General features: G+C 36.3%; 60 protein-coding genes, 1 tRNA gene and 1 CRISPR repeat array. Of the genes, 52 read left to right on the forward strand and 9 right to left on the reverse strand.

The genetic code is table 11. From position 1 onward, the window contains the following. The 49 genes from G580_RS0105390 to cas2 all read left to right on the forward strand — a co-directional run. A partial coding sequence (locus G580_RS0105390) for an EF-Tu C-terminal domain-related protein (RefSeq protein WP_028841343.1) occupies positions 1-611 on the forward strand: 611 nt, incomplete at its 5' end. 23 nt (positions 612-634) lie between these two features. Continuing rightward, entirely contained in the window at positions 635-943 is a 309-nt protein-coding gene (rpsJ, locus tag G580_RS0105395; RefSeq protein ID WP_028841344.1) for a 30S ribosomal protein S10, read from the forward strand. Positions 944-957: 14 nt separating this feature from the next. Next, a complete protein-coding gene (gene rplC, locus G580_RS0105400) occupies positions 958-1,593 on the forward strand; it encodes a 50S ribosomal protein L3 (RefSeq protein WP_038041639.1) in 636 nt (211 codons plus the stop codon). Positions 1,594-1,607: 14 nt separating this feature from the next. After that, positions 1,608-2,240, forward strand: coding sequence for a 50S ribosomal protein L4 (rplD, locus tag G580_RS0105405; RefSeq protein ID WP_051173133.1), 633 nt, complete (start codon positions 1,608-1,610; stop codon positions 2,238-2,240). A 3-nt stretch (positions 2,241-2,243) separates the two neighbouring features. Further along, on the forward strand, positions 2,244-2,534 hold the full coding sequence (gene rplW / locus G580_RS0105410; protein WP_028841347.1) for a 50S ribosomal protein L23: 291 nt from the start codon (positions 2,244-2,246) through the stop codon (positions 2,532-2,534). Positions 2,535-2,547: 13 nt separating this feature from the next. Then, positions 2,548-3,369: a 50S ribosomal protein L2 gene (gene rplB / locus G580_RS0105415; RefSeq protein WP_022855883.1), complete on the forward strand. Its 822-nt coding sequence runs from the start codon at positions 2,548-2,550 to the stop codon at positions 3,367-3,369. A gap of 22 nt (positions 3,370-3,391) precedes the next feature. Continuing rightward, positions 3,392-3,682, forward strand: coding sequence for a 30S ribosomal protein S19 (gene rpsS, locus G580_RS0105420; protein WP_022855884.1), 291 nt, complete (start codon positions 3,392-3,394; stop codon positions 3,680-3,682). Between the two features lie 14 nt (positions 3,683-3,696). Further along, on the forward strand, positions 3,697-4,053 hold the full coding sequence (rplV, locus tag G580_RS0105425; RefSeq protein WP_022855885.1) for a 50S ribosomal protein L22: 357 nt from the start codon (positions 3,697-3,699) through the stop codon (positions 4,051-4,053). Positions 4,054-4,056: 3 nt separating this feature from the next. Beyond that, on the forward strand, positions 4,057-4,719 hold the full coding sequence (gene rpsC, locus G580_RS0105430; protein WP_028841348.1) for a 30S ribosomal protein S3: 663 nt from the start codon (positions 4,057-4,059) through the stop codon (positions 4,717-4,719). Positions 4,720-4,743: 24 nt separating this feature from the next. Continuing rightward, positions 4,744-5,157, forward strand: coding sequence for a 50S ribosomal protein L16 (gene rplP / locus G580_RS0105435; RefSeq protein WP_028841349.1), 414 nt, complete (start codon positions 4,744-4,746; stop codon positions 5,155-5,157). Continuing rightward, entirely contained in the window at positions 5,157-5,354 is a 198-nt protein-coding gene (gene rpmC / locus G580_RS0105440) for a 50S ribosomal protein L29 (RefSeq protein WP_022855888.1), read from the forward strand. The genes rplP and rpmC overlap by 1 nt, the downstream gene beginning before the upstream one ends. Positions 5,355-5,367: 13 nt before the next feature. Next, a complete protein-coding gene (rpsQ, locus tag G580_RS0105445; RefSeq protein ID WP_022855889.1) occupies positions 5,368-5,652 on the forward strand; it encodes a 30S ribosomal protein S17 in 285 nt (94 codons plus the stop codon). A 2-nt stretch (positions 5,653-5,654) separates the two neighbouring features. After that, a complete protein-coding gene (rplN, locus tag G580_RS0105450; protein ID WP_022855890.1) occupies positions 5,655-6,023 on the forward strand; it encodes a 50S ribosomal protein L14 in 369 nt (122 codons plus the stop codon). A 13-nt stretch (positions 6,024-6,036) separates the two neighbouring features. Next, a complete protein-coding gene (gene rplX / locus G580_RS0105455; RefSeq protein ID WP_022855891.1) occupies positions 6,037-6,405 on the forward strand; it encodes a 50S ribosomal protein L24 in 369 nt (122 codons plus the stop codon). A 3-nt stretch (positions 6,406-6,408) separates the two neighbouring features. After that, positions 6,409-6,948, forward strand: coding sequence for a 50S ribosomal protein L5 (gene rplE / locus G580_RS0105460; protein WP_028841352.1), 540 nt, complete (start codon positions 6,409-6,411; stop codon positions 6,946-6,948). A gap of 6 nt (positions 6,949-6,954) precedes the next feature. After that, positions 6,955-7,140, forward strand: coding sequence for a type Z 30S ribosomal protein S14 (locus tag G580_RS0105465; RefSeq protein WP_028841353.1), 186 nt, complete (start codon positions 6,955-6,957; stop codon positions 7,138-7,140). A gap of 14 nt (positions 7,141-7,154) precedes the next feature. Continuing rightward, entirely contained in the window at positions 7,155-7,550 is a 396-nt protein-coding gene (gene rpsH, locus G580_RS0105470; protein WP_028841354.1) for a 30S ribosomal protein S8, read from the forward strand. Positions 7,551-7,564: 14 nt separating this feature from the next. Continuing rightward, the gene (gene rplF, locus G580_RS0105475) at positions 7,565-8,152 is read left to right on the forward strand and encodes a 50S ribosomal protein L6 (RefSeq protein ID WP_028841355.1); all 588 of its coding nucleotides are present in this window, start codon (positions 7,565-7,567) and stop codon (positions 8,150-8,152) included. Between the two features lie 31 nt (positions 8,153-8,183). Further along, positions 8,184-8,564 carry a 50S ribosomal protein L18 gene (gene rplR / locus G580_RS0105480; RefSeq protein ID WP_028841356.1) on the forward strand — a complete coding sequence of 127 codons (381 nt, stop codon included), beginning with the start codon at positions 8,184-8,186 and terminating at the stop codon, positions 8,562-8,564. 14 nt (positions 8,565-8,578) lie between these two features. After that, positions 8,579-9,082 (forward strand): 30S ribosomal protein S5, encoded by a 504-nt coding sequence (rpsE, locus tag G580_RS0105485; RefSeq protein ID WP_028841357.1) that lies wholly within the window; start codon positions 8,579-8,581, stop codon positions 9,080-9,082. Then, the gene (gene rpmD, locus G580_RS0105490; protein WP_028841358.1) at positions 9,079-9,264 is read left to right on the forward strand and encodes a 50S ribosomal protein L30; all 186 of its coding nucleotides are present in this window, start codon (positions 9,079-9,081) and stop codon (positions 9,262-9,264) included. Before rpsE ends, rpmD begins: the two co-directional genes overlap by 4 nt. A 4-nt stretch (positions 9,265-9,268) precedes the next feature. Next, positions 9,269-9,718 (forward strand): 50S ribosomal protein L15, encoded by a 450-nt coding sequence (rplO, locus tag G580_RS0105495; RefSeq protein WP_028841359.1) that lies wholly within the window; start codon positions 9,269-9,271, stop codon positions 9,716-9,718. A 19-nt stretch (positions 9,719-9,737) separates the two neighbouring features. Continuing rightward, positions 9,738-11,048, forward strand: coding sequence for a preprotein translocase subunit SecY (gene secY / locus G580_RS0105500; RefSeq protein WP_028841360.1), 1,311 nt, complete (start codon positions 9,738-9,740; stop codon positions 11,046-11,048). A gap of 11 nt (positions 11,049-11,059) precedes the next feature. After that, positions 11,060-11,707 carry an adenylate kinase gene (locus G580_RS0105505; RefSeq protein WP_028841361.1) on the forward strand — a complete coding sequence of 216 codons (648 nt, stop codon included), beginning with the start codon at positions 11,060-11,062 and terminating at the stop codon, positions 11,705-11,707. Positions 11,708-11,709: 2 nt separating this feature from the next. Further along, a complete protein-coding gene (gene map, locus G580_RS0105510; protein ID WP_028841362.1) occupies positions 11,710-12,483 on the forward strand; it encodes a type I methionyl aminopeptidase in 774 nt (257 codons plus the stop codon). 2 nt (positions 12,484-12,485) lie between these two features. Beyond that, a complete protein-coding gene (infA, locus tag G580_RS0105515) occupies positions 12,486-12,725 on the forward strand; it encodes a translation initiation factor IF-1 (protein WP_028841363.1) in 240 nt (79 codons plus the stop codon). A 5-nt stretch (positions 12,726-12,730) separates the two neighbouring features. Continuing rightward, on the forward strand, positions 12,731-12,844 hold the full coding sequence (rpmJ, locus tag G580_RS0105520) for a 50S ribosomal protein L36 (RefSeq protein ID WP_022855904.1): 114 nt from the start codon (positions 12,731-12,733) through the stop codon (positions 12,842-12,844). An 11-nt stretch (positions 12,845-12,855) separates the two neighbouring features. After that, a complete protein-coding gene (gene rpsM, locus G580_RS0105525) occupies positions 12,856-13,227 on the forward strand; it encodes a 30S ribosomal protein S13 (RefSeq protein WP_028841364.1) in 372 nt (123 codons plus the stop codon). 13 nt (positions 13,228-13,240) lie between these two features. Further along, a complete protein-coding gene (gene rpsK / locus G580_RS0105530; protein ID WP_028841365.1) occupies positions 13,241-13,621 on the forward strand; it encodes a 30S ribosomal protein S11 in 381 nt (126 codons plus the stop codon). 35 nt (positions 13,622-13,656) lie between these two features. After that, positions 13,657-14,289: a 30S ribosomal protein S4 gene (gene rpsD, locus G580_RS0105535; protein WP_028841366.1), complete on the forward strand. Its 633-nt coding sequence runs from the start codon at positions 13,657-13,659 to the stop codon at positions 14,287-14,289. Between the two features lie 54 nt (positions 14,290-14,343). Then, positions 14,344-15,309 carry a DNA-directed RNA polymerase subunit alpha gene (locus G580_RS0105540; RefSeq protein ID WP_028841367.1) on the forward strand — a complete coding sequence of 322 codons (966 nt, stop codon included), beginning with the start codon at positions 14,344-14,346 and terminating at the stop codon, positions 15,307-15,309. Between the two features lie 19 nt (positions 15,310-15,328). Further along, positions 15,329-15,856 (forward strand): 50S ribosomal protein L17, encoded by a 528-nt coding sequence (gene rplQ, locus G580_RS10120; protein WP_051173136.1) that lies wholly within the window; start codon positions 15,329-15,331, stop codon positions 15,854-15,856. A 39-nt stretch (positions 15,857-15,895) separates the two neighbouring features. Further along, positions 15,896-17,350: a tRNA nucleotidyltransferase/poly(A) polymerase-related protein gene (locus G580_RS0105550; protein WP_028841368.1), complete on the forward strand. Its 1,455-nt coding sequence runs from the start codon at positions 15,896-15,898 to the stop codon at positions 17,348-17,350. Positions 17,351-17,405: 55 nt separating this feature from the next. After that, a complete protein-coding gene (gene tig / locus G580_RS0105555; RefSeq protein ID WP_028841369.1) occupies positions 17,406-18,692 on the forward strand; it encodes a trigger factor in 1,287 nt (428 codons plus the stop codon). A 2-nt stretch (positions 18,693-18,694) separates the two neighbouring features. Further along, positions 18,695-19,285, forward strand: coding sequence for an ATP-dependent Clp endopeptidase proteolytic subunit ClpP (clpP, locus tag G580_RS0105560; protein WP_028841370.1), 591 nt, complete (start codon positions 18,695-18,697; stop codon positions 19,283-19,285). 8 nt (positions 19,286-19,293) lie between these two features. After that, the gene (gene clpX, locus G580_RS0105565) at positions 19,294-20,547 is read left to right on the forward strand and encodes an ATP-dependent Clp protease ATP-binding subunit ClpX (protein ID WP_028841371.1); all 1,254 of its coding nucleotides are present in this window, start codon (positions 19,294-19,296) and stop codon (positions 20,545-20,547) included. 8 nt (positions 20,548-20,555) lie between these two features. Beyond that, a complete protein-coding gene (gene lon, locus G580_RS10125; RefSeq protein WP_038041644.1) occupies positions 20,556-22,976 on the forward strand; it encodes an endopeptidase La in 2,421 nt (806 codons plus the stop codon). 338 nt (positions 22,977-23,314) lie between these two features. Beyond that, positions 23,315-24,046 (forward strand): CRISPR-associated endoribonuclease Cas6, encoded by a 732-nt coding sequence (gene cas6 / locus G580_RS0105575; RefSeq protein ID WP_211211370.1) that lies wholly within the window; start codon positions 23,315-23,317, stop codon positions 24,044-24,046. After that, on the forward strand, positions 24,047-24,316 hold the full coding sequence (locus tag G580_RS0105580; protein WP_028841373.1) for a DUF6922 domain-containing protein: 270 nt from the start codon (positions 24,047-24,049) through the stop codon (positions 24,314-24,316). It begins immediately after the preceding gene. Further along, entirely contained in the window at positions 24,288-24,602 is a 315-nt protein-coding gene (locus G580_RS0105585; protein ID WP_028841374.1) for a nucleotidyl transferase AbiEii/AbiGii toxin family protein, read from the forward strand. Before G580_RS0105580 ends, G580_RS0105585 begins: the two co-directional genes overlap by 29 nt. A 3-nt stretch (positions 24,603-24,605) precedes the next feature. Further along, positions 24,606-25,814 carry a type I-B CRISPR-associated protein Cas8b1/Cst1 gene (cas8a1, locus tag G580_RS0105590; protein ID WP_028841375.1) on the forward strand — a complete coding sequence of 403 codons (1,209 nt, stop codon included), beginning with the start codon at positions 24,606-24,608 and terminating at the stop codon, positions 25,812-25,814. After that, on the forward strand, positions 25,811-26,359 hold the full coding sequence (locus G580_RS0105595; RefSeq protein ID WP_028841376.1) for a hypothetical protein: 549 nt from the start codon (positions 25,811-25,813) through the stop codon (positions 26,357-26,359). Before cas8a1 ends, G580_RS0105595 begins: the two co-directional genes overlap by 4 nt. Further along, positions 26,352-27,842, forward strand: a complete 1,491-nt coding sequence (gene cas7i, locus G580_RS11015) for a type I-B CRISPR-associated protein Cas7/Cst2/DevR (protein WP_051173138.1) — start codon at positions 26,352-26,354, stop codon at positions 27,840-27,842. The genes G580_RS0105595 and cas7i overlap by 8 nt, the downstream gene beginning before the upstream one ends. Next, the gene (cas5b, locus tag G580_RS0105605) at positions 27,842-28,639 is read left to right on the forward strand and encodes a type I-B CRISPR-associated protein Cas5b (RefSeq protein WP_051173140.1); all 798 of its coding nucleotides are present in this window, start codon (positions 27,842-27,844) and stop codon (positions 28,637-28,639) included. The genes cas7i and cas5b overlap by 1 nt, the downstream gene beginning before the upstream one ends. A gap of 1 nt (position 28,640) precedes the next feature. Continuing rightward, positions 28,641-31,250, forward strand: coding sequence for a CRISPR-associated helicase/endonuclease Cas3 (locus G580_RS10135; RefSeq protein WP_051173142.1), 2,610 nt, complete (start codon positions 28,641-28,643; stop codon positions 31,248-31,250). A gap of 83 nt (positions 31,251-31,333) precedes the next feature. Further along, positions 31,334-32,308, forward strand: coding sequence for an ERCC4 domain-containing protein (locus G580_RS0105615; RefSeq protein ID WP_211211372.1), 975 nt, complete (start codon positions 31,334-31,336; stop codon positions 32,306-32,308). 19 nt (positions 32,309-32,327) lie between these two features. Then, positions 32,328-32,852 carry a CRISPR-associated protein Cas4 gene (cas4, locus tag G580_RS0105620; protein ID WP_028841379.1) on the forward strand — a complete coding sequence of 175 codons (525 nt, stop codon included), beginning with the start codon at positions 32,328-32,330 and terminating at the stop codon, positions 32,850-32,852. Between the two features lie 3 nt (positions 32,853-32,855). After that, positions 32,856-33,833, forward strand: a complete 978-nt coding sequence (gene cas1b / locus G580_RS0105625) for a type I-B CRISPR-associated endonuclease Cas1b (RefSeq protein WP_028841380.1) — start codon at positions 32,856-32,858, stop codon at positions 33,831-33,833. Between the two features lie 3 nt (positions 33,834-33,836). Further along, positions 33,837-34,103 (forward strand): CRISPR-associated endonuclease Cas2, encoded by a 267-nt coding sequence (cas2, locus tag G580_RS0105630; protein ID WP_028841381.1) that lies wholly within the window; start codon positions 33,837-33,839, stop codon positions 34,101-34,103. Between the two features lie 212 nt (positions 34,104-34,315). Beyond that, a CRISPR array of direct repeats spans positions 34,316-35,522; the repeat unit is 29 nt; unit sequence GGTTCATCTGAACCATGTGGGATATAAAG. Between the two features lie 319 nt (positions 35,523-35,841). Here cas2 and G580_RS11020 read toward each other — a convergent pair. The 5 genes from G580_RS11020 to G580_RS0105660 form a co-directional block, all read right to left on the reverse strand. Further along, entirely contained in the window at positions 35,842-36,333 is a 492-nt protein-coding gene (locus G580_RS11020) for a hypothetical protein (RefSeq protein ID WP_169357087.1), read from the reverse strand. 13 nt (positions 36,334-36,346) lie between these two features. After that, positions 36,347-36,526 (reverse strand): hypothetical protein, encoded by a 180-nt coding sequence (locus G580_RS0105645; RefSeq protein ID WP_028841382.1) that lies wholly within the window; start codon positions 36,524-36,526, stop codon positions 36,347-36,349. Between the two features lie 303 nt (positions 36,527-36,829). Next, positions 36,830-38,083: a transcription termination factor Rho gene (rho, locus tag G580_RS0105650; protein WP_028841383.1), complete on the reverse strand. Its 1,254-nt coding sequence runs from the start codon at positions 38,081-38,083 to the stop codon at positions 36,830-36,832. A gap of 202 nt (positions 38,084-38,285) precedes the next feature. After that, positions 38,286-38,358, reverse strand: a tRNA-Asn gene (locus G580_RS0105655). Positions 38,359-38,452: 94 nt separating this feature from the next. Beyond that, entirely contained in the window at positions 38,453-39,196 is a 744-nt protein-coding gene (locus G580_RS0105660) for a hypothetical protein (protein WP_028841384.1), read from the reverse strand. A 138-nt stretch (positions 39,197-39,334) separates the two neighbouring features. Here G580_RS0105660 and G580_RS10145 point away from each other — a divergent pair, with 138 nt between their 5' ends. After that, positions 39,335-40,540 carry an inositol monophosphatase family protein gene (locus G580_RS10145; protein WP_245542849.1) on the forward strand — a complete coding sequence of 402 codons (1,206 nt, stop codon included), beginning with the start codon at positions 39,335-39,337 and terminating at the stop codon, positions 40,538-40,540. Further along, entirely contained in the window at positions 40,540-41,433 is an 894-nt protein-coding gene (locus tag G580_RS11025; RefSeq protein WP_051173147.1) for a GGDEF domain-containing response regulator, read from the forward strand. The genes G580_RS10145 and G580_RS11025 overlap by 1 nt, the downstream gene beginning before the upstream one ends. Here the strand turns inward: G580_RS11025 and G580_RS0105675 are convergent. The 3 genes from G580_RS0105675 to G580_RS0105685 are packed head-to-tail and all read right to left on the reverse strand — an operon-like array spanning position 41,430 to position 44,794. Beyond that, complete coding sequence (locus G580_RS0105675; RefSeq protein ID WP_028841385.1) at positions 41,430-43,418, reverse strand: ribonuclease catalytic domain-containing protein; 1,989 nt, start codon at positions 43,416-43,418, stop codon at positions 41,430-41,432. The genes G580_RS11025 and G580_RS0105675 overlap by 4 nt on opposite strands. Continuing rightward, on the reverse strand, positions 43,418-44,140 hold the full coding sequence (hisA, locus tag G580_RS0105680) for a 1-(5-phosphoribosyl)-5-[(5-phosphoribosylamino)methylideneamino]imidazole-4-carboxamide isomerase (protein WP_028841386.1): 723 nt from the start codon (positions 44,138-44,140) through the stop codon (positions 43,418-43,420). The genes G580_RS0105675 and hisA overlap by 1 nt, the downstream gene beginning before the upstream one ends. 3 nt (positions 44,141-44,143) lie before the next feature. Next, the gene (locus G580_RS0105685; RefSeq protein ID WP_028841387.1) at positions 44,144-44,794 is read right to left on the reverse strand and encodes a hypothetical protein; all 651 of its coding nucleotides are present in this window, start codon (positions 44,792-44,794) and stop codon (positions 44,144-44,146) included. A 233-nt stretch (positions 44,795-45,027) separates the two neighbouring features. Here G580_RS0105685 and G580_RS0105690 point away from each other — a divergent pair, with 233 nt between their 5' ends. After that, entirely contained in the window at positions 45,028-46,347 is a 1,320-nt protein-coding gene (locus tag G580_RS0105690; RefSeq protein ID WP_028841388.1) for an NCS2 family permease, read from the forward strand. A 195-nt stretch (positions 46,348-46,542) separates the two neighbouring features. Here G580_RS0105690 and G580_RS0105695 read toward each other — a convergent pair. Then, the coding region (locus tag G580_RS0105695) for a transposase (protein ID WP_028841389.1) at positions 46,543-46,882 on the reverse strand (340 nt) is incomplete at its 5' end.

Consider the following 46,882-nt stretch of genomic DNA (forward strand, 5'->3'; position numbering starts at 1 on the left):
TGGTGAGAGCGATGGATGATTATATACCTGAGCCTGTGAGGGATGTAGACAAGCCGTTTTTGATGCCTGTTGAGGACGTATTTAGCATATCTGGAAGGGGGACGGTGGTAACGGGTAAGGTAGAGAGGGGAGTGCTTAAGCCTGGGGAGGAGGTTGAGATAGTAGGGCTTAGGCCTACGGTGAAGACGGTGGCTACGAGTTTGGAGATGTTTAGGAAGATATTGGATGAGGCGTTACCTGGTGATAACATAGGGGTGTTGTTGAGGGGTATAGGAAAGGATGAGGTAGAGAGGGGTCAGGTGTTGGCAAAGCCTGGTAGTATTAAGCCGCATACGAAGTTTAAGGCAGAGGTATATGTGTTGAAGAAGGAGGAGGGAGGGAGGCATACACCGTTTTTTAACGGGTACAGGCCTCAGTTTTATTTTAGGACAACAGACGTGACAGGTGTGGTGAAGTTACCAGACGGGGTTGAGATGGTGATGCCAGGTGACAATGTGGAGTTAGAGGTTGAGTTGATCAAGCCTGTTGCTTTGGAAGAGGGTTTGAGGTTTGCGATTAGAGAGGGTGGAAGGACAGTTGGTGCTGGCGTAGTAACTAAAATAATAGAATAAGGGAGTGTGAGGTTTAGAAGATGATACCCACACAGAAGATAAGAATAAAATTAAAAAGTTTTGATTACAGAGTTTTGGATAAGTCTGTGGCTAACATAGTGTCTACAGCTAAGGAGACAGGGGCTAAAGTGGTAGGTCCTATACCGCTACCTACTAAAATAAGTAGATGGACTGTGTTGAGGTCTCCACATATCGATAAAAATTCTCGAGAACAGTTTGAGATGAGAATACATAAAAGGCTTATCGAGATTTTAGAACCCACACAGCAAACCATCGATGCGTTGATGCAGTTGGAGTTACCTGCTGGTGTGGAAGTTGAAATAAAGGTGTAAGGGGAGTGTTGGCCATGAAGGTTGAAGGCTTGATAGGCAAAAAATTAGGGATGACAAGAGTTTTTGATGCCGACGGTAATGTGGTGCCTGTAACGGTAATTCAGGTGGGGCCTTGCGCAGTAGTTCAAGTTAAAACAGAAGAAAAGGATGGTTATAACGCAGTCCAGTTAGGGTTTGACCCTAAAAAACTAACTAAATTTACCTTGCCTATGATAGGGCATTTTTTGAAAGCTGGTTTAGATACAGGTTTTTATCTTTTGAAGGAGTTTAAAGTTGAAAATCCCCAAGAGTTTGTGCCTGGGCAGGTTTTAACCTTGTCTGATTTGGGTTTGGAGAAGGGTATAAAGGTAGATTTGGTTGGAATTACTAAGGGAAGAGGTTTTACCGGAACGATAAAGAGATGGAATTTTCAACGTCAACCTATGAGTCATGGTGCCAAAAAGGTTCATCGTAAAAGAGGTTCAAGTGGTGCTAACACTTTCCCAGGAAGGGTAATTAAAGGGAAAAAGATGGCAGGTCATTATGGAGTTGAAAGAGTTACGATAAAAAACCTTACCGTAGTTGATATAGACCCTGAAAAAAACCTCCTTTTAGTAAAGGGTGGTGTTCCTGGATGGAACAATGGATATGTAATGGTTTATTTTAAATAAAGGGGAGTTAAGAGATGGAGGCTATAAAAGCTAAAGTAATCGACGCCAGTGCTAAGATAGTAGGAGAGATGGATCTGCCTCTTGATATTTATGGTGTCTATCCTAAGGAAGGGATTTTGCATGAGATAGTGAGATGGCAAATGGCGAGATGGAGGGCTGGTACAGCTTGTACCAAGACAAGGGGAGAGGTAAGAGGAGGCGGTAGGAAACCTTGGCCTCAAAAACATACTGGAAGGGCACGTCAGGGTTCTATCAGAGCTCCTCAATGGGTTGGTGGTGGTATAGTACATGGTCCTAAGCCAAGAAGTTATGAATTTAAGTTAAACAAAAAGGTTAGAAGATTAGGATTAAAAATGGCTCTTTCTTCAAGGGCTTTGACAAATAGAATCTTTGTAGCAGAAGGTTTTCCTGTGGCTGAACAACCTAAAACCAAGCTTCTTAAGTCTTATTTAGAGACGTTAGGGATCAATGAGGCACTTATCATAGTTCCTGAAAGAAATTTGACCTTAGAAAAAAGTGCTTCTAATCTTCCTAAAGTTAAGGTATTGGCCGTTGAAGGATTAAACGTTTATGATATCTTAAATCACGAAAACTTGATAGTTTCTAAGGAAGCCTTAGATAAAATAGAGGAACGTTTAAGGAGATAGAAAATGAGGGACCCAAGAAAGATTATCTTAGTTCCTATCATTAATGAAAAGTCTATGTTTTTAAAAGAAAGAAATAATCAGGTTTCTTTTTGGGTAGATCCAGCGGCTAACAAGATAGAAATAAAACAGGCAGTAGAAAAACTGTTTGATGTAAAGGTAGTAGACGTGCAAACGATAAGGGTAAAAGGAAAACCTAAGGGTGGATATAGAAATCCTGGAAAAACATCGTTAAGAAAAAAGGCCATAGTCAGGCTTCAGCCTGGGCAGACGATAGAATTTTTTGAAACCATATAAGAGGTGATAAGAGATGCCTATAAAGAAGTGTAAGCCTACCTCTCCTGGTAGAAGGTTCCAGACCTATTTGGTTAACCCAGAACTTACCAAAAAAGAGCCAGAAAAATCTTTAGTTGAGCCTTTAAAGAAGTCAGGTGGGAGAAACAATTATGGAAGGGTTACCATAAGGTTTAGAGGAGGAGGGCATAAAAGGCTTTATCGTATCATAGATTTTAAAAGGGATAAGGATAATGTACCAGCTAAGGTGGTTGCTTTAGAGTATGATCCTAATAGGTCTGCTAATATAGCTTTGTTGCAGTATGCAGACGGAGAAAAGAGATATATCATAGCACCTGTGGGTCTTAAAGTAGGTGATGTGGTGATGTCTGGAGATAGTGTAGAGATTAAGGTAGGGAATGCTTTATTTCTTAAAAACATTCCTGTAGGTACTATGGTGCATAATGTAGAACTTAGGCCTAAAAAAGGCGGGCAATTAGCTAGAAGTGCTGGATCTTTTGCTCAAGTTCTTGGAAAAGAAGGTGATTATGTGATTTTAAGGTTGCCCTCTGGTGAGATAAGAAAAGTCCATGGGAATTGCAAGGCTACCATCGGTCAAGTAGGGAATCTTGAATGGGAAAACGTGATGCTTGGTAAGGCAGGAAGGTTGAGATGGCTTGGTAGAAAGCCTCATGTACGTGGTATAGCCATGAATCCTGTAGATCATCCTCTTGGTGGTGGAGAAGGAAGGTCTCATGGTGGAAGACATCCTTGTTCTCCTTGGGGATGGTTATGTAAAGGTCGTAAGACCCGTAAGAAAAAGGCATCTGATAAGTTTATACTTAGAAGAAAGGGTTAATTAGTTAGGAGGTGCTTTAAAAATGCCAAGGTCTAAGAAAAAAGGTCCTTTTGTGGACGACCATTTATTAAAAAAGGTTTTGGCAGCAAGAGAAACAGGAGATAAAAAACCTATAAAGACTTGGAGTAGAAGGTCTACTATCGTTCCTGAAATGGTAGGGTTGACCTTTGCGGTTCATAATGGACATAAGTTTATACCGGTTTATGTAACGGAAAACATGGTTGGACATAAGTTGGGTGAGTTTGCTCCTACCAGAACCTATAAAGGACATCCTGCAGATAAGGGAAAAGTAAAAGGAGTAAAGAAGAAATAAAAAGGAGATAGGATATGAAGGCTCGAGCTACTGCGAAATATGTTTTGATTTCTCCTTATAAGGCAAGGTTGGTAGTAGATTTAATAAGAGGAAAAAAGATAGATGAGGCTCTAAACATTTTAGCCTTTACCCCCAAAAAAGCAGCAAGAATTGTTAAGAAAGTTTTGGAGAGTGCTATAGCTAATGCAGAAAACAACTACGGTATGGATGTGGATAAACTTTATGTGGCAGAGGCCTACGTAAATGAAGGTCCTCGTCTTAAAAGGATTTGGCCAAGGGCATGGGGGAGGGCAAGTAGGATCTTAAGAAGGATGAGCCATATTACGGTGGTGGTAGAAGAAAAAGAAGAAAAAAGTAAAAAGAGGAGGTAAGCCTTGGGGCAGAAAGTTAATCCTATTGGGTTGAGAATCGGTATTACCAGAACTTGGGATTCTCGTTGGGTTGCTAAACCTTCAGAATTTCCTAAATACGTATATGAGGATTATTTGATAAGAAAATTTTTGAAAGAGAAATACTTTCATGCTGGGATATCTAAGATTGATATAGAGAGGGCAGCTAACAAGGTTAGGGTGATTATCTATTCGGCTCGTCCAGGAATAGTGATAGGTAAGAAAGGCGCTGAGATAGAAAAGATAAAAAATGAGTTAGGGAAGTTAATCAAGGAAAGAGAGTTTGAAGTTTTGGTGAACGAGGTTAGGAGACCAGAGCTTGAAGCCCAGTTGGTAGCAGAAAACATAGCTACCCAAATAGAAAGAAGGGTTTCTTTTAGAAGGGCGATGAAAAGAGCTGTTTCTTTGGTGATGCGTTTTGGGGCTCAGGGGGTTAAAGTTCAGTGTTCTGGAAGACTTGGAGGTGCTGAAATAGCGAGGAGTGAATGGTATAGGGTTGGAAGAGTTCCTCTTTCTACTTTAAGGGCTGACATAGACTACGGTTTTGCTACCGCAGTAACCAAATATGGAAGTATAGGGGTAAAGGTTTGGGTTTTTAAAGGAGAAGTTTTACCTGAAAAAGAAGGGCAGGAAAGGTTAGTTATCTAAAAAATATAGGGGTGAGAAGACATGTTGCTCCAACCTAAAAAAACTAAATACAGGAAGCAACAAAAAGGAAGGGTTAGAGGAAAGGCCACCAGTGGGCATACGGTTGAGTTTGGAGAATATGGGTTAAAGGTGCTTGAAGGTGGTTGGTTGACTGCAAGACAGATAGAGGCAGGCCGTGTAGCTATAGTCAGGGTAGCAAAAAAGGGAGCTAAGGTTTGGATCAGGGTTTTTCCAGACAAACCGATTACCAAAAAACCTGCAGAAACCCGTATGGGAAAGGGTAAAGGAGCTGTGGAAGAGTGGGTAGCTGTAGTTAAGCCAGGTAAGATTATATATGAGATAGCAGGTGTTCCCGAAGAGGTGGCTAAAGAAGCTTTAAGAATGGCTGCCAGTAAGATGCCTTTTAAATGTAAAATAGTTAGTAGGGAGGAGTTTTAATGAAGGCCCGTGATTTGAGGGAGTTGTCCATCCCTGAGTTAAAAGAAAAGTTGGCAAGCTTAAGAGAAGAGCTTTTTAATCTCAGGTTTCAGAAAACCATTTACAAACTTGAAAACCCTATGAGAATTAGACAGGTTAAAAGAGATATTGCCAAAGTTTTGACAGTTATAAGAGAAAAAGAACTTAACATACGATAGGGTGAGGATGGATATGAGTGGAAAAAAAAGTTTTATAGGGACGGTGGTCAGTGATAAGATGGATAAGACCGTAGTAGTCATGGTAGAGACCTTGGTAAAGCATCCCCTTTACGGGAAATACATCAAAAGAAGAAAGAAATATATGGCCCACGATGAAAATAACGAATGTAAGATAGGTGATAAGGTTTTGATCGAAGAGACAAGGCCCCTTTCTCGTAGAAAAAGATGGAGGGTAAGAGAGATCATAGAGAAGGCCAAAGTGTTAGAGGTTAAAGAGGATTTAGAAGGGGGTGAATAAGAATGATTCAGCAGCAGACTTATTTAAACGTAGCTGATAATTCTGGGGCTAAAAAGATAATGTGTATAAGGGTTTTAGGTGGTTCTCACAGGAAGTATGGAAGTGTGGGTGATATCATAGTTGCTTCAGTAAAAGAAGCTATTCCTAATTCAAAAGTAAAAGAGGGAGATGTAGTTAAAGCTGTGATTGTTAGAACAAAAAAAGAAGTTGCAAGACCAGACGGAACTCACATAAGGTTTGACGAAAACGCAGCTGTTTTAATCAATCAGTATAAAGAGCCGATAGGGACTCGTATTTTTGGACCTGTAGCCAGAGAACTTAGGGCTAAAGGTTTTATGAAAATCATTTCTTTAGCCCCTGAAGTTATATAAAAGGAGTTTAACCATGATAAAGCGCGGGATAAATAAAAAAGCACCTAAACCTCATGAAGTTAAATTACACGTAAGAAAAAACGATATGGTAGTTGTTATAGCAGGTAAGGATAAAGGAAAGATAGGGAAAGTTTTAAAGGTATTCCCGAGGAAAGGAAGGGCTGTGGTTGAAGGAGTTAATTTAGTTAAGAGACATATGAAGCCTACTCCTTACAGCAGTGGGGGTATAGTTGAAAAACCAGCACCTGTACATATTTCTAACTTGATGGTTTATTGTCCTAAATGTAAAAAGGGTGTAAAGATAGGTCGAAAGTTTTTAGAAGATGGAACCAAGGTTAGATTTTGTAAAAAATGTGGAGAAATCATCGAGGTGAAGGAGTAAGACATGAGCTGGTTAAAAGATTATTACAAAAATGAAGTGATCTCAAGATTAAGAGAAAGGTTTGGATATAAAAACATCCATCAGGTGCCCAAATTAGAAAAAATAAGTGTTAACATGGGGTTAAACGAGGCGGTGGCTAACCCTAAGATTATAGACCAGGCTATGGTAGAGTTAGCTCAACTTACTGGTCAAAAGCCCAAGGTGTGTAAGGCGAGGAAATCGATAGCAGGGTTTAAGTTAAGAAAAGGTATGCCTATAGGGGTTATGGTAACCCTGAGAGGCGACAGAATGTACGATTTTCTCACCAGAGTTATAAACATTGCTTTGCCCAGGACCAAGGATTTTAAAGGTCTTTCTAAGTCTGGTTTTGATGGAAGAGGTAATTATACTTTTGGTATAAACGACCATACGATTTTCCCTGAGATTGACAGCAGTAAAGTAGACAAGATTAAAGGTTTAAGTATAACCATCGTTACCACAGCCAAAACCGATGAAGAGGCTTATGCTTTACTAAAAGAGTTGGGAATGCCATTTAGGGGGTAATTTTATATGCCAAGAAAAGCTCAAAGAGAAAAAGCGAAAAGAAAGCCCAAGTTTCAGGTTCGTCACAGAAATAGATGTTCTGTTTGTGGACGTGCCAGGGCCTATATAAGAAGGTTTGGGCTTTGTAGGATGTGTTTCAGAAAGTTGGCTTCAGAGGCTAAAATCCCTGGGGTTAGGAAAGCTAGCTGGTAAGGAGGAAAAGAGGTATGATGACAGACCCTATAGCAGATATGCTAACCAGGATAAAAAATGCTCTTCAGAGCAGGCAAAAAACGGTGGTTGTCCCGTCTTCTAAAATCAAGCTTGCAATCTTGAAAATATTGAAAGAAGAGGGATATATAGAGGATTTTATCTATCATGATGAAAAACCTCAGGGCAAGATAGAGATCGTCTTAAAGTATGACGAGTTGAAAAGACCGGTTATTTCTGGTATAAAGAGGGTAAGCAAACCAGGGAGAAGAATATATAGAGGATACAAAGATTTACCCAGAGTTTTGGACGGACTTGGGATTGCTATAGTTTCAACCTCTCAAGGCATTATGACAGATCATCAGGCAAGACGCCTTAAGGTAGGCGGCGAAGTTATTTGTGAAATTTGGTAAAGGGGTGACTGGTTATGGGAGAAGTTTCTCGTGTAGGAAGAAAACCAATAAAGATTCCCAATGGAGTAAAGTTTTATTTAAAAGAAGACGGTTTTATGGTAGCTGAAGGACCTAAAGGAAGGCTTGAAAAAAAGCTTCCTCCATTGGTTAAGGTAGTGGTAGAAGGAGACACGATAATAGTGCAGCAGGATGAGGTAAGAAAAAAATTAAAAAACAAGGCCAAAGCCTTTCAAGGTTTAACCAGGGCTTTGATTAACAACATGGTAATAGGGGTTACTCAAGGTTTCCAAAGAGCTTTAGATATCGTAGGTTTGGGATATAAAGCTGAGGTCAAGGGAGAGGAGATAGTTTTTAGTTTGGGATATTCTCATCCGATAAATTTTAAACTTCCCAAAGGTATTACAGCTAAGGCAGAAAGAGGTACAGGAGAAGTACAGGTTAGGTTAACTTTAGAGGGTATAGATAAAGAGTTGTTAGGTCAAGTGGCTGCAAACATTAGAAAGCTAAGACCACCTGAGCCATATAAAGGAAAAGGTATTAGGTATGCTGATGAGGTTATTTACAGAAAGGCTGGTAAATCTGGTAAAGGTGGTAAAAAGTAAAACCTTTAGGGAGAGGTAATCCATGGCAGAGTTGAGAAAAAGAGAAAAAAAGGTTGAAGCAAGGTTAAAAAGAAAAAAAAGGGTAAGAAAAAAAGTCTTTGGTACTCCTGAAAGACCAAGGCTTAGTGTATATAAAAGTTTAAAAAATATTTATGTTCAAATCATAGATGATGTTACAGGACATACTTTAGTAGCAGCTTCTTCTCTTTCCCCAGAGATAAGGGAAAAAATAGCTGAGCTTAGATCTGAGGGTGGAAAGATAGAAGTAGCTAAAGCGGTAGGAGAGCTTATAGCCAAAAAGGCTTTAGAAAAAGGGATTACTAAGGTGGTTTTTGACAGAGGTGGTTTTAAATACCACGGAAGAATTAAAGCCCTTGCTGATGCAGCCAGAGCTGCAGGCTTACAATTCTAAAAGGAGGGAAGGCTTTGGTTAGAGGCACTGAAGAATTTGTAGAAAAAATAATACAGATAAGTCGAGTTACTAAGGTAACCAAGGGTGGTAAAAAACTTAGGTTTTCCGCTTTGGTGATAGTCGGAGACGGAAAAGGTAGGGTAGGCTATGGGTTAGGAAAGGCCCCTGAGGTGCCTGATGCTATAAGGAAAGCTATAGAAAAAGCCAAGAAAAGTTTGATTCAAGTACCTATCATAGGAGGAACTATCCCTCATTCTATCGCAACCAAGTTTGGGGCAAGTACTATTCTTTTAAAACCTGCTAAACCAGGTACAGGAGTTATCGCAGGTGGTACAGTGCGTGCTATCATGGATGCGGTAGGCATTACAGATGTGGTTACCAAATGTATAGGAAGTAGTAATCCTCATAATTTGGTTAAGGCTACTTTTAGGGCGCTTTCACAGCTTCAAGGTTTAGATTATGTGGCTAAGAAAAGAGGAAAAACCTTTGAAGACCTAAAGAGGGAGATGAGGGTATGAAAAAGCTTAAGATTACCTTAGTTAGAAGCAAGTATGGAAGGACACCTAATCAAAGAGAAAATTTGAAAGGATTAGGTTTAAAAAAGATAGGTCAGACTGTTTTGAGAGAAGATACTCCCATGATAAGGGGTATGATAAAAAAAGTAAGCCATTTAGTTAAGGTGGAGGAAGTCGATGAATAAGGTTATAGACTTAGAAGAGTTAAAACCCCTTGCTGGTTCAAAACATAGAGAAAAAAGGGTAGGAAGAGGACATGGTTCTGGCCATGGTAAGACCTCTTGTAAGGGACATAAAGGGCAGAAGGCTCGTAGAGGTTTAGAGATTCATCCTTGGTTTGAGGGTGGTCAGACTTCTTTAATCAGAAGGGTTCCTAAGAGAGGTTTTAATAACGTATTCAAAAAAGAGTATGAAGTGGTAAACGTAAAAGATTTAGCAGAAAGGTTTGAGGCTAACGCAGTGGTAGATTTAGAGAGTTTACGATTAAAGGGATTGTTAAAAGGAAAAAACAAGTTGGTTAAACTTTTGGGCGACGGAGAGATAGACAAGGCTTTGACAATTAAAGTGCATGCGGTTTCTAAAACTGCTAAAGAAAAGATTGAAAAGGCAGGCGGCAAGGTAGAGATAGTTAAGGCATAGTTTTTGGAGATAAGCGGTAGTGAACGGAAGAGAAAATCTTTTAAGTTTAGCTAATATTCCTGAGTTAAAAAAGAGACTTTTTTATCTTTTTTTAGGTTTAGCTATTTATAGATTTTCTATTCATATACCTACTCCAGGTATCAACGGTGAGGCATTTTTAAGTCTTTTTCAGCAGGCAGGTGGGACTATCTTTGGTTTTATGGATATTTTTTCTGGAGGTGCTTTAAGAAGGTTTTCTATTTGTGCTCTTGGTGTGATGCCTTATATCAGTGCTTCGATCATCTTGCAACTCATGACTGTGGTCTATCCTACGATAAAAGAACTTTATAAAGAAGGCCCAGAAGGAAAAAGAAAGATAGCTTATTATACCAGATATTTAACAGTTCTTATATGTTTAATACAGGGATTTGGTATAGCTATAGGTTTGGAACGAATGACCGCTCCTAACGGTGTTCCTATCGTTTCTGACCCAGGGTGGAGTTTTAGGATAATTACAACGGTTAGTTTAACGGCTGGAACGATGTTTTTGGTATGGTTAGGTGAACAGATGACAGAGCATGGGATCGGAAATGGAATTTCTATGATAATATTTTCAGGTATTGTAGCCGGTATCTTCCCAGCTATCTCAAGGACGATAAAGTTTGTCCAAACAGGTGAGTTTTCAGTGTTTTATCTTCTTTTAATTTTAGTGTTGTTAATAGGAATTTTGGCTTTTACGTGTTTTATGGAGATTTCTCAAAGAAGGATCCCTATCCATTATGCACGAAGACAGGTAGGAAGACAGGTAGTAGGTGGTCAAACAAGCTATTTACCTTTAAAAATAAACACCGCAGGGGTTATTCCTCCTATTTTTGCTTCAGCAATTTTAATGTTTCCTGCTACATTAGCCAGTTTTGTTCCTATTGCTGCGTTTAAACAGGCAAGTGACTTTTTAAGTCCTGGGGCTATTCTTTATGAGGCTATTTTTGCTGCATTGATTATCTTTTTTTGCTATTTTTATACTGCAGTGGTTTTTAATCCTAAAGAGGTGGCTGACAATCTTAAGAAATGGGGTGGTTTTATTCCAGGGATAAGGCCAGGTAAGGCTACTGAGGAATTTTTAGACAAGGTGCTTAACAGGATTACGTTTATAGGTGCGCTTTATGTAGCTTTTATTTGTGTTATTCCCAGTTTTTTTATTACTAAGCTAAACCTTCCTTTTTATTTTGGAGGTACCTCTTTGCTGATTGTGGTAGGAGTAGCTTTAGATATTATGGGACAGATAGAGGCTCATCTTATTTCCAGGCAGTATGAAAGTTTTATCAAACAAAGCAAACTAAAAATTAAATAAGGGGGTGGGGTATGAACATAGTTTTTTTAGGACCACCAGGAGCTGGTAAGGGAACTCAGGCTAAGATTTTGGTAGAAAAGTATAATATTCCTCAGATCTCTACAGGAGACATGTTGAGAGAACATGTAGCTAAAGGCACAGAGTTAGGGTTAAAAGCTAAGGAATATATGGAAAAAGGACAGCTTGTTCCTGATGAGGTTATCCTTGGGATGGTTAAAGAACGTCTTAGTCAACCTGACGCTCAAAAAGGATTTATTTTAGATGGATTTCCAAGAACAGTTGCTCAAGCTGAAGCCTTAGATAAAATGTTAGAAGAAATGGGGAGAAAGCTTGAAGTAGCTTTAGCTTTGATAGTACCTGATGAAGAGCTTGTCCTTAGGCTTACCGGCAGAAGAACTTGTAAAAATTGTGGAATGATGTATCATATAAAATTTAAACCTCCCAAAGTAGAAGGTAAATGTGATGCTTGTGGAGGAGAGCTTTATCAAAGAGCAGACGATAACGAAGAGACTGTAAGAAATAGGTTAAAGGTTTACCATGAGTCCACAGCACCCCTTATTGAGTATTATAAAGGTAAAGGTATCTTAGCTGAGATCGACGGAAGCAAGAGTATAGAAGAGATAACCCAACAAATTATAAATATTTTAGAAAAGAAATAAAATTGTATAATTCTTATCTTAAAAAAAGAGCGATACTTAAGACCCAGGCAGAGATAGAACTTTTACGTAAGGCTAATGCTATAGTAATGGAGGTTCTTCTCAGGCTAAAAGAGGAGGTAAAGCCTGGGGTTAGTGCCTGGGAGTTTGAAGAGTTAGCTCTAAGGCTTTGTGAAAAGAAAGGAGTAAAACCAGCTTTTAAAGGGTATAGGGGATATCCCTATGCCCTTTGTGTATCTATAAACGAAGAAATAGTGCATGGTATGCCTAAGAAAGAAAAGGTTTTAAAGGAAGGAGATTTGGTGAGTTTTGATTTTGGTGTAATTTATGAAGGTTATGTAGGGGATGCTGCTTTGACTGTTGGTGTGGGAAGGGTTTCGGAAAAAGCAGAAAGGTTGATGAAGGTTACACAAGAGGCCCTTTATAAGGGTATTGAAAAAGCTCATTTTGGTAATAAAATAGGAGACATCTCTTTTGCTATTCAATCCTATGTAGAAAGGCATGGGTTTAATGTTATAAAAGAATTTGTTGGCCATGGAGTAGGAAGAAGTTTGCATGAGCCTCCAGAGGTGCCTAATTGGGGAAGGCCAGGAAGGGGGCCAAAAATTGAGGTAGGAATGGTTTTAGCGATAGAGCCTATGGTTTCTGCAGGAGATCCGAGGGTAGAGATTTTGGTGGATGGTTGGACTGCGGTAACTAAAGACAGAAGTTTGGCAGCCCATTTTGAACATTCTATAGCTGTAACCCCTAAGGGACCAGAAATTTTATCAAAGGTGTAGTTATGGCAAAAGATGATGTAATTCTTTTCGAAGGAAAGGTGATAGAACCTCTTCCTAATGCAATGTTTAGGGTTGAGTTAGAGACAGGTAATAGAATTTTGGCTCATATTTCTGGGAAGATGAGGATGCATTACATTAGAATTTTGCCTGGAGATACAGTAGTAGTAGAATTGTCTCCTTATGATTTGACAAGGGGTAGGATAGTTTATAGAGGTAGTTTAAAAGATTATAAAGGGGGTTAGTGTTTATGAAGGTTAGTCCTTCGGTTAAAAAAAGGTGTAGAAAATGTAAGATCATAAAGAGAAAGGGTGTGGTAAGGGTAATTTGTGAGATACCTAAGCATAAACAAAGGCAAGGTTAGGAGGAAAGATTATGCCCAAGATCGCTGGAGTTGACATTCCAGAAAACAAGCCTATAGAGGTTGCGCTTACGTATATTTATGGTGTAGGAAGAACTTTGGCTCAAAAAGCCTGTACTAAGGCTGGGATAGACTGGTTTAGAAAGGTAAGAGATCTTTCTGAAGAAGAGATTAACCGTTTAAGACAGATTGTTGAAAAGGAGTATGTGGTAGAAGGAGATCTGAGAAAAGAGGTAAGACAGAACATTCAGAGGCTTATGGCCATAGGTTGTTATAGAGGATTGAGGCATAAGATGGGGCTTCCTGTAAGGGGACAAAAGACAAGGTCCAATGCCAGGACGAGAAAGGGTCCCAGACCAGGTTCCTTAAGAAAGAAGAAGAAATAAGGAGGGATAGAAGGTGGCTAAACCTAAAAAGAAAAAGATTAAAAAGTCTGTGGCAGAGGGTATAATACATATTCATTCTACTTTCAACAATACCATCATCACAATAACAGACAAACAGGGAAATGTTCTTTCTTGGGCCAGTGGTGGAACAGAAGGTTTTAAGGGAACGAGAAAGGGAACACCTTTTGCTGCTCAACTGGCTATGCAGTCAGCCTTAAAGAAGGCTCAACCTTATGGTTTAAAAGAGGTTTGGGTGTATGTAAAGGGTCCTGGTCCAGGGAGAGAGGCTGCTTTAAGGGCTTTGCAAGGATCTGGGCTTAGGGTAACTCTTATAAAAGATGTTACTCCCATACCTCATGATGGATGTCGTCCACCTAAGAGAAGAAGGGTCTAAGGATATAAAAAAGAAAGTTAAGGAGGTTAGGTAAGGTGGCTAGATATACTGAAGCAAGATGCAGGCTTTGTAGAAGAGAAGGTATGAAGCTTTTTTTAAAAGGAGATAGATGTTATACAGATAAATGTGCTTTTGAAAGAAGGAGTTATCCTCCTGGGCAACATGGACCTCAGCAGGTGAGGGTAAAACTTTCAGACTATGGAATCCGTTTAAGGGAAAAACAAAAAGTAAAGAGAATTTATGGTATTTCTGAGAAGCAGATGAGGATGTATTATGAAAGGGCAACTAAAATGCCTGGTCAGGCAGGTCATAATCTTCTTCAGTTGTTAGAAAGAAGGTTGGATAATGTAATCTATCGCTTAGGTTTTGCATCTTCAAGAAATCAGGCAAGACAATATGTAAATCATGGATTTTTTAAGGTGAACGGAAGAAATGTAGATATTCCTTCTTATTTGGTAAAGCCGGGAGACGTGATCGAGCTTAAAGAAAAATATAGAAACAATCCTCAGGTTTTAGAAAGTTTAGAGACGGTTATCAGAAGAGGAGTCCCTTCTTGGCTTGAGTTGGATGCCGAAGGTTTTAAAGGTGTCGTTAAAGGGTTACCTACTCGAGATGAAATTACCATGCCTATTCAGGAAAGCTACATAATTGAGTTTTACGCTAGGTAAACTTCAGGTTTATAAGGTGGTAAGACTATAAAAATAAAAGAGGTAAAAGTACCGATGAAGAAGGAAATAGAGCTTATTAAGCCTGAAGAGATTCGAGTTCATAAGGATAGTCAGTTTCCTTATTATGGGAAGTTTGTTATAGAGCCTTTAGAAAGAGGATATGGAATTACCTTGGGGAACGCTTTAAGAAGGGTTCTACTTTCATCTATACCTGGTTATTCTATCACTGAGGTAAGGATAGAAGGTGTTTCTCACGAGTTTACCAGTTTGCCTGGAGTGGTTGAGGATGTAACGGAGATCATCTTAAATTTAAAGGGAGTAAGGTTTAAACTGGAGGGAGAAGGTCCTTTTTATTTTAAGCTTGAAAAAATAGGAGAAGGCGAGGTAAAGGCAGGAGATATTCAGGTTGAAGATAAGGGGATTATAGTAAATCCTGAGGTTCACATAGCTACTTTAACCAAAGATGGTAAGTTGTTGATGGAGATTAAGGTAGAAAAAGGTAGAGGTTACGCTCCAGCAGAATATAACAAAAATAATGAGATAGGGATTATTCTGGTTGATGGTTTGTTTTCCCCTATTACCAAGGTAAATTTCACGGTTACTCAGGCTCGTGTAGGGAAAAGTAGTGATTACGATAGTTTGGTGTTAGAGATATATACAGACGGGACGATAGACCCTAAAGAAGCTTTGGTTAAGGCTGCTAAGATTTTAGTAGAACAGTTTATGGTATTTTTAGGTGAAGAGAAAATAGGGTTAGAGACAACCTCTTCAGATGTTAGTACTCCCCAGAATGTTTTAAACCTTCCTATAGAAGAGCTTGACCTTTCTGGCAGGGCATACAATTGTTTGAAGGCTGCTAACATAAACTATGTAGGCCAGTTGGTCCAAAAGACTGAATCTGAGCTTTTAAAGCTTAGAAGTTTTGGTAAGAAATCTTTAGACGAAATAGTAGAAAAACTTAACAGGTTTAACTTAAAGCTTGGCATGACAGATCTTAAATGGAAACCTCCAAAAGATTAGAAAGTAAGGAGAGGAGAAGATGAGGCATAGAAAAGTTAGTAGAAGATTGGGTAGAGATACAGAACATCATTGGGCGATTATGAGAAATCAGGTGAGAGACCTTTTAAAACATGGTAAGGTTGTTACTACAATAGCTAAAGCTAAGGAGTTAAGAAGGGTTGCAGAGAAGATGATAACCTTGGCAAAGAAAGGTGACCTTGCTGCCAGAAGAAGGGCGTTAAGTTTTATCAATGACAAAGAAGTAGTAAGAAAACTTTTTAAAGACTTAAGGGAGAAGTTTTTAGACAGGTCAGGTGGATATACCCGAATTATTAAGATTGGCCCAAGACAGGGCGATGCTTCTATGATGGTGTTGGTGGAGTTGGTAGAAGAAAAGGTTTCTGCTAAATCTGGTAAAAAGAAAGGAGAAAGGCTTAAAAAGGTGTTGGAATTTATAGAAAAAAAGAAAAAACAGTATGGGGTAAAACCTCAAGAAGAAAAATCAACTGTCGAAAAGACAACTCAAGAAGATAGCTCGGTTGAGGGGGCTCAAGAAATTCAAGCTTAACCATAGATCTTTCTTTTCCCCCCTTCGGGGGGTCTTTTTATGAATGTTTTAACTTTAGGTCAAGAAAAGATTGTCGAATTTTTAACCCTTCTTGCCTTTCCTGAAAAAGAAAAGGAACGTCTTCTTTCTTTTTTAAGAAAGTTCTCTAACAGAGACGATTTTTTTATAGTAGGTGGCGCAGTCAGGGATTTCTTTTTAGGTAAAAGGATTTTAGACCTTGATTTATGTGTAAAAGAAGGGGTAGAGGCTTTAGCTCTTTTTGCTAAAGAGTATCTTGGCTATAATTTAGTCCCCTTGGCTCCAGAGTTAGGTATTTACAGAATTGCTAAAGGAGAAAACAGCTTAGATTTAACCCTTTTTAGAGGAAAAACTTTAGAGGAGGACCTTAGGGCCAGAGACTTTACTTTTAATGCGATGGCCATTCCTGTAAGCTCTCTTTTTTCTGAAAGTTTAAAGGTAGTAGACCCTTTTGATGGATGTTCACATCTTATCGCAGGTAAGATAAAGATTATAGGAAAAGTGAACGTAATCGAAGATCCTCTCAGAATTCTTAGGGGTTATCGATTTTTTGCTCAAGGAATAGGGGAAATAGAAGAAGATACAAGGAGGATTTTTAAACTTCACAGAAAGGAGCTTTTATCTTGCGCAAAAGAGAGAATTTTACAAGAGCTTAGTTATATTTTTCTTTCAGAAAAATGTTATGAGACTTTTAAGCTGATGGATGAAGATGGGGTCCTGGGAGAGCTTTTTCCGTTTTTTGAGAAAACAAAAGGGGTGGCACAACCAAGTTTTCATCATTTAGACGTTTGGGGCCATCTTTTAGAAAGCCTTAAATGGGCTGAAAAGATATTAAAAAATCCTGAGGATTACTTAGGTTTAGAAAAAACAGAGGATTTTCATAAAGAGGAAGTGGTAATACCAGTGAAATTGGCAAGCCTTTTTCATGATTTGGGTAAGGCTTTTACGTTTGGAAGAAATGAAGAAAGGATAACTTTTTATGGTCACGAAAAGGTTTCAGCAGAGCTTTTTAAAGAGAGTTTTGAAAATTATCGGTTAAAAAAAGATTTACTCCATAAGACCTATGTGTTGATAAAAAATCATATGAGGCCTTTTCATCTGTTAAACGAAAAGGAAAAAGGGACTCTAACTATAAGGGCCAAAAGACATCTTTTAACCGATGTGCCATATTGGCTTGAACTTTTTGTGGTGGCTATGGCTGATTCTTATGCTAGTCAAGGACCAGATAAAGAACCAGATTATGAAGAGAGGCTCAAGGCTTTCTTTTTTGAGCTTAAAGAACTTAAAGCTGAGATGGAAAGCATGTCTCAAAAGAGAAGTTTTATTACCGGCCAAGATTTGATAAGTTTAGGATTAAAACCAGGACCTATGTTTAAAGAGATCTTGCAAGAGATAGAGTTGCTTTTTTTAGAAAAAAAGATACATAACAAGGAGGAAGCCTTAGACTTAATCAAGTCAAGGTATCTAAACTTGTAAAAATGAAAAATTAAGTTAAGGTAAAAATAAAAAATCCTTAGAAAGGGGTAAAGAGATGAGGATAGAAGTAGAGAATTTAAGCGAAGTGGAAAAAATTTTAAAGGTAGAGTTGCCAGAAGAGGTTGTTCAGTCAGCCATAAAAGAGGTTACCAATGAACTAAAGAAAAAGGCTAAGGTTAAGGGATTTAGAGAGGGTAAGGTCCCTGAGTATCTAGTAAAAAAGCTATTTAAAGAAGAGATAGAGGGTAGAGCAATAGATAAGTTGATTGAAGAAACTCTTTATGAAGCGATAAAAGAAGCTAAATTAGAACCTCTCTTAAGGCCAAGAGTAGAAGAGTTAGGAGAACTTAAGGAAGGAGAAAAGTTTAATTATTCTGTGTTGGTGGAAATAAGGCCTGAGTTTGAGTTGAAAAAAGAAGATTATCTTGGGTTAGAGGTAGAAAAAGAAAAAGATGAAGTAAAGGATGAAGAGGTAGAAAGGTTGGTAGATGAGTTGAGGTATTCCTTTGGACAACTTAAAAAGATAGAAGATGAAGAACCTATTGCTGAAAGGTATGTAGCTGTTATAAGTTTTGAAGCCTATGATGAGAATGGGCTTATTCCGGGACATCAGGCAGAAGCACTGTTTGTAGACGTAGGAACTGGAGAGTTTAACAGAGAAGTAGAAGAAGCTTTGGTAGGAAAAAAGTTAGGAGATAAGTTTAGTATAGAGGTAGAGTATCCTAAAGAAGGGTTGAACCCACTTCTTGCAGGAAAAAAAGTAAAATATGAGATAGAGGTAAAAGAGATTTATAAAAGAGAGCTGCAGGAACTGACCGATGAGTTTATAAAAAATCTTAGCATAGGTTTTGAAACTGTTGAGGCCTTAAAGGAGTCAGTCAGAAAAAGATTGTTAGAGGAAAAAAAGAGAAAAAACGAAAATGCAGTCAAAGAGAGGGTGTTAGAAAAAATTCTTGAAAAAGTAGACATAAAAGTTCCTGCAAGGTATGTAGAACTAAAACTTTATCAATTGATAGAACAGATTAAAGAAAACTTAGAAAGAGATGGTTTTAGTTTCGAGACTTTAAATATTTCTATAGAAAAATTGAAAGAAAAACTACAACCTATAGCAGAGAAACAGGCCAAAGAAGAGCTAATCCTTGAAAAAATTTCAGAGATAGAAAACATTGAAATACCTCAGGAAGAAATAGATAAGACAGTAGAAGCTATTTCCCAAGGGTTGAAAATTTCTGTAGAAGAGGCAAGAAACATAGTGTTTTTTAACATTTTGCCAAAAAAATTAGCAGAAAAAACCTTAACCTTTTTGATAGAGAATGCCAAAGTGATTGAGAAGGAGAGTTAAATATGAGTTATTATATCCCTATAGTGGTGGAGCAGACAGGGAGAGGAGAAAGAGCATATGATATTTATTCTCGTTTACTTAAAGAGAGGATTATTTTTTTAGGGACAGCTATAGACGAACAGGTAGCTAACTTAGTTATAGCTCAACTTCTTTTTTTAGAGGCAGAGGATCCTGATAAGGACATCATGCTTTACATCAATTCTCCTGGGGGGTTGGTTACCGCAGGGCTTGCGATATATGATACGATGCAGTATATCAAACCAGATGTGTGCACTATTTGTGTAGGTCAAGCTGCAAGCATGGCAGCTGTGCTTTTGGCAGCAGGAGCTAAAGGTAAACGTTATGCCCTTCCACATTCAAGGATTATGCTTCATCAACCTATCGGGGCTTTTCAAGGACAGGCAACTGATGTAGAAATACAGGCCAAAGAGATCCTTAGATTAAGGGAAATGCTTAACGAAATTTTAGCCCAGCATACCAGCCAACCTAAAGACAAAATCAAGCAAGATACAGAAAGAGATTTTTATATGTCTCCGCAAGAAGCTCTTGAATATGGAGTAATAGACAATATTTTAAATAAAAGGACGGGGTAGGTATAGTTATGGGGTCAAAAGACCAGGAACTAAGGTGTTCTTTTTGTGGTAAACCACAGTCTGAAGTGCGTAAGTTGATTGCAGGGTCTTCAGCTTATATTTGTAATGAATGTGTAGAACTTTGTAATGAAATTTTAGAAGAGGAATACGAGCGGATCAACCTTAAAGAAGACAGCACACTTCCCAAACCTTCTGAAATTAAGGCTTATTTAGACCAGTATGTAGTAGGACAAGAGAGGGCAAAAAAAATCCTTTCGGTAGCTGTCTATAACCATTATAAAAGAATAGAATATGAGAAAAACTTTAAACATAAATTCAAAGATGTAGAAATCCAGAAAACCAACATTTTTTTGATAGGGCCTACTGGTTCTGGTAAAACCCTTATGGCTCAAACATTGGCTAAGTTCTTGAGAGTACCTTTTACGATAGCCGATGCTACTCCTTTGACTGAAGCGGGTTATGTAGGAGAGGATGTGGAGAATATTCTACTTTATCTTTTACAAGCAGCTAACTATGACCTTGAGTTGGCTCAAAGAGGAATTGTTTACATAGACGAGATAGACAAGATTGCTAAAAAAAGCGAGGGACCTTCTATTACCAGAGATGTTTCTGGAGAAGGAGTTCAACAAGCTTTGCTTAAGATTTTAGAGGGTACCTTGGCTAACATCCCACCTAAGGGCGGTAGAAAGCATCCTCAACAAGAATACATCAGAATGGACACCACGAACATTCTTTTTATCTGTGGTGGGGCTTTTGTAGGTTTAGAAGACATCATCAAAAAAAGGATAGGTAAAGGTTCTATAGGTTTTGGGGCAGAGGTAAAAAGTGTTAAAGATTTAACTTTAGGAGAGATACTTTCTCAAGTTCAGCCAGAAGACCTTATCAAGTTTGGTTTTATACCTGAGTTTGTAGGTAGGATCCCGGTAATTGCTACTTTGGATGAGCTTTCTGTGGATGATTTGGTTAAAATCTTAGTAGAGCCTAAAAATTCAATTGTTAAACAATATCAAAAACTTTTTGAGATAGAAGGAGTTGAACTTAAGTTTACTGAGGGTGCCTTGAGGTTGGTAGCAGAGGAGGCATATAAAAGGAAAACTGGGGCCAGAGGGCTTAGGGCTATCATAGAAGAGGTGATGATAGACGTAATGTATGAACTCCCCTCCTTAGGAGATGTAAAAGAATGTGTGGTTACCGAAGAGGTGGTCTTGAAAAAGGAAAGACCCATCTTAATTTTTAATAGAAAAAAGATAAAGGAGGGGTAGGTAACCTTATGGAAACTCAATTAAAAACTTTGCCTTTACTCCCATTAAGGGAGATAGTAGTTTTTCCTAATACAGTAGTGCCTCTTTTTATTGGGAGGGCTAAAAGTATACTTGCCATAGAAAAAGCTTATTCAGGTGATAAAGTTATCTTTCTTTCTGCTCAGAAAGACGCTAAAATAGACAATCCTACAGAAGAGGAAATCTATAAGGTAGGAACCATCTGCCGTATTTTACAGCTTCTTAAACTACCTGATGGTACTTTAAAGATCTTGGTAGAAGGTCTTAGTAGAGGAAGGATTGTAAGGTTTCTTGAGAATTTAGACTTTTTTATGGTTGAGGTTGAACCTAAGACTGAAGTGTTAGAGAATGACGTAGAAAGTTTAGCTCTTTTGAAGCTTTGTAAAGAGTCCTTAGAAGAATATTCCAACTATAACAAGAAGCTTAATTTAGATGCAGTTTCTAATCTTTTGGAAATCGAAGATATAGCAGAGTTTAGCGACCGTTTAGCCGCTATTTTAAACCTTAAATTAGAACAAAAACAAAAGCTTCTTGAGACGATCAGCGTAAAAAAACGTTTAGAAATTTTGCTTAACCATCTAAGAGGTGAGATAGAGGTCATAAAAACTGAGGCTCGTATCAGAGAAAGAGTTAAGAAACAGATGGAAAAGACTCAGAGAGACTATTATCTCCAGGAACAGATGAAAGCCATCCAGAAAGAACTTGGTGAACGGGAAGACGGAAGAAAAGACCTGGCAGATTTAGAGAAGCGTATCAAAAAGAAAAAATTACCTAAGGAAGTAGCCGCGATAGTAAGGAAAGAGTTTAGCAAACTTTCTATGATGTCTCCGATGTCTGCAGAGGCTACGGTAGTCAGAAACTATATAGATTGGTTGTTAAGCCTTCCTTGGTACGAAAAAACCAAGGACAACATAGACTTAGAAAAGGTAGAATTTTTACTTAATAAAAACCATTATGGATTAGAAAAACCTAAACAGAGGATTATAGAGCACCTTGCGGTGCAAAAGCTTACCAAATCTATCAAAGGACCTATTCTTTGTTTTGTCGGACCTCCTGGAGTGGGAAAGACCTCTTTAGCTAAGTCTATAGCTGAGGCGATAGGAAGAAGGTTTGTAAGGTTATCCTTGGGTGGCGTAAGGGATGAAGCAGAGATTAGAGGGCATAGAAGAACTTATGTAGGAGCTTTACCTGGTAAGATCATTCAGGGTATGAGAAAGGCAGGTACCATCAATCCACTCTTTTGTTTAGATGAGGTAGACAAGATAGGTATGGACTTTAGAGGTGATCCAGCGGCTGCTTTGTTAGAGGTTTTAGACCCAGAACAAAATTTTGCCTTCCAGGACCATTATTTAGAAGTACCCTATGACCTTTCTAAGGTACTTTTTATTACTACAGCTAACTCTCTTTATACCATTCCTGCACCTCTTCTTGACAGGATGGAAATTATCGAACTTCCTGGTTATACTGAAGAAGAAAAATTAGAGATAGCCAAAAACTATCTTCTCCCAAGACAACTTTCTGCTCATGGATTAAAACCTGAGATGGTACCTATTACTGAAAAAGCTTTACTCGAGATAATTAGAAGGTATACTAGAGAGGCTGGGGTAAGAAATTTAGAAAGAGAAATTGCTAACATCTGTAGAAAAATAGCCAGAGATGTGGCTAAAAATTCTGAGGAGTTTAAACCTATAAAGATAGGGGTTTCTAAATTAGAAAAGTTTTTAGGTGTACCTAAGTACAGGTATGGGATCGCTGAAGAGAAACCTCAAGTAGGGATCGCTACAGGTCTTGCCTGGACTGAAACCGGAGGGGCTTTGCTTCAAATAGAAGCGGTTATCATGCCAGGTAAGGGTAACCTTCAGATAACCGGAAAACTTGGTGAGGTCATGCAAGAGTCAGTACAAGCAGCCATGAGTTATGTAAGGTCAAGAGCTCTTCAGCTTGGACTACCTTTAGATTTTTATAGAAAGATAGATATTCATGTGCATGTACCTGAAGGAGCTATCCCCAAAGATGGGCCAAGTGCAGGTATTACCATCGCAACCGCAATAGTTTCAGCCCTTTTAAAAATACCGGTGAAAAATACCGTAGCGATGACCGGTGAGATTACTTTAAGGGGTAGGGTCCTTCCTATAGGAGGACTCAAGGAAAAATTGCTTGCAGCCATAAGAGGTGGGATTAAGACAGTACTTATTCCTAAAGAAAACGAAAAGGATTTAAAGGAGATAAACCACAAGATACTGAAAGATTTAGAGGTTATCTTGGTGGACAATGTCGATGAGGTCTTAAAGCTTGCGTTAGACCTTCAAGATATTTCGAAACTATTCAAAGAAGCTCCAACCTTAGATGTATGGGAATTGGTAGACCTACAGCAAAAACTTGCAGAAAAAACCATAGCTTTAGAACATTAAGTATAAGCATAGGTCTACTTATTTATTAGGGTTTCTACCGGGGTTAATTCCTCGGTAGAACCCCCCTTTTATCTCCAGAAATTATCATTCTTAGATTTGGGATTTTAATTTTTATAATTAGAAAATCCATCGAAAATCAGCATTTAAATTCATTCTACCTCTGAAAATTTTCGTTTCTATACCTTGACTAAGGAAAAAAACATATAAAAATTATTTTTATAAAACATACAAATAATTTTTTGTTAATAAACTTTAGTTTAGAGAAAAAAGGGACTACTATGAGGCTTCAATTTAGATTTAAAGTTAACAAACTTCCTATACTTTATCGACACAGATTTATGGCTTTGATAAAAGAAGCTATATCCAATCAAGATCTTCGTTATAAGAAGATGCTTTATCCAGATAAAAAAGCTGGTTTTTCTAAAGTAGTAAAACCCTTTACTTTTGCAGTGGTTCTTCCAAAAAATAAAGAAATAAAAAAAGAAAAAATACAGATTGATGAATCAACCTCTATTAAAGATCTGGTCTTTTACTTTTCACCAGACTCCTATATATCTTTTTTTGTGAGTTCTTTTGATTTAGAGTTTATGATTAATCTTTATAATGGTCTGCTTGAGCTTGGTAGTTTTGATTTTGGAGGAGGTATTATTCTTCATCATCAAAAAACACATCTCATTAAAGAAAAGAAAATTAACTCTAATGAAGTAATATTTAAAACCTTATCACCAATTTTGATTGAAAGTAAAGATGGTACTCCTTTACTTCCAGTTGATGGGCAACTGGATGATTTTAATCTGCATTTTAATGAAATCCATAAAAGAATTTTTAAAGATACAAGAGGCAAAGAACCTATGGAGGAGTTTTTTCTGGAACCAATATTAATAAAAAAATCAGTTGTCAAACACACGTTAAAAGGATTTAGAGAACAGACAGGGAAACCTTACATGATGCTTACGTGTTTTGATGGTTGTTTCAAATTAAAAGGAAATCCAGAGGATTTGCAGTTGCTATATCAAGCAGGAGTAGGCTTAAGGACAGGTCAGGGCTTTGGCATGGTAGAGGTGGTATAGATGGATAGAAAAGAAAAAAATCTTAATAAAATAAAGCCTCTTTTCTGGGACTATGAATGGGATTCTGTAAAGAAAAACTTAAACTCTCCATTTGTAATTGCAAGAGTTCTTGAAATGGGAAATCCCGAGCAGTTTAAAATTTTAGTTTCAGTAGTAGGTGATGACAAGATTATAAAATTTTTACAGGAAAGTGGTAAAAGACTACTTTCCAGAAAGTCATTGAATTTCTGGAGAATTTACTATGAGAAAAAAGCTAAAAGAAGAGCATAGGAAATCTGTCCAGAAGATCGAGGATTTCCTGAAGAAGGGTGATTTTTATCTTGCTGGTGGAACGGCAGTTTATTATTATCTGAATCATAGAGAATCTCTTGATCTTGATTTCTTTACGAAGAGAAAAATTGACTTCAGAAATTGGAAGCCCATTTTTGAAAAATTTGAGATTATGGAATATACTGATTTTGAAGACGCCGATAAAGAAGGAGATTTGAAGATGATAAAAAAGATATCCTGGGATAAAATAAAGAAGTATTTTATAAAAAAGTTCGTAGAGGTGTAAGATATGCCAGATGGAAGCATAACACTATATCCTTCAAACTGGCTTTATAATGCAGGGGTGATTGGGTTTTTGAGAGTTATAGCAGAGGCACGTGGTGAATCAGTTGTCGAAAATTGGATACAAGAAAATGGGACTGTTACAATTGATGTTGAGATTTTTAGAAATGCAATGGTTGGAGATAAAGAAATTCCAATCCCAAAATGTATGAAATACTTAGTTGAGTATCTTGTTAATGATGAAGATGTTAAAGAATGGCTTTATAAAAAAGATAAAAAGGGAATAACAAATAATGAAAAATACAAAGACATTGCTAATCAATTAGGAGATTTTGGCTATAAATTTATTCGGGCAGGTAATATGTTATTTGCCTCGAATATGCCATATCAAAATCTTGTTCAGTTAAGCGAGTGGAGTTCACTTGAATTTGCTAGGTTAGTAAGTAATTTGATTAAATATCCGAAAATAAAATCTAACATAACATGTGGTTTATGTAGCAACAATAAAGTCTTAAATCCAAAGGTTGATAGTAAATTAGAGAATAGGTTATTCGTTTTCCAAGAACCACATATGAGATTACTAGGACCTTCAATAGGCAAGTTTCCCAATGCCTTCTGGAATTTCAATCACTCTATTTTAATATGTCCGCTTTGTGCTTATCTTATAATTCATCACCATGTTACTTTTGAGAGTGCAAGAACACAAAATGGTCAAATATTTATCAATGCTCCATCCTTCAAATTAATGTGGTATCTCAATAAATATGCCTCAGAGATTCTAAATAAAAGAAAGACTTATCAGCTCAAAGAGATATTAGGGATCAGTTTCATTGAGTTAGCACAGAAGGTTTTTACAACGCTCGGTGCATGGAGCATGATAAATATTGAGATGGTAATAAAAAATAAAGATTCTATAGATTACTATTCTTTGCCTTATGAAGTTTCCAAGGTTATTTTAAATAAAGAAGTAGCTAGTTTAATCAGTCAGACAAATGAAGAATTTATTCTTGAGATTATATTAGATGGTAAATTTGATGAGTTGTTAACCCTTAATCAAAAAATTTTGCGTTATGCCATAACAAACTCCGGTGCATATGATGATAAATATCTTTCAAAACTTAGAAATAAGGATGCCTACAGTCTGAAAAAACTTTCAACCATATTGCCTGAACTTTACGTAAAAATAGATAACATCTTAAAGAGAGGTGAACTATGAGTATTTACGAAGAAATTTCTCGGAAATTAGATGAGTTAAACGAAAAGATAAAACCTGATAATGTTGATGAATGGTTAAATGATGTAAGAAGAACGGTAAACCTTTTTCTTGAAGGAGATAAAATATCTCAGTTTAGAAAAATGCTTGAATGTGTAGCAGATGAGTTGAAAGAAGATAAAAACAAAACAGAACAACTTAGAAAACTTAAAGGGATCATAAATAATCTTGAAAAATCAGAGCCTGATTTCTTGATTGAGAGGATAAAAAAAGTGAGCTGGAAATACGCAAGTAAAGGTGATTTGAAAGAAGCAATCAACAAGAGTGCTCTTAGGCTTCTTGAACAAATCAGGCTTGGAAAAAGAGATGAAGTAATTGGTATATTAATGCGTATATTTACAACGAGAAATATTGAATTTCCCACAGAACTTTTAGAGGCACTTAAGCCGAAATATGATTTAAACCTTTTTAGAGCATTTATGTATGCTTTTTTAAGTGCTTTTACAACTGAAAAAAGTGAAACTAAAGAGGAGGTAGAAAATGAGTAAAGAAAATCTCAAAATTAGAGATGATTTGAAGGGTATAACTTTTACCATTATATTTGAGGCTGATGCACTAAATAGAGATGAAAAAATCGGAGGAAACATCCCATCCATAAAGAAACTTACAAGATTTGGTAATAAAACTTACAGTTATTTATCGCGAGTTGCGATGAGACATTATCTGTTTGAGACCCTTAGCAAGAATTATCCTAATGAATGGAAACCAGCAAATTGTATTGAATCTGGCACAGGAGAGAAAAAGGTTGTTCAATTTGACTTGCAGACTCAGAATATTTTGACACATGCTGAACTTGATGCATTTGGTTATATGTTCACAATAAGTGGTCAGACGAGTATTACAAGGAAAGCACCTGTTGGTATCACAAAAGCAGTGGCATTAGAGACATGGGAAGGTGATATGCAATTTAATGCAAACCACGACCTTGCCAATAGGTGTAGAGCTAATCCTAATCCTGTTAACAAAGAAGAACATAAGTCTTTTTTTAAAGTGTCTTTTACCATAGATGTTGAAAAACTTGGATATGATGAATGGTGGATTAAAGATTATAATTATGATGACACAAGTAAAAAACTAACATTGTTTTTATCTGAAAGAGGAACGGATGTAATTTTAAAGAATGTTAAGAAAGGAGAGGAAGAATTTCAATACTTTATTGATAATAAAGAAATAAGAATTGATGGACTAACATGTTATGTAGATAAAGAACTAATGGAAGAGAAGACAAAAAAGGATAAGAAAACTAAAGATGAGAAAAAATATATCACATTTAAAAGTAATTTATTGGAAAAAAAGAAAGAAGAACATATAACAGAAGAGTCTTCTGGAAATAAGGACAATTCAAAAGGCTCCAAAAATAAAGGCAAGTCAAAAACTTTTGAAATATATGAAGGGGACTATTCATTTGATGATGAACAAAATCTTTATCAATTTACTATAGGAAAATATTTTTATGATGAACAGAAAAACACTCTGATGCTATCAATGGTATTATTAGCACATACTATAGATGCTGAAAAAGAGCAAGGTGAAAAATATAAGATAATTAAAGATAATTTAAAGATTGGCCAGATAGAAATTAAAAATGAAGGGCAAAATAAAAAAGCCATTTTTCAATTGGAGGACCGAGAAAAACAAAAAAGACTTTATCAGATTCTTGAAGTTTTGCGAAATGGACTTATCTACCACAGTAGCGGAGAAAATTATGGGATAGTTCCACAGTTTATTATTGCTGCTGGGCTTAAATTACCCATCCCAATATTTCACTCTTTTGTTGAACTTAACAGTTTTGATCGTTCTATTTTAGAGAATGCATACATACTTAAACATGAAAAAAGTGATGCAAATCAAAATAAAAAGCTTATTTTTGCATATAAATCTGAAAAATTTAGAAATTTAGATGTCTCTGATGCCTGTGGTGATTGGTATGAATTTCTAATGAGTTTAGGTCTTGGATGTGGAGAAAAATAATGGCACAGCAGGTTCTCAGAATTAAAATCTATCAGTCAGATGCCCATTATAGAATTCCTTTTAGTTATCAAAGAAGGTTTACCTATCCTATTCCGCCTCATTCTACTGTAAAAGGTTTGATATGTAATGTGATGGGAATTAAATCTAGTGAAGATGAAAAGTTTATAAATCTAAAACAAGGTTTGTCTCTTGCTATTTATGGAACTTATGAAAGTCTGGTGAAAGAATATTTATGGTTCAGAAATTTAGAAAAAGATAGTCATATTAGCAAATTCAAATCTGTAAAAAACCGAACAGTTGATAATATACCTAATCATCCTGGCGGACAAATGCCTGTAACTGTTGATGTTCTTCATAATGTTGACTTGATTGTTTATGTTTATCATCCTGAATTAATGGAAGAGATTAGGCAAGCTTTTGAAAATCCATCAGCTCGACTTTCAATACTTCATCTTGGTAGAGCTGAAGATTGGATTGTTATTAAAGAAATTAAACTGATTGATATTATTAAGGATAATGTAAGTCAGCTTTCTTTCTTTGCCTGGATCCCCTCACCAGCTGACATTGATGATGAATTAATTCCAGACAAAGAAAATTATGAAAAATTTTACACACAGGTAAACGGAAATTTATTTAGACTGCCAATATTTTATGAAATTACGAACTCTAATCAAAGAATATTCAACAGATATATTGAAGCCAAACTTTTTGAAAAGGGTGGATTTAGAAAACAAAGTTTTTATATGGACAGTGAATTGAAAATACCTTTATTTTTTGCAAAATTGAGGGCAGATTAATATGGGTGAGATTTTAGCAAAAAGTAAGAAGGCTATTTCATTAAAAGAACATACAGGTGGGTTACTTAATCAGCTAAAAGTTTTAATAGAGAAAATTCCAAAACTTAGAGAATATGAAATATTACTTAAACTTGCTGCCTTTGCTCATGATTTGGGAAAAGTAGCCCCTTCTTTTCAAGTCTCGTTAAAAAATTGGAACTATACGCCTCGTCCGGTTTTTCCTGATTTGCCTCATAGTTTATTTTCTTTGCTATGGCTTGATGAGAGTAAGATTAAAGAAAAAATAAACGATGAATTTGATAGGAAATTGCTCTTTTCTGCGATTGTTTTTCATCACTGGAGAGATAATTTTCAGGATATATTATTTGGTACGGATAAAAAATTTAAAGAAGCTGTAGGCCTGTTATTGGAAAACGAAAGTTTAAGAAATGAGTTACTAAACAATCTGAAAAATCACTTTAAAGATAATGAATTAAAAGAATTTGCAGAAATTTTAGGTTTTAACAGTGATTTTGCAGAAACTGTTGTGCGGGGCACAGGTCTTTTTGATTTTTTAATTCCACCTTATTATTCATACTTTTTGCCGTATAGATTAGAAATGAATTTGTCTCAGAAGAAAAAATGGATTAACCTTGCAGGTAATTTAATCAGAATTGATCATTTTGTGTCTTATATTCAAGAAGAAGGGATTGAAGAAAGTATAGAAAAAGAAATACCCGATACTTCGTTTGTGAAGAATAATATTAAAACAGAGATAAGGGGAAAAATTAACGATAGTAAAAAGTCAATCTGGCAATTAGAAACATTTAACAATTATAAGGATAAAAACATAATTCTTATTGCCCCTACAGGTTCAGGAAAAACAGAGTTTGCATTTTTATGGGGAGCTGGGACTAAATTAATATTTACTCTGCCTTTAAGAACTGCTGTAAACTCTATTTATAATCGTTCATTGAAATATTTTGGAGAGAACAATTGTGGGCTTTTACATTCAGATGCAGATATTTATTTGTTTACGGAAGATATAAAAATAGAAGGCGAATTACTAAGAGTCTTAAATATGGCCAAGCATTTATCCTTTCCCGTGTTGATTTCTACAGGTGACCAGATTTTCCCCTCAGCTTTGAAATATCCGTATTACGAGAAAATTTATGCTACACTCGGTTATTCGAAATTGGTTATAGATGAAGTTCAGGCCTATGATCCAAAAGCAGTTGCTATAATAGTAAAACTTATAGAAGATATCGTAAAAATTGCCGGTAAGTTTTTATTAATGACGGCGACACTGCCTAATTTTGTAAAAAAAGCTATTGAAGAAAGAATAGGAAAAGAAAATTTTGAGATTATTGACCGGTATGAAACTGGCGAATGTAAAAAAATTGGTAAGCATAAAGTAAAACTTTGTCAGGGTGATATTGAAGATAAAATTGATGTAATATTGAGTAAGGCGGAAAAAGGAAAAAGAGTGCTTGTTATTCTTAATACTGTTGAGAAAGCACAAAATGTTTATATAAAACTTAAAGAAAAGAATAATGATATTTATATTAAACTTATTCATTCAAAATTTACGCTTGAGGATAGGAAAAGACTTGAAGAAGAGATTGTTGGACACTATGATGAAAGTCAGAGATGGATTCCAGGGACTTTTGGCAATCCCAAACCTGATGATGAAAGAGAAGGTAAAATACTTGTGGCTACACAGGTAGTTGAAGCTTCTTTGGATATAGATGCAGACATACTTTATACAGAACTTGCACCGATAGATGCCCTTATCCAACGAATGGGACGGGTATTGAGGCGAATCAGATGTAAAGATACTTATAAAAAGTATTTAGGTTCAAAAGAACTTTCTGAACCTAATGTTATAGTTTTTTACCAGAAGCCAGATGATAAAAATAAGTTAACCTCTGGAGCAGGAACTGTTTATCAAAATGACCTTTTAGCTTTTTCTCTTGCGTTGTTTTTGGGAGTCCCTGAGAATAAAATAAATGAACTAAAAGAGAAACATTGGAAAGAATTAAAAAAGAATAAACCAAAAACTAAAGAGACAATCACAAGCTTTTTAAATGATTTATTTAAGTTTCTTGGGAAAAATAATCAAGAAAATATTTCTTTTTTAACCGAAGAAGATAAAAAGTTATTGGTCGAAAAATTATATGATCTTTTGCCAGTAAATTCTGGTTACTTACACGAGTTTTATAACACCCTTGAGATTCTTGATGCAGGCTATATGTCAGATAAAAAGCAAGAGGCATTGAGGATTTTTAGAGAAATTTATACTGTTCCAGCTGTGCCGCAACAAAGAATAGAGGAGTTTGAAAAGGCTATAGAAGAATTTTTAAATAACGATACAATTAATTATACAAAATTCAAGACTGATGTGCTTTCAAAATTCGTTGTAAATATAGATATCAGAAAATATTTCTATAACAATGCTTTGAATTTAAAAAATGCTTCATCCATTGCGTATGAGATTGAAATTGATAATGAAAAAATAAAGAAAATTAAAAGATGGCTCAGTGATATTTACATCTTTGATGGAGAATATGATTCATGTTTGGGAGTTTACTTTGAGAGAGCAAATCATGGACTTTCAGGAGAAATTTGGTAATGATGGACCAAACTTTCTTCATCCTTGAATCAGTTAACAATCCAAAATTCCCCTATCGCCTGACTATCAGGCAGGGGGAAAAGGTGCTTCTTGCTATAAGGGTTCAGGATAGATGGCTCAGGCAAAAGGGGAATATCTTTTGTATAAGAGAGGACAACAAAGAGCTTGACCCACCTGTTGAGGAAATTGAAAGAGTCCCTGTTGTTTCATTAAGGCGTTATGGAAAAAGATTAGCTATTGTTCTTGATAGACCTATAAATAAACGATGTGATTTTCTTTTTTTAAAAAAGAAATACAAAACCAAAGAAGGTGAATACGAACAGATATTCTGGAGGACTCAAAGGGCTCTTACTGAAAGGAGCCCAAGGGTTAAGCTCAGTACTTACCACAAAGGCAAACTAAATTTGATAGTGGATGCAAATGAAAGATATCCCTGGAAATTTCCTGAATTTGAAATAAAGAAAGAGAAATTACCTGTGGGTGATTATGCATTGATTAACGAAACAGGCATAGTTGCAGTGGTAGAGAGAAAGACTTTTGACAATCTTCTTGCTGAATTTGGCAGAATGTCTGCGTTTCATCAGCAACTTGGAGAGCTTGAAGCATACAGGTATTCAGCAGTAGTAATAGAGGCAAATTACTCTGATTTCCTTAATCCTAAAAAGATTAAATTTTATACTCCAGCTTTTGCCGCCAAGGCTATTGCTGAGCTTTATGCGATGCATCCAAATCTCGCCATAGTATTTGCAGGCAATCGCAAACTTGCCAATGAATGGGCTTATAGATTTTTTTGTGCTATAAATGCTCATGAAAATGATACCCCACATGCAAAAGTCTCTGAAGTGATTGAAGAATACGGAGCCTCTCAGGAAACCAGGGGAGGGTTATATTTCGAATTAAGAAAGAGCATCATTGAAGGATTTCAAGAAGAGTTTACACTTTCAGAAATAAAAGAAAAATTTCCACATGCATCTGTTTCAACCATAAGAAAACTGCTTAATGATTTAAATAAAGAGGGTGTTATTACAAAGTACACCAAAGGCAGGAAAAGCTATTAGAAAAAAATAGATAAAGCTGATGAATGAATTAAAAGAAGATAGCTTTGACTTTCAAACACTTAAAACCAATGGTATCAAAGTAAACTATCTCTATGTCTGCGAGCGCAAGCTCTGGCTTTTTGACAGGGGAATCCAGATGGAGTCAAAATCTGACAGAGTTCTTATGGGGAAACTTCTTGGAGAGTATTCATACCCAAGAGATGAAAAAAAGGAAATACTTATTGACAACCTGATAAACATAGACATCGTTGGAAACAGTAACATAAGAGAAGTTAAATACAGTAACCGCCTTGCCCATGCAGATAGAATCCAGCTTCTTTATTATCTTTACTATCTAAAGCAGTTGGGTGTAGAAAAGCGAGGCATTATAAACTATCCTAAGATGCGAAAACGAAAAGAAGTTATCCTAACGCCTGAATCAGAAAAAGAAGTTGAAGAAGCTTTGCTCAAAGTTTATGAAATAACAAAAATGGATAAACCTCCACCTCTTCAAAGAAAACCTTACTGCACTAAATGTGCTTATTATGAATTCTGCTGGGGATAAAGCATGAGAAACTACTATATTTTCTCAAATGGAAGACTGAAGCGAAAGGATAATACCATTTATATAGAAAACGAGAAGGGAGAGAAAAAAGCTATCCCCATTGAAGATGTAGATACAATCCATGTTTTTGGAGAAGTTGACTTAAACAGCAAAGTTCTTAATTTTCTCTGCCAGCACGGAAAGACTGTACATTTTTACAACTACTATGGATTCTACTCTGGAAGTCTCATGCCAAGAGAGAGAAACGTGTCAGGGCATCTTTTAGTAAAACAGGTTGAACATTATCTTGACTCAGAACGTAGATTTTATCTTGCTTTTTCCTTTGTAGAGGGTGCAATCTTTCACATGTTAAGAAATCTCAGAGAATACAAAAACACTGAAGGATTTCAGGAAAAAATCAAAAAAGAGTTAACTAATGCAATTGAGTCAAAAACTATTAGTGAGCTTATGGGATGTGAGGGTAGGGCAAGAGATGTTTATTATGAAGCCTTCAATACTATTTTAAAATCCGATTTTTCAATAGAAAAAAGAGAAAAAAGACCTCCTACAAATCCCGTTAATGCTTTAATTTCCTTTGCAAACAGCATGATTTACACAACAGTGTTGAATGAGATATATCATACCCAGCTTAACCCTACAATAAGCTATCTTCATGAGCCAGGGCACAGGCGATACTCTCTAAGTCTTGATATTGCAGAGATATTTAAACCTCTCATAGCAGACCCAATTATATTTAAATTGATAAACAACAAAATGCTCAGGCTTGATGACTTTGAGGAAGATGTAAATTATTGCTATCTGAATGACAGCGGTAGAAAAAAGTTTATTAAAGAATTTGACCAGAAGCTTACCACAACGATAAAGCACAGAAAAATGAAAAGAAATGTCTCTTACAGAACTATCATCAGAATTGAGTGCTACAAGCTCATTAAACATTTCATTGAAGATGAAACATATGTGCCTTTTAAGGCGTGGTGGTGAAATATGCCGTATTTGATTGTTACATATGACATAGCAGAAGAAAGGCTAAATAAAGTGAGAAAAATTCTTAAAAAATACTTTATGTGGGTTCAGAATTCGGTTTTTGAGGGAGAGATTAGTGAGGGAAAGTTATTAAAGTGCAAGTTAGAGCTGGAAAAGGTAATCGATAAAGAAAATGATTCTATATATTTTTACAGTCTTGAGAACAGGTTGAACTACAGAAAAACAGTCCTCGGAATTGAAAAGGATATGACAGGGAATATTTTATGATTTTGCATCGAACCTGGTTTTCTGCCAAAATTTGAATAAACTTAATGAATGCTATATAATAAATAAAGATAGATTTTATTATCTTTTTTAAAATCGATTAAAGGTTTGATGCAGATAAAATAAAAATCCAGGTTGTAGATAAAATTATAGATTGTTTTAAAATTTTTATATATAAAGCTTTTGCATGTAATTTGATGTTCTTTGACAATTGGGGTTCATCTGAACCATGTGGGATATAAAGGTTGATATTCTAAGCTTAATGTTCCATGGTTTCAGTGGTTCATCTGAACCATGTGGGATATAAAGGTTTGATAGACGATGACAAGTATTTTTCATCTGGACGGGTTCATCTGAACCATGTGGGATATAAAGAATAAGAGATTTCATCTTGCTGCTTCTTAAGGGATAGGGTTCATCTGAACCATGTGGGATATAAAGCTGTGAGTCAGTGAGGGAGTTGACGGATGCGGTATGGGTTCATCTGAACCATGTGGGATATAAAGATCAAAACTTCTTCTTTTGTGAGCAAACTTACAATCGGTTCATCTGAACCATGTGGGATATAAAGAGTTTAAAGAAATCTTTGGTTTTGAACCAGAATTAGGGTTCATCTGAACCATGTGGGATATAAAGTTTTATAACCAATGTTATCCTGAAGAGGCAAAGATTTCGGTTCATCTGAACCATGTGGGATATAAAGTTGTAAACATTGCAGGTATAATCATTTCTGCAGCTCGGGTTCATCTGAACCATGTGGGATATAAAGTTTTATAACCAATGTTATCCTGAAGAGGCAAAGATTTCGGTTCATCTGAACCATGTGGGATATAAAGTTGTAAACATTGCAGGTATAATCATTTCTGCAGCTCGGGTTCATCTGAACCATGTGGGATATAAAGCCTATCTTTTTTCTTTTATTATAACATAGTTTTAAAGGTTCATCTGAACCATGTGGGATATAAAGTATGTATCTCAAAATATGTAAGAATTGATTTAGGATGGTTCATCTGAACCATGTGGGATATAAAGCCACAATTGCCTGCTCTACAATACTTTCAAGACACAGGTTCATCTGAACCATGTGGGATATAAAGGAAGATGCTAATGTATATGAAGTATTGACATATCAAGGTTCATCTGAACCATGTGGGATATAAAGGACTTTAGTTTAGAATTATTCTAATTTATCGGTTATGGTTCATCTGAACCATGTGGGATATAAAGGAGATTTTCTAAAAAATCCCTCTCGCTCTCCCACAAGGTTCATCTGAACCATGTGGGATATAAAGCTTGAACATGTTTGTTATAAACTCATTCTTTTCATTGGTTCATCTGAACCATGTGGGATATAAAGATCGGGGCAGTGGCAGGGGCAAGAGTAAGAGAGTGCGGTTCATCTGAACCATGTGGGATATAAAGGGAACTCCCAAATCAATTGGCAATGTTAGAAATATTTTGTTTCTTTAGAAATTAGTAGTATATTTTAGTTAATGTATTCTTTTAACTTTGGAATACACTCGTATGCCTGCTATATTGAGTTTGTCTTTAAAGTCTATCATAGGTCTTCTCATCGGTCCTTTGATGGTTTTATTTTTTATTGCATTTGTAGTTGTTTTTTTAGTTGTTGTGTTTTTAAAAACTTTAGTAGAAGCCTATTTGATTCCTTATCTTATAAAAAAGAAAAAAAGGAGATATTTAAGAAGGCTTCTTAAAGAAAAACTTATCTCCCTTAATGTTTTTATTTATTTTTTAAATAAATATTTCTCAAATATTCCGGTAGAAGTTGGACAGGATAAGTTTTCTCTCCAATTTTCTCTAAATGCCACCACCAGTGGTCAAAAGGATACTTTTGAGGATCATCAAATAAGTCAGAAGGATCTGCCCCTTTTTGTAATACAACTTCTATTAACATAAGATCAGCGATTTGTACATCCTCTTCATCATCAAGACCTTGTTGATGAATTTCCTCTCTTGTTTCTAAAAGGGCAGGTGCAGAAGCATAATAACGAAGATCGTCAGGAAATTCACAGAATAAAACCCAACTTTTTATTAATTCACTTTGATAAGAATCGTAGATTAACCTGATCTCACCTTTTAAAGCTTTTTCGTAAACTACTCTAAGATATTCAGGAAGGAGTTCTTGGGGATAGGATTTTTCAACAATTTTATCTAAATGCCACCACCAGTGGTCTTGAGGATACTGCATCGGCTCATCAAAATACTCTATCAACCCTTTTCCCTTTCTAAGCAAAGTTGTAATAAGGTTTAAATCTGCTTTTTTTCACCTTTGCTTCACTATCAAGTTTATGTTGATAGATTTTTTCTCGTATCACAAAAAGATTTAAATCAGTAGCATGATATCGAAACTTAAAGCAAGAAGGTTCACATAACAGACACCACTCGTTAATAAGCTTTGTTTTCATATTTCTTTTCTATTACATAATAACTTTAATTATCCTTGAATTATTATATTAAGCATATAAAGATTGTCTAATCTTTATAGTACATGTTAGAGCAAAAATATAGCTCTACAAGATGCAGAGATGCTTTTCTTTTTTCTGAGAGGATTGTTAGGTTTAAAAGGGCAACTCTTTCTTTTATTTATATTCAATTAAAAAAACACTACGGATTAAATCTGATGCCTATCTTACATTTTTTCTAACGTCGAGGAAAGGTTTAAAATAGGAAACCTTGGTAGGTGGTCCTGACCAAGGTTTCCTGTCGATTTACTGATTCATTTTGCTTAGAAAGTCTTGGTTGCTTGAGGTGTCTTTCATCTTTTCGATAAGGAACTCCATACATTCTACTGAAGAGAGAGGCGAGAGAACCTTCCTTAATAACCAGACCTTGTGAAGAATATCAGGAGGTAATAAAAGTTCTTCTTTTCTTGTACCACTAAGATGGATGTCTATGGCAGGCCAGATCCTTCTATCAGCCAAGCGCCTATCTAAGACTATTTCCATGTTACCTGTACCTTTAAACTCTTCGAAGATTACTTCATCCATACGGCTTCCTGTATCTATAAGACAGGTGGCGATGATAGTGAGGCTACCTCCTTCTTCTATGTTTCTTGCAGCTCCAAAGAACCTTTTGGGCTTGTGTAAGGCGTTGGCATCAATTCCTCCTGAAAGAAGTTTTCCGCTTGAAGGAACTACCACGTTATAAGCCCTGGTTAAACGGGTAAGACTGTCAAGTAAGATTACCACGTCATATTTACACTCAACCAATCTTTTAGCCTTTTCTATAACAATTTCTGCTACTTGAGTGTGCTTTTGAGGTGGTTCATCAAAGGTAGAGCTTACGATCTCAGCCTTAGGAACTATTCTCTGCATTTCTGTTACTTCTTCAGGTCTTTCGTCTATCAAAAGGATTATTAAATGTACATCGGGATAATTAGTTACTATTCCATTGGCGATATTCTGCAACAAAACCGTTTTTCCTGTTCTCGGAGGTGCAACGATAAGACCTCTTTGTCCTTTTCCTATAGGAACGAATAAGTCTATAATCCTGGTTGAAAGATTATCTGGGGTGGTTTCTAACCTAAGCCATTGGTTAGGATGGATAGGGGTAAGATGGTCAAAAGGGGTTCTGGTTCTAACTATTTCTGGTGAAAGATAGTTAACTCTTTCTACCTTGGCTAAAGCAAAATATTTTTCCCCTTCTTTAGGTTGTCTGATGTAACCAAAGATCGTATCACCAGTTTTTAGACCAAACTTTCTTATTTGTGGAGGAGAAACGTAGATGTCTTCAGAACTTGGAAGATAATTATAGTCGTTAAACCGTAAAAAACCAAAACCTTCTGATAAAACTTCTAAGACGCCTTCTACGATGATTTCTACACCTTTATTAAGCAAGGTACTTATGATGTTGTAGATTACATCAGATTTTTTATAGTAGTTATAGATGTTTTCTATGTTTAATTGTTCTCCTATAGAATAAAGTTCCGTAAGGTTTTTTCTCCTAAGTTCTGAAAGATAGATTGGGCTACCTAATTCTTCAAGAACTTTCTCTACACTGTCTTCTGAAGGAACGATACTTTTTCCTTTTTGGATCTCTTCCATCGGCAAACTCCTTTGATTTAAATTTTAGACAAAAATTTTTTAGACATCTAAAGAAACCTAATGGTGGAATTTTAGATTAATTCAAAGATAGATTCTCACAAGTTTTAAAAATTAAAATAAGCTCCCCGGGCAGGACTCGAACCTGCAGCCTATGGGTTAACAGCCCACCGCTCTGCCGATTGAGCTACCGGGGAATATTTTATGAGATATTCATAAAAATAAAATAAAATCATATTTTGTCAAGGCCCTCAAGAGGTCTAATGTTAAAATTTTTCAATCATTTGAGGTTTAATAACAGGATAAAACCACATAGGCAGAAAGTTCTACTGTTTGTTCTTGTTTGGGGCTTGGAGGCTCTATCGTCGTTTTTTCTTCAGAAAAACTTCTAATAAAAGAGGCTTTTGGGATGACGATGCCTTCACTGCGCTGGTCAAGGTTTAGGGTAGTGATGTGACAAGATTTATTAAGGGTTGTAGAAACCTTTTCGGCAAATTTTATAGCTTTGGTTATTAAGGTTAATTTTAACTCTTCTGTAATGGTTTCCAGGTCTTTTTCTGTTATCGTCCAGTAAGTGTTGGTTACAGAAAAATCAAGTTTATCACCATACATCTTTTTAGCCTCTTCAAACATAGAGTAAACCTTGGTTTGTTCGTTGGGATCTTTTAGCTCAAAAACATAAGAAAGGAAGCCCTTATAACCATAGCATACTTGTTTATCCTTTATCCATTGACAGTTTTTGTATATATTGTACCTTCCTCCCTGGTATTTTACCCCTAAGTCCTTCACTTTTTTGTCTATCGTACCTAAAAGGTTTATGACTTCTATCTCCTTAGGTAAAGGTTGGGTAGATGCTTCAACAGCAAGCTTCAACACGTTCGGTATGATTTCCTTTTTTTCTTTAAGTGAGGTTGAAACAGTCGTGATCTTAGTATGACTACTTTTAGTTTCTGCGTAAACTAATCCCTGGTTTAAGAGAAAGGTCCCCCAAGCTATTACCACCAAAATTATCATTGACAAGCCTTTTTTATCCATCCTTCCCTCCTTATCCTCTGATGGTAAGCTTTTATAACATTTTGAAATTAAAACCTCTTTTTGTCAACCTATCGATTAGTAATAAAAATAAGGAAGGCGTCTTGTAATTTTGGAAGATTATAATATTTTTTATTTATAATGGATTGGATAAAGCTGATAGACCCTCTAAAAAATCTGGTTTTAGAAGTTGGCAGTTTTCAAAAACAAGCTTATTTTTCTTCGGTTGAGGTTTTTCATAAGGAAAAAATAGATCTGGTAACCTCTGTTGACCTTAAGTCTGAGGAAAAGCTTAAAGATGGCTTAAAACGAATTTTTCCTTTTGCCTCTATTTTAGCCGAAGAAAGTTATCATCCTCAACAAGATTTGCCCGAGGTTTTTTGGTTGGTTGACCCGTTAGACGGTACCACCAACTTTGCTCATCGCCTTCCTTGGTTTGCCATTTCTGTGGCTTTAATGCAAGGGGAAACCCCTGTTTTAGGGATGGTTTATAATCCGATGACAGAAGAGCTTTTTTATGCAGTACGAGGTCAAGGGGCCTACCTAAACGGCAATGCTATTAGAGTTTCTTCGGCAGATAATCTGCTATCCTCACTTTTATGTACTGGTTTTCCTGTATCTAAAATCATGGATAGTCCTGATTTGTTTATCCTTTTGTTTAAAGAGTTTATGACGAAATGTCAGGGGGTTAGACGCTTTGGTTCTGCTGCTCTTGATTTGGCATACGTTGCCTGTGGGAGGTATGAAGGGTTTTGGGAACCTTATCTTAAACCCTGGGATACTGCAGCTGGAATCCTTCTTGTGGAAGAGGCAGGAGGTAAGGTTACAGACTATTTAGGTAACCCTTACCATCCTTTCCTAAACACCATAGTGGCTTCAAACAGTCATATTCATCAAGCCATGATAGAGATAACCTCAAAATACCATCCAGATACCTTTAAACCTTATAAAAACCCCTTTCCTACGGTAGATATTATCATTAAGTTTGCAGACGGGATTGTGTTAATCTATAGAAAAAATTCCCCTCAGGGATGGGCATTACCTGGAGGTTTTGTAGACTATGGAGAATCCCTTGAACAGGCAGCGATAAGAGAGGCTAAGGAAGAGACTAATTTAGACATAGAGCTCGAATATCTTCTTGGTTGTTATTCAAGTCCTAACAGAGACCCAAGGTTTCATACTATTTCTACAGTATTTGTGGCTAAAGGGAAAGGAATGCTTAAAGGAATGGATGATGCTAAAGAGGCACAAGTGTTTAAGTTAGAAAAAATTCCCTGGGATTCTTTGGTTTTTGACCATGCACAGATACTTAGAGATTTTTTAAAAAGAGAAAAAGAGGAATTTTAGTGAAGTTAGCTAAGTGGTTAGATTTAATAAAGACAGAGCTTAAAGAGAATCCAAAAATTTTAGTTTATGATCAGGGAAAAGAAGTAACCTTTTTTTTGGAAGAAGTTTTAGAGACCTATAAGGTGGAAATAACAAGTGTTGAAAGGTTAGAGTTTTTTAAAGAAGAAACTTTTCAATTGGTGGTGTTGGTGGGGAGAGGAGGGGAAGATCTTTCGTTTCTTCTAAACAAAGTTACAGAATTCTATAAAGAATCTAAGGTGTGTGTGGTTTTAAACTTTTTAAAAGAGGAAGATATAGCCCGTTATTTTGACTTAGGGGCAGATGAGGTTATTTTTAAACCTTTTAGTATAAACGAACTTAAAGCCAGGTTGGCTAAACTGTTTAAAGAATATTACCTGGATAAAAAGATAAAGCGTTTTTTGATAGAAGACCCTTTGACAGGGGTTTATAACAGGAGGTTCTTTGAAGAAAAACTGAGAGAAGAAGCCTATAAAGCCCTTAGACAGAGACATTCCCTTAGTTTAATGATGATAGACCTTGACAACTTTAAATGGTATAACGATAATCTTGGGCATAAAGAGGGAGATGCTTTGCTAAAGTTGGTAGGAGAAACGCTTTTAAATAGTGTAAGAGCAGGGGTAGACCTGGTTTTTAGATATGGAGGAGATGAGTTTGTTATCCTTTTACCCTATACTACCAAAGAGCAAGCCGCCCAGGTAGCTGAAAGGATTAAGAAAAACTGGGAGAGGTATAACATTCCTAATGTTAGGATTTCTATTGGTATTGCTCAGTTAGAAGATAAGGAAGATTTAAAAAGGTCTATAGAAAATATACTTGCAACGGCAGATGCTTTGATGTATTCTGAAAAGAAAGCTAATAAAAATTCAGTTTAATCAAGTTTCAGCCTCAACACCTCTAATCTGGGGTTGACCTTTTCTATTTTAACGATTATTTCTTGCCCAGGATTAAGGTTTTCTTTGAACCCTATCAGGTCTCCTGTAAGGTTAAAATCAACCAAGTATACCTTAGCCCTTTTGTTTTGTACCTGCAAAACCAGACCTTTTAAAGGTTGGTCTTTAACCTGGGTTTGCAAGTATTTAAGTAGAAAATATTTTTCTCTTTTGTTTTGAAGAAAGGTTGCTCTTTGAAGGTTAGTTTGCAATTCTGGTAGAATTTGGTTCAGTTCCTTTTCTGAAAGGGGAGGGGTACCAGCAATAAGGGCTTTCAATTGGTATTGGTTTACCAAGTCTGCAAACCTTCTTATCGGAGAAGACAAGGTCGCATAAGCTTCAAGCCCTAACCCAGAATGATATTCTGGGAAAAGAGAGAGCTCAGATTTTGCAAGATATCTTAGTTGAAGAAGTTTAAGATAAAGGCTTTCCTCAAAGTTTTCTATTATTTCTGCAGGTTTAGGTTGAGAACGAAAAATTCCAGGAATTTGATTTTGTTGAAGTAGTTTGGCTCCTAAGTAGTTCGTGAGAACCATGGCTTCAGCCACCAACATCCTGGCAGGGGTCATTTCTATCTTGAAAACCGAGATGGTCCCATCCTCAGCTACCTTAACCTCAACTTCAGGCAAAAAGATGGCAAGAGCTCCATTTTCATCTCTTTTTCGTTTAAACTGCATAAAAAGATGATAAAGTTTTTGCCAGAAAAGTTCTCCAGAACTGAGATATGAGTCTACCTCTTTATAAGTAAGTCTCTTTTTTACCTTAATAAGAGAGGAGGTGGCTTTAAATTCTTTAAGCTCTCCGTCTTTTTGCAGGTAAATCTTAAAGGTTAAGGCAGGTCTTATTTCTCCTTGTTTTAGACTAAATTTTTCATGAGAAAGAGAAAACGGTAGCATAGGGATGATTTTTTCAGGAAGATAAAGGGTTAACGTTCTTTCTAAAGCACTATTCCAAAGAGGGGTTCCAGGTTTGATAAATCCAGCCACATCTGCGATATGGACATAAACTAAATATCCCTCTTCTGTCTCCTCAAAACTTAGGGCATCATCAAAGTCCTCTGTGTCTTCAGCGTCTATGGTGAAAGTGCCTAAATGGGTTAAGTCTTCTCTGGGTTCATCATCTAATGAGGAACGAGAAATCTCTTCTGCCTGTTTTATTTCTTCCAAACTAAAGTCTAAAGGAAACTTTGTTTTTAAAAACTCTACGTTTTCGTCTTCGTCAAACAGGTTTAGTCTAACTAACAGGTCGAAAATCTGATTTTGTTCCTTAATTTCTGTCTTCTCTAAAACGTCTTTAATCATCTTTCCTGAGGGACTCTGCTCTTCCCATAAAAAATAGTCTTTTAAAGCAGTTCCCCAAAACTCTATGGTTTCTTGGTCAAACTTTTCTATAGATCCTGATTTTAGAGATTTTATAAACTCTATACCTTGGTTTATTTTTTTTAATCTTTCGAGTTCTTTTTCTCTCCTATGGATTTCCCTTTCTACTTCGTCTCGAGGCATTATTTCTACTTGGTTAGGTGCCTTTAACCTGAAATAGAGTTTAGCCTCGCAGACCTTTCGTAAAAAACCTGCGATTTCGTCTTCTTCTGGTACTTTTCCAAGAAAAAGTTCCACCAGGTCTTTAGCTAAAAAGTCTCCCCCTTCATCAACCACCACTTCCCAAAGTTCTTTTAAGTTAAAAGTATCCTTTAGTTTTTCTCTTTTTTCATGTTTTTCTTTGAGGACAGTTCCTACCTGGGTTAGGTCTTTTAATGAGATAGATTTTTCTTCAAAGGATATTAAAGCGTGGTAGTTGATGGTCTCTTCTTTGCCAGAAGGTAAGACCACATGAAGGCGTTTGCCTTTTACATCTTTAACGTAAGCGGTAGTTGTTTTTTCTCGATAGAAGATATCTACTATCTTATTTTTTAAAAAAATAAGGTCCATCACTCCGCAAGTAGCAAGGCCTCTTTGAGGTTTAACGTGCCTTCATAAAGGGCTCTCCCGGTTATAACCCCCATCAATCCTGAATTTTCATAAGGTTTTAATTTTTGGATATCTTCTAAAGTGGAAACCCCTCCTGCTAAGATGATAGGATGTTCTGAAACCTGTAGTGCCTTTTCTAATCTATCTACTTCTACTCCTTTTTGGGTACCATCTCGTTCGATAAGGGTTAAAATAATCCCAAAAAGCTTAAGACCTTTTAGATTTCTTATAAAATCCAAATAGTTTACCTCCGATGTTTCCAACCATCCTGCTATGGCTACCTTTTCACCTTTTACGTCTACACTTACGATTATTTTTTGAGGATATTGACTGGATAAGGTTTTTAACCAATCAACCGAAGAGACAGCTTTAGTTCCTAAAATGACCTGAGAGACCCCATTTTTTAGATAGGTCTCTACATCTTCTTTTGTTCTTATCCCTCCTCCTACCTGAACAGGGATGTCAAGACTTTGGGCAATTTTTATCACCAGGTCTTGATGGACTGGTTTCCCTTCTTTGGCTCCATCAAGGTCTACTATATGAAGCCTCTTAGCCCCTTGTTGCCTGAAAAATCGGGCATATTCCTCAGGGTTTTCTCCGTATACTTTAGTTTTTTCATAATTTCCCTGAAAAAGCCTTACTACCTTATGATTTCTTAGGTCAATAGCCGGTATTACCAACATTTTTTACCTCTTGGCACCAGGAAATTTTTGTAAAAGAAGTTCAATTCCATTTTCAGCCAGTTCCTTAGCGGTAAGCCATTTGATTTTTTTGTAGATTTTAAGGTTTAATAGGTTTTCACTCAAAGGCTTTTGGGTCTCGTCAAACATTTCTGCCCAGACAATCTTTCCTGAAGAACCATCGTAAAGTACCAAGATAAAGGCCACACTTGCTGGCTCGTTTACAGAAAAACCACTCCCTTGTCTTTCCTGATAGCGATAAATCCTTCCGTAAAGGATGGTATCTACTCCAGTTTTTGAAGCTAACATTCTAATAAATTCAGGAAAACTTTGGCTTTCGGCAACTGTTTCTGAAATTAAAGTTTCCGCCTCTTGAGGAGTAAGAGGCCTAAACTGATAAGGAAGGTTGACAGTTTGCAATCGTTTTCTTAATACTTGGTTAAGGGTTTCTGAAGCTGACATTTGGATGGGGCCTGAAATTATTCCTTTGAAAGGTACTATGAAAATTTCTCTTTGTTCTGGGTTGAAAGACTCAAAGGGAAGAACTAAAACGGTTTTAAAAGAGGTAGTCGTAGATTTGGTTTGAGGAGGTGAAGTTGCACAGCCTCCACACATTAAAACCAAACATAACCCGAGGCAAAAAAGAAAATTTTTCATAAAAAAACCTCGCAGTTAATTTTTAGTGTTATACATGTATTATAACATACTAAACTAGTTTATCCACTAAAACGAAAAAACAAAAGGGTAGTAAACCTGAACACACCAACCATGGTTAGATTGATTAGAAAGCTTCGTTTAAGGTATTAAAAAATAAAACTTCAAGTTGACGAAAAGGAGTTTTTTTTAATATATTTGCATTATATTTTCAAAAAAATAAAGGTTTAGGAGATATGCTAAAAAATTTAGAAAGTTTTGCCCAACGGATCTTTAAGTTAAAACAAAGAAATACCGACGTAAAAACAGAGTTTATAGCGGGTTTTACCACGTTCATGACGATGGCTTATGTGCTTGCGGTAGTACCTTCTATCCTTTCTAAGACGGGAATGCCAAAAGAACCTCTTTTTACCTCTGTAGTTTTGATGTGTATGTTTTCTACTTTTTTGATGGGGGTTTATGCTAACTTACCTTTTGCCTTAGCCCCTGGGATAGGGTTATGCGCCTTTTTTACTTATACCGTGGTTTTAGGAATGGGATACTCTTGGCAAACAGCTCTTACTGCTGTGTTTTTAGAAGGGATAATTTTTATCTTCCTTACAGTTACCAACCTTAGGACTGCTATTGCTAAAGCTATCCCTGAAAATTTGAAAAGAGCAATTTCTGTAGGTATAGGCCTTTTTATAGCCTTTATAGGGCTTCAAAATGCTCATATTGTGGTTAAAAACCCTAATGTTCTTGTTCAACTTGGAGACTTAACCAACCCTGAAGCCTTTTTAGGGCTTTTAGGAATAATCATTACAGGGGCTTTACTTTTCTTTAAGATAAAAGGAGCTTTGCTTTTGGGTATTCTTATTACCGCAGTCTTTGGGATCCCTTTGGGAGTAACTCGCTTAGAGAATTTACAATTTTTGTCTTTACCCTTTTCTTTGTCTCCGGTTTTTTTTAAGTTTGATTTTAATAACATTTGGTCAGGGGATTTTTTTATCATCATTCTTACTTTTCTTTCTATAGATCTTTTTGATACCATCGGAACGCTTATAGGTGTTTCTACTAAAGCAAGACTTGAAGAAAGATTTGAAGAAAGTATAAACTTTAAACGAGGGCTTTTGGTAGATGCTATAAGTACAACTGTAGGTGGTATCTTGGGAGTTTCAACGGTTACTGCTTATATAGAAAGTGCTTCAGGAGTTACAGAAGGTGGAAGGACAGGACTTACCTCTGTTTTTACCGCTTTCTTTTTCTTTTTAGCTTTGTTTTTTTCTTCTCTTTTTTTATCAATCCCTTTTTCTGCCATTACTCCTGCTTTGGTGTTGGTAGGGCTTTTTATGTTAACCGTCATCAAAGAGATAGATTTTGAAGATTACACCGAAGGGTTGCCTGCCTTTTTAACCATAATGTTCATGCCTTTAACTTTTAGCATAGTAAACGGCATCATCATCGGGGTGTTGAGCTATGTCTTTTTGAAACTTTTATCTGGTAGAAGAAGAGAAGTTCCTATCCCTACCTTTTTGATAGCCTTGTTTTTTATAGTTAAACTAATAATAGGTTTTTAGGTTTATGATAACCTCACGTTTACAACGTGATAGATGGGATTATAATTTAAATATTAGGTCGATCCTATGGATCCTTTAAGTTTGCTTGAAAAGTACGGCAGAGATAACCCTGAGTTTTTAAATCTTATCGTTAAACACTCTCAGGCAGTTGCTAAAAAGGCTTTGGAAATAGCCAAAAAATTTCCCCGACACTTGTCAAGAGAATTGTGTCTCCTTATAAAATCTCTTTACAAACATTTGCCTCAATTCGTATAAAGCAGACTTAATTAAAGGAAGTGGTTTTTGCCATCTCGTTTTCTGAATCCGACTTACTGTTATGTATATCGCAACCTCTGCTGTCTTGATTGATTGAAAATATCCCCCTGTATTTACCCTTATCAGCTCTATCCTGCTATTTATATTCTCAACCACATTCGTCGTGTATATATACCTCCTCACCCCCTCAGGATATTTCTTATAAACAAAATAATGCTCCTTCTTTTTCAAAAGTCCCTTTATATAAGCTGGATACTTCTTCTCATAACTCTTACATAAT

The organism is Thermodesulfobacterium hveragerdense DSM 12571, assembly GCF_000423845.1.
Classification (GTDB): domain Bacteria; phylum Desulfobacterota; class Thermodesulfobacteria; order Thermodesulfobacteriales; family Thermodesulfobacteriaceae; genus Thermodesulfobacterium; species Thermodesulfobacterium hveragerdense.

What these genes read in the sequence shown, in the direction of transcription:
- tig (WP_028841369.1), top strand. Translation starts at nt 17,406, where the DNA reads ATGAGGATAGAAGTAGAGAATTTAAGCGAAGTGGAAAAAATTTTAAAG.
- G580_RS0105580 (WP_028841373.1), top strand. Translation starts at nt 24,047, where the DNA reads ATGGATAGAAAAGAAAAAAATCTTAATAAAATAAAGCCTCTTTTCTGG.
- rpsS (WP_022855884.1), top strand. Translation starts at nt 3,392, where the DNA reads ATGCCAAGGTCTAAGAAAAAAGGTCCTTTTGTGGACGACCATTTATTA.
- G580_RS0105505 (WP_028841361.1), top strand. Translation starts at nt 11,060, where the DNA reads ATGAACATAGTTTTTTTAGGACCACCAGGAGCTGGTAAGGGAACTCAG.
- G580_RS10135 (WP_051173142.1), top strand. Translation starts at nt 28,641, where the DNA reads ATGGGTGAGATTTTAGCAAAAAGTAAGAAGGCTATTTCATTAAAAGAA.
- rplC (WP_038041639.1), top strand. Translation starts at nt 958, where the DNA reads ATGAAGGTTGAAGGCTTGATAGGCAAAAAATTAGGGATGACAAGAGTT.
- cas6 (WP_211211370.1), top strand. Translation starts at nt 23,315, where the DNA reads ATGGCTTTGATAAAAGAAGCTATATCCAATCAAGATCTTCGTTATAAG.
- clpP (WP_028841370.1), top strand. Translation starts at nt 18,695, where the DNA reads ATGAGTTATTATATCCCTATAGTGGTGGAGCAGACAGGGAGAGGAGAA.
- rplD (WP_051173133.1), top strand. Translation starts at nt 1,608, where the DNA reads ATGGAGGCTATAAAAGCTAAAGTAATCGACGCCAGTGCTAAGATAGTA.
- G580_RS10145 (WP_245542849.1), top strand. Translation starts at nt 39,335, where the DNA reads ATGGATTGGATAAAGCTGATAGACCCTCTAAAAAATCTGGTTTTAGAA.
- cas2 (WP_028841381.1), top strand. Translation starts at nt 33,837, where the DNA reads ATGCCGTATTTGATTGTTACATATGACATAGCAGAAGAAAGGCTAAAT.
- rplE (WP_028841352.1), top strand. Translation starts at nt 6,409, where the DNA reads ATGAGCTGGTTAAAAGATTATTACAAAAATGAAGTGATCTCAAGATTA.
- rplW (WP_028841347.1), top strand. Translation starts at nt 2,244, where the DNA reads ATGAGGGACCCAAGAAAGATTATCTTAGTTCCTATCATTAATGAAAAG.
- rpsM (WP_028841364.1), top strand. Translation starts at nt 12,856, where the DNA reads ATGCCCAAGATCGCTGGAGTTGACATTCCAGAAAACAAGCCTATAGAG.
- rpsQ (WP_022855889.1), top strand. Translation starts at nt 5,368, where the DNA reads ATGAGTGGAAAAAAAAGTTTTATAGGGACGGTGGTCAGTGATAAGATG.
- hisA (WP_028841386.1), bottom strand. Translation starts at nt 44,140, where the DNA reads ATGTTGGTAATACCGGCTATTGACCTAAGAAATCATAAGGTAGTAAGG.
- rplB (WP_022855883.1), top strand. Translation starts at nt 2,548, where the DNA reads ATGCCTATAAAGAAGTGTAAGCCTACCTCTCCTGGTAGAAGGTTCCAG.
- rpmJ (WP_022855904.1), top strand. Translation starts at nt 12,731, where the DNA reads ATGAAGGTTAGTCCTTCGGTTAAAAAAAGGTGTAGAAAATGTAAGATC.
- G580_RS0105675 (WP_028841385.1), bottom strand. Translation starts at nt 43,418, where the DNA reads ATGGACCTTATTTTTTTAAAAAATAAGATAGTAGATATCTTCTATCGA.
- G580_RS0105595 (WP_028841376.1), top strand. Translation starts at nt 25,811, where the DNA reads ATGAGTATTTACGAAGAAATTTCTCGGAAATTAGATGAGTTAAACGAA.
- rpsH (WP_028841354.1), top strand. Translation starts at nt 7,155, where the DNA reads ATGATGACAGACCCTATAGCAGATATGCTAACCAGGATAAAAAATGCT.
- rplF (WP_028841355.1), top strand. Translation starts at nt 7,565, where the DNA reads ATGGGAGAAGTTTCTCGTGTAGGAAGAAAACCAATAAAGATTCCCAAT.
- rplX (WP_022855891.1), top strand. Translation starts at nt 6,037, where the DNA reads ATGATAAAGCGCGGGATAAATAAAAAAGCACCTAAACCTCATGAAGTT.
- G580_RS0105540 (WP_028841367.1), top strand. Translation starts at nt 14,344, where the DNA reads ATGAAGAAGGAAATAGAGCTTATTAAGCCTGAAGAGATTCGAGTTCAT.
- cas8a1 (WP_028841375.1), top strand. Translation starts at nt 24,606, where the DNA reads ATGCCAGATGGAAGCATAACACTATATCCTTCAAACTGGCTTTATAAT.
- G580_RS0105550 (WP_028841368.1), top strand. Translation starts at nt 15,896, where the DNA reads ATGAATGTTTTAACTTTAGGTCAAGAAAAGATTGTCGAATTTTTAACC.
- rplQ (WP_051173136.1), top strand. Translation starts at nt 15,329, where the DNA reads ATGAGGCATAGAAAAGTTAGTAGAAGATTGGGTAGAGATACAGAACAT.
- rpmD (WP_028841358.1), top strand. Translation starts at nt 9,079, where the DNA reads ATGAAAAAGCTTAAGATTACCTTAGTTAGAAGCAAGTATGGAAGGACA.
- G580_RS0105465 (WP_028841353.1), top strand. Translation starts at nt 6,955, where the DNA reads ATGCCAAGAAAAGCTCAAAGAGAAAAAGCGAAAAGAAAGCCCAAGTTT.
- G580_RS0105690 (WP_028841388.1), top strand. Translation starts at nt 45,028, where the DNA reads ATGCTAAAAAATTTAGAAAGTTTTGCCCAACGGATCTTTAAGTTAAAA.
- cas1b (WP_028841380.1), top strand. Translation starts at nt 32,856, where the DNA reads ATGAGAAACTACTATATTTTCTCAAATGGAAGACTGAAGCGAAAGGAT.
- G580_RS0105585 (WP_028841374.1), top strand. Translation starts at nt 24,288, where the DNA reads ATGAGAAAAAAGCTAAAAGAAGAGCATAGGAAATCTGTCCAGAAGATC.
- G580_RS0105660 (WP_028841384.1), bottom strand. Translation starts at nt 39,196, where the DNA reads ATGGATAAAAAAGGCTTGTCAATGATAATTTTGGTGGTAATAGCTTGG.
- rplV (WP_022855885.1), top strand. Translation starts at nt 3,697, where the DNA reads ATGAAGGCTCGAGCTACTGCGAAATATGTTTTGATTTCTCCTTATAAG.
- cas5b (WP_051173140.1), top strand. Translation starts at nt 27,842, where the DNA reads ATGGCACAGCAGGTTCTCAGAATTAAAATCTATCAGTCAGATGCCCAT.
- G580_RS0105645 (WP_028841382.1), bottom strand. Translation starts at nt 36,526, where the DNA reads ATGAAAACAAAGCTTATTAACGAGTGGTGTCTGTTATGTGAACCTTCT.
- cas7i (WP_051173138.1), top strand. Translation starts at nt 26,352, where the DNA reads ATGAGTAAAGAAAATCTCAAAATTAGAGATGATTTGAAGGGTATAACT.
- infA (WP_028841363.1), top strand. Translation starts at nt 12,486, where the DNA reads ATGGCAAAAGATGATGTAATTCTTTTCGAAGGAAAGGTGATAGAACCT.
- clpX (WP_028841371.1), top strand. Translation starts at nt 19,294, where the DNA reads ATGGGGTCAAAAGACCAGGAACTAAGGTGTTCTTTTTGTGGTAAACCA.
- G580_RS0105685 (WP_028841387.1), bottom strand. Translation starts at nt 44,794, where the DNA reads ATGAAAAATTTTCTTTTTTGCCTCGGGTTATGTTTGGTTTTAATGTGT.
- rpmC (WP_022855888.1), top strand. Translation starts at nt 5,157, where the DNA reads ATGAAGGCCCGTGATTTGAGGGAGTTGTCCATCCCTGAGTTAAAAGAA.
- cas4 (WP_028841379.1), top strand. Translation starts at nt 32,328, where the DNA reads ATGAATGAATTAAAAGAAGATAGCTTTGACTTTCAAACACTTAAAACC.
- lon (WP_038041644.1), top strand. Translation starts at nt 20,556, where the DNA reads ATGGAAACTCAATTAAAAACTTTGCCTTTACTCCCATTAAGGGAGATA.
- rplN (WP_022855890.1), top strand. Translation starts at nt 5,655, where the DNA reads ATGATTCAGCAGCAGACTTATTTAAACGTAGCTGATAATTCTGGGGCT.